The sequence below is a fragment of the Fusicatenibacter faecihominis genome (genome assembly GCF_020686945.1).
GTDB lineage: Bacteria > Bacillota > Clostridia > Lachnospirales > Lachnospiraceae > Limivivens > Limivivens faecihominis.
Genome location: NZ_JAJEPR010000024.1, coordinates 1 through 50,656, shown reverse-complemented (window position 1 = coordinate 50,656; position 50,656 = coordinate 1). Strand labels below are relative to the sequence as shown.

The window sequence follows — 50,656 nt, the reverse complement described above, 5'->3', positions numbered from 1 at the left end:
TACAGGCGTATCCGCCGATATTTAGTCTGACGCCTAAAGCGTCTGGAAGCACATGACTTTAGTCATGTGAGGGTCACTGATAAAAAACTGAATTACTGCGGCCGGATCGATGACCAGGACCCGGAAAGCCCCGTGTTTAGCTGACGCTGGAAGCACTGGAACTTTCCGAAGGGGCAAGGCTTCTGGATACGCCGCCCGGCGCCGGTAGCGCGGGCTATCGTGGACGGCGACCTGATTCATGCCACAGTCTTGGATGCCAATTTCGAGGAAAACTGGGGCGACTGCCTCTATCTGGTCCCCGTGCTCCATCACAGCGTTCCGGGATTTCATACCGTAGAAATCGAGATTATCGAAGCTCCATCTGCGGAAGTCCGTGAAAAGAGTGGAAGCGGATTTTATCTGCTGTCCCTGATCACTGCATGAAAAGGCATCTGCGGTAAAATGTTCACTGACATAGTTGACAGAGCAAAAAAGGTATGCTAAAGTCTGACTGTATGCAAATTAGTGTAAACTAACCAATAATATTTACTATGAAAGTCCCGGACGGCAGCCATGAATGAGCCATGCTCGCATGAGCGAATTCATGGATATCGGACGGGCGATAGCCCGGATTACGAATGAGGTCGGCAGCTCTTATATATGGTGATGTCGCCGGTAGGCGACATGTCCGTTTCTTGGTAATGACAGGAAAAATCAGAAAATATTAGGCAAGGAAAACCGCAGGAAGCTTCCAAAGGGAAATACGGGAGAAGGCCTGCGGATTTTCTGAGATGAGGGTTAGTTGATGCTAATTATCAACAGGCATAAAGGAACCCGTAGACGTAAGCAGGCAAACAGCACAGGAAAGGACACTATGAAAAAGAGAAGGTACACAGCGAAATTATTGAGTATGGCAGTTGCAGCCAATCTCGTATTTTCTTCACTGGCAATGCCGGTATTTTCCGCAGATCTGAGCGGTCTGGAAACGGAATTATCGACAGAAATGCAGGGGGAAACCGAAACAACAGTCTCGGTTAAAGAGACTGAGACAGAAACCCGGGAAGAAACAGAGTCTCAGGCTGAGACAGTGAATGAAATGGAAACTGAGACACAGGCTATGACAGAGACAGATTCTGAGACCGTGACAGAGACGGAAGTTCAGACTGAGACTGCTTCACAGGAAATTGAGAAAGAGACAGAGTCCACTCAGGAAATTGAAGCCCAGGCGGATGTATTTTCTGCCCGGGAAAATGCTTCTGCTGTTCAGGCAGGCGATCCCGTGGAGATCACCGTTCAGAACAGCGAGGTGACTTCCAAGACTACTTCTCTTACGGTAAATCTTTCCGGAGTACCGTCCTCCGGAATTCTTCGTGTCGTTCAGCTGGATGCGGGAGATACTTATGATGCAGGCAAACTCAACGGCTATACAAGCCTGCATTTTTCCGTTCTTAGCCGGCTTCATACGGGAGAAAATGTGCTCTCTCTTACTGGAGCTCCCACGCCGGGAAAACAGCTGCTGGTGGTTGTGAGAGATGCAGGAGGCAGTATTGTGGATTATGTATCATCCCCCATCCTTGTTGCAGAAGAGCAGATAGAGCCCGATCCCGGTCAGGAGAAAACGCCGGAGGAGATTCTGAAAAATACCAGCGTAACCCTGATGAAAAACGGAGAAACGCGTACAGAGAAGTTCACACAGCAGGAAACTTCCGTGGACGTCCGCGTAAAACTGGACGATTCCGTGGATAAATGCTGGCTGAAAATCTGCGGCTATGCAGGAAATACAGGCTTTGATCCGGATTCCAATTTTAATAAAGTTCTCTGGTCCGGCTGGGTAACAAATGGCTTTGAAGGAACCCTTTCCTTTGCGGAATCCCAGCTGCCCCTTCCGGTAGGCTACGATATCATCGCCTGCCTGAATGTGCCTGTGGGCGAGGATTACTACCGTTCTTCCCTTTCCCAGTTTCTGGAGGTTGTGGATGAAAACGGCGAGGGTTTCCAGGATTACGTTTATCCGGATGCTTCCATCGATGAAGAAGAGCTGGAGGAGGGCGCGACCTCTCTTCACATTTCTCTGACTGGCGACGAGCGCCTTTTCCAGGCGGCCAGAGAGGGAAAGACAGAGATCAATGTCAGTGTAGCCCAGTACCCCGAGGGCGATACCTTTGATTTCGAGAGCAGCAGCCAGATTTCTCTTCTTCGGATCCAGTCCTTTACGGAGGCTGTTTCCGGTCTGGAGGTTTCTTTCTCGGATACACCGCTGAAGGCAGGCTATCGCGTGCGCGCTGTGGCTTACTGGGACCAGAATCCGGATATTTATCTTCCAAAAGGAAATGATTACGAGGCCAGCTTCAACAAGCCGGATGATTCCGTGCCGGTTATCGGAGCGCCGAAGGTTTCCTTTGACGGAGAGATCCGGGATACAGACTCCAGTGTGGCACTGACGATAGGCGGAAGAATCCCCGAGGGCTGTGTGCTTCTGGTTAAGAAGTATGACGCAGATGCGGCTTCCCTGGTCACTCAGGAGGGTACTCTGGTAAGCTCCAGACTTGACGTTTCTGAGGGAAAAATGGTTCTTGACTCTATGGTTTCTTTTGCAGGAGGCGAAAAAATCGTTGCTTTCCTTCTCCAGAATGGAACGGTGATTGCGCAGACGGACCCTGCCGTTGTCGCTGCAATTCCGGATTTTACGGTCACTCAGGACAATGGACCGGTGACGGAGGAGACGACGGAGCTTACCTTTACGGTGAAGGCAAAAGACGATTCCATCACAAACATCAATATCGCGGCGCTCTGCCGGGTAGATGAAAACGGTAATGTGGACCCGACTTCAGCAGATTCTTATGTGGCGCGGCTTTTCGGACAAAAGCCGGGAACTCTTCATTTTACCGGGATCAGCGGACTGAAAGCAGGAGAGAAACTGCGCCTGGTTCTTGTATACAATAATGGTAATTCCAGATTTTATGGTGAAGATATCCCAGTTCTGGCTCCGCTGGTAGCAGAGAGAGTGACGATCCTGAATACCGAAATCAACACAGAGACCAAAGAAGTCTCCGTAGTTGTGACCGGCTGCGAAACGTATAATGGCGGCCTTCTGATCCTGTCCACAGGAAATGCGGCTACGGATGGAGACGGAGACAGCCGTACCAGACTGGGAAGTAAGACTGTTACCGGGGCAGGAACCTATACGTTTGCAGTAAACACCGGTTTGAAAGCAGGAAATACCGTTCAGGCTTATCTTTACAAATATGATGTAGATAATGACCGCGTCTTTTATAAATACAGCGATTCCGTTTCCATCACGGAAAATAACCCTGTTCTAAAAGAAGCAAAAGTGGAGATCGTTACGGACACGATCCGTGCAGACCGGACCGACCTCTGGGCAGCCGTTGATTTTGACGAAAGCTTTACCGGAATCCTGAAGCTTTATACTTACGAGGGCGACACCTTCGACCGCACGCAGGCGGAAGAAATCTATTCAGGATCTGTTTCTCCGGCAGAAAACAGCCAGAGAGTTACTTTAGGAAAAGGAAAACTGGCTGTGGGTAAAAAAATCATTGCAGAGCTGATTCTTTCCGATGAGATCAGCGTACTTTCCAACAGCAAAGAGATTCAGCCGGAGCCGGAAAAGGTAAAACCCACAGTTTCCATCACTTCATCAAAGGTAACAGCAGGAATGACTCATATCAAAGCGGCATCAAACTTTGATTCCTCTTTTTCACAGGCATCCTTTAAACTGTACCAGTTCACCGGAGAGACTCTGGATACGAAAAATGATAAGGTGATTTCTTCGGGAAGTGTTTACTATTCAAACAGAGGAAATGTAAGTTTTTACTGCGGCGGGAAACTGACAGCCGGCGCGAAGCTTCAGCTGGTTATGACCGTCGGAGATGAGGAAGTCCGCTCCAATGTGGTGGAGGTTCAGCCGTCTCCCGACTGGGGAACTCCCTATGCGGCTTTTGAAGTTTCCGCGCTGAAGAGCAATGCCGAGAGCGTGGAAGTGGCCATTGATTATTCCGATGAGTATTTTACCCTGGGAAATGATTTCTACTGTGATGTAACCGTCTATGAATTTTCTGGTGCTTACAGTGACCAGGAATTTGAAGACAATGAACTGTGGGAGAATTATTCCAAAGTTCAGAGAGTTGCCCAGGTCAATTCCAGAACCGGTGATGTAACCAGAGGAAAACTGACCATTCCGATTAAAGCAGGTGTGACCCTGAATCCGGGCGACCGTCTAATCATTAAGCTTCGTCTTCCCCATACCGAGTGGGAGGGAGAAGAGGTCGATTATCTTTCCACTTCCATTCCCATTGTGGGTGAAAATGAGACCATCACGGCTCCGAGGGTTCTTCTCTACAACCTGAGCGAAGATACTTCCCTGGGACTGCGCCTGAGAAAGATTCTGGAGGAGCAGGGAATCGAAGCCGTGGATGTGGCAGACAGCCAGCTCAACGAGAGTCTGGGTTATCTGGCAGGCATGGAGGGTTACGAGGCAAATTCCGAGCCTTACAGCGGAAATGGTTCCAACACCGAATTTATGGTAATGGCAAACTTTTCCGAGGCTCAGCTGGATCGTTTCCTGGATGCCATGACAGCAAACGGAATCCGCATCGACCACAAAGCAGTTACAACAGCTTACAACGTAGATTATGAGTTCCATCGTCTCATCGACGATATCAGGGAAGAGCATGAGACCTTCCAGGCGCTGATTACACTGAACCAGCTGGTGAAGGATGCAGAAAAACTGACAGAAGAGCAGTACGGAAATGCTGAAAGCTGGGCAGAATTTCAGGCAGCCCTGAAAGCAGCAAATGATATTCTGACCTCTGAGGAGCCGTCTCTCAAAGACCTTCAGAAAGTGGATGCCGCCTTACGGGCTCCGTATCTTACCCTGACCGGAATGACTGAGCTTGCCGGAGAGGCAGTGATCACCCTGGTTCCGCAGGAGGATGGAACCTACGACATGGAAGCCTCCTTAAAAGGGGCAGCAGAGGGGTCTGTGCTGAACTATCAGTGGAGCAGCGGAGAGACCGGCGCGGTTCTGGAGCATGTAAAGGCAGAGGATCTCATCACAAAGATCGTTACCATCACCGGCGAGAACCAGTACGGTTCCAAGAAGGCCCAGCTTCAGGTAGCGGAAAAACCGGAGGTGAAAGTAACGGCTGGAAAAGATCAGCTTGAGATCAGCATTACCCAGCAGCAGGGCAAGGACAACTGCCCGGCTCCTGCTTCCTACACGGTAGTTCTTTATAAGGATGGAAAACAGCTGGCTTCCAGGACGCTTGACAACACCGGGTTACATACTGTTTTTGACGGACTGAACAGCGAAACCGACTATACCGTAAAAGTATACGCAGAAAGCCTGGTGGGCCGGAGTGATACGGCTGTCATGGCAGTGAAGACGACTGTGGCAGAGAGTGAGAAACCTGGCGAGAGCGAGAAACCTGGCGAGAGCGAGAAGCCTGGCGAGAGTGAGAAGCCTGGCGAGAGTGAGAAGCCTGGCGAGAGCGAGAAGCCTGGCGAGAGCGAGGCCCCGGCAGAGAGTGAGAAGCCTGCGGAAAGTGAAGCACCTGCGGAGAGCGAGAAGCCGGCAGAGAGTGAAGCACCCGCGGAGAGCGAGAAGCCGGCAGAGAGTGAAGCACCCGCGGAGAGCGAGAAGCCCGTAGAGAGTGAAACACCTGCGGAGACGGAAGTTCCTGCTGAAACTGAGGCTCCCACAGAGACCGAAACCGAAACTTCTTCCGAGACCGAGACAACAAAGGAGACGGAGTCTGAGACGACAAAGACTACCGAAGCTTCAAAGACCACCAATGGAAATGACAGCAACTCCGGAAACAACACACAGGCCAACGCACCGAAGACCGGCGATACCACAGATACAGCAATTCTGCTGTTCCTGCTGGCCCTTTCCGGCATGGCAGCTCTGGGCACAGCACTCTGGAGAAAAAGTGAAGAAAAATAAAACCTGAAAAAAGAGAGCGCAGGACCCTGAAAAGTCCTGCGTTTTCCTGTTTTTGGTGATAAAATAGAACTGTTCAGAGACAGGCAGATTTTCTGCCAGAAGAATGAATCATGTTCGCATGAACGAACACCTTCTCTGTTGTTTGAAGGAGCGCCGTTGAAGAATCCCATGGCGTCCATCATGGAAGGCGTTTTTCTATGCTGGCGGCTTCCTTCGCTGCGGTTCTGACCGGAACCACCATCCTGCCGGCCTGGGCTTGCATTTTCAATATCCTGCCTTTGTTCCTCATCTTCACACCATTCCACCTCGTTAGCACCGGAAATCTGGTGAGCGCGATTATGTTTCTGGGGGTATTTTTTCTGATCTGAGGGAATCAGGCAGGTCCCGCCAGCTGCGTTAATTGCAGAAAGCAGGGGGGGACTTGTCTGCAAATCCGACTCTACAGTTGAAAAAGCCTCATCGTAGCTACAGCAATTCTTCGAAATAACACAGCCAATCCAATTCATCAGAATGTGAAATGCTGCGTCAGAAATCTTTGTTGTGCGTCTGCGTATCTGCTGATTTCATCCTTGCCTTTTGTATTCCGCTAAATTGCCATTTACCGTCCAGTACAGGCCTGAATTGACCGTATATCGTAAAACGTCCAATAAGTCAACCAAAATAGAGCAATCAATTGACTGAAAATCCCAAAACTCCAAATACGGTCATGAAAAATAAAGTATTCCGTTGACCGAAAATCACAAAAACCTCAAAAACGGTCAAAAAATCCGAGAAATATTTGACCGTAAATGCCAAAAACACAAAAAGCAGTACAGTTGTAAATATTGAACAGGGTTTTGCCAATGCGGGTGTTGAGATCTCTTCCCGGCACTGGTTAGACGTTTTCCAGGAGAGATACGACCATGTGATGGATGAATATGCACAGAAGCTGCTGTCTCTGAGGGCAGAGGGCTTTGACCTGCTCTTTGAGATTGAGCCGGAAAAACCGGAAGAACAGCCGGTTACACCGCAGGATATCGCAGAAGCCCGCATTTTGCAGTGCTGCTGAATGTAGGCGGCGTGATTGATACCAGTGTACTGTGCAGCATTCCGGGTGTCCATGCAATCCTTCTGATCAGCCAGGCCGGAAACATCACCGGAGATGTCGTGGCGGATGTGATTCTTGGAAAAGCATACCCCTCCGGAAAACTGACCACTACCTGGGCAAAGGCTTATGAGGATTATCCGTACAGTGGCGAGTTCAGCTCCAATAATGGAGATCTGAATGATTCTTACTACCGGGAAGGTATCTATGTGGGCTACCGCTATTTTGATACTTTCGGTATCAAACCGGCATTCTGTTTTGGATACGGGCTTTCTTATACGGAGTTTTCTCTGAAAACAGAATCCGTTCATGTGGAAAAAGACGAAATTTATGCAGCCGTACGGGTGCAGAATATCGGTTCCTACGCGGGTAAGGAAGTGGTACAGCTTTATTATTCCGCACCGGAAGGAGGGCTGGAGAAGCCCTATCAGGAGCTTGCAGCTTATGGAAAAACGAAAGAACTTCTGCCAGGAGAAGAAGAACTGCTAAAGCTTTCCCTGAATGTCCGTGATATGGCATCCTACAGTGAAGAAAAAGCGGCCTGGCTGCTGGAACCAGGAGAATACCTCTTACGGGTCGGCAACAGTTCTGAAAATACACAGGTCGCAGCCCGTCTGCTGCTGAAAGAGGAGGTCCTGACGGAACAGCTGGAAAATCAGTTTGCACTGGATGAAAACTTTGAGAGCCTGAAAAAGGAAGGGAAGCAGGTTTGCCGGAAAGAGCTGGAGAAAGCGGAGTGTCAGAACACACCGGAATTTACACTGGATGAGAAGGCAATCAGTTCTCATACGGCCACATATCGTAAAATAAAGAAAGTACTGGCAGACAAAAGCGAAGGCACCACGATCAATTGCGGAGATTACCGGTCTGGAACTGGGAAAGGTGATCCGACTTGGGGAAAATATGAAACAGAGTACGGAAGCAAAGGGAGAGGGACACTCCTGATGGGATTTTCGCAGAAAAGAAAAAGACGTATATCCGCAAAGAATCTATCTTTGCAGATATACGCCGGATTTTTATGGGATCATGCCAGCATCTGGAATCCCATGACGATGATACCCAGGATAACCAGCACTACGCCGGTAGCACGGTTCAATGTTGCCGGTTTTGCCTTGTTGGCAAAAACAGCTGCGATACGCGCCCAGAGCAGGGTAAAGATGACACACAGGAAAAATACAGGCCAGTCAGGCATACCGCCGATCATAAAGTGGGAAGCAGCTCCGGTCAGGGCAGTGAAACTCATAATGAACACACTGGTACCCACGGCTGTCTTCAGCTCGTAGCCAAGGATGCTGGTCAGGATCAGGAGCATCATCATGCCGCCGCCTGCACCGATAAAGCCACAGATGAAGCCGATCATCACGCCGCAGATCACGGACTGGACAGCCCGCTTTTTCGGAGAAATGCTTTCCATAGCCTCTTTGGTTGTCATGACCGGGCGGACAATGAATTTAATGCCCAGAAGGAAGGTCATGAATACGGAAAAGCTTCCCATAGTCTGGGAAGGAACCAGGCTGGCAACATAGCTTCCAACGGCGGTAAAGATCAGAACACTTACCATCATGATCAGGCCGTTTTTGACATCCAGATTCTTATTTTTGTGATAGGTGTAAGCGGAAATGGCACTTGCCAGTACGTCAGAGGACAGGGCGATACCTACCGCCATGTAAGGATCCATATGCAGGAATGTGATCAGCATGGGACTTATGACCGCAGCGGCACTTAAACCGGCAAAACCGGTTCCAAGACCGGCACCCATGCCTGCAAAAAATGTGACGAAAACCGTTAATAACAAACTCATTTTACTTTGTTTCCTCCAATATCATATCTATATTTTTCTCCATGATTTTCATGGCGGCAAAAAAAGCGTTTCGCGTCTGTTCGTCCGTATTCTCAAGAAGGCGATCAAAGAAAGTACGCTGAAGCTTCTGTCCTCGACGGATGACAGGCTGTGCTTTTTCTGTGCAGATCAGTTCCGTTTTGCGCCGGTCTCCTTTGACCTCCTGCCGCATAAGATAACCTTCCCGGACCAGCCGGTCCACATTTACCGAAACAAGATTGGCTTTGATATGCCGGATCTCTACGATATCGCTTGCTGTTTTATAAGACGGATTGTTGCCAAGAAACATCAGGATATCGAAAGCTGTCTGCGGCAGGTTCAGTTCCTGACAGAGCGGTCGGCAGAGAGCGTTGTAGGCAAGGGCGGTCTTACGGGCGAATTCCAGTTCCGGATTCATATAGATTTCTCCTTTCTTGTGTATTTCAAATTTGAATTGTTCAAAAATGAAGTATAGTGCGGAGAGAAAAAAATGTCAAGAGAAAAGAAGAAGGATTGTATGAATTGTCTGCATTATGATATGATGGAAGGGAAAAAGATTATCCAGAGGATGTTTATTTTGCACCGACTGAGAAAGGAGAACAACATGAGAAAAAATATTCAGGTAAAAGTAAAAGTCCCACAATTTACCGTGATCACAGGACTTACGTATGCCCAACGGGACAGCTGGTTCGGACACACGATGCAGGATCTTAAAATGGATCTGATCTATCCGGAGGATAAGGAAAGAAAGTATCCTTGTATCGTCTGGATCTGCGGGGGAGCCTGGCTCCAGATGGATCGTTCTGCTCATCTGGCATATCTTTCAGAACTTGCAAGAAAAGGGTTTACAGTGGCTTCCCTTCAGTACCGGACCAGCAATGAAACCCCGTTTCCAGGGCCTCTTGAAGATGTGAAAGCCGGAATCCGCTATCTTCGTGCGCATGCCGGACGTTTCCATATAGATCCGGAAAAAATCGGCGTTATGGGAGAATCGGCTGGCGGATATCTGACTTGTATGGCAGCTCTTGCAACGGATCCGTCTTTTGATGTGGGAGAGAATCTGGAATATTCCAGCAGTGTGCAGGCAGCCTGCCCCTGGTATCCGCCCACAGACTTCAGAGGCTTTCCTTATGATTCAGCGGAACAGTGTGCGGCAACGCCGGAATCACTTCTCCTGGGAAAGAATGTTATGCGTCATGCCGGGGAAGCGTTGAAATGCTGTCCGGTGAGCTTTGTGACTCCGGAAGCGCCGCCTTTCCTGATCATTCACGGAAAAGATGATCATACCGTACCGTTTACTCAGAGTGAGCTGCTTTATGAGAAGCTGGAGAAAGCAGGCTGCGATGTGACTCTTCTTGCGATTGAAGGGGCAGATCATGCCGATCTTCATTTCTTTCAGGAGAAGATCTGGGAGGAAATCGGAGATTTCTTCCGGAAAAGTCTGGGTAATGTCAGATAGAGAGCCTCTGTCTGTCACTACACTAGTTCCAAACGTTTTAACTCCGGCAGGATCGTGCACAGCATCGTCACAAAGCAAAGGCCTCCGCCAATGACATTGGATACCGGCTCGGCGAGGAAAACACCGGCGGTTCCCATGTGGAGAGTGTAGGGCATAAAGTAGGTCAGAGGAACGACGATGACTACCTTGCGGAGCAGAGAGAAAAAGATCGCCTGTTTCTTTTTGTTCAGGGATTTAAAGACAGTCTGGCCGATATATTGACAATCCATGAAAATGAAAGCCGCAAAATACTGTTTCAGGGCAGGAACGGCATCACGGATCAGTGTCTCATCAGAACTGAAGATCCGGATCAGCGCGCCCGGCTCCAGAAGGATGACGCTCCACATGATGGCTGTGTAGCCGAGAACCAGGGCACTCATGACCAGCATGGCTTTTCGTACCCGGGCCGGGCGGCGGGCACCGTAATTGTAGCTCAGGATCGGAGAGGTTCCCTCATTCATGGCATAAATCGGCGTTTCCACCAGCTGGCGTACGCTGGAAACGATCGTCATGACAGAGATGTAGATGTCGCCTCCGGTGCTGGAGAGTACATGGTTGCAGCAGATGGTCACCAGGCTGTTGGTCAGCTGCATGATAAAACTGGAGGTTCCCAGGCTGACAATATTCTTTGCGTAGGGCACACAGGAGGAAAGTTCATTTTTCCGGAGAAAATGGACTTTCAGCTCTGACTTTCTCGTAAGGAAAAACAGGACAAACACGGCGGAAAGACACTGGGAGAGCACCGTCGCGATGGCTGCTCCCTGAACGCCAAAGCCCAGTACAAAGATAAACAGCGGATCCAGCAGAAGGTTTGCCACGGCTCCGATGGCTACGGAGAGCATTCCTACCGTAGAATAGCCCTGTGCGTTGATGAAAGGATTCATACCAACGGCGATCATTGAGGGCAGTGTGCCGATGAGATAGATCATCAGATACGGACAGGCATAAACCAGAGCCTCCCTGGAAGCTCCGAAAAGCACCAGCAGGGGCCGGGCGAAGAGAAGACCGATGGCCATGAGAATGAGACCGCTGACGCAAACCATGGAAAAAGAGGTATCCATGATCTGTTCCGCTTCTTTGTTTTTCTTTTTTCCTCTGTAGATAGAAAAGAGCGGGGCACCGCCGCTTCCGAACAGGTTGGCAAAGGCAGTGATCACAACAATCAGCGGAAAGCAGAGACCTACGGCTCCAAGTGCTGCCGTTCCCACATCCGGAATCCGGGCAATGTAGATGCGGTCCACAATGTTATAGAGGAGATTTAAAATCTGGGCCACCAGCATGGGAAGCGCTGCTCCGAAGATATTCCGCGTCACTGTTCCGTTTTCAAAATCAATTCGCTTCATTTTCTACTCATTCCTTTTTCTTTTTTCTTGCTTTTCAGTATAGCATGGGCTATCCTATATGTAAATTATGGTTTTTATATCAAAAAATAATAATTTATATATGGAGAGATACCCTATGGAACTCAAACAGTTAGAATATTTCCGAGCCATTGTGGATGCCGGAACAATCAGCGGTGCAGCCCGTGACCTTCACATGACCCAGCCACCCTTAAGCTATCAGATGAAAATGCTGGAGGAAGAACTCCAGGTTCCGCTTTTCTTACGGGGAACCAAAAAGATCACCCTGACAGAAGCCGGGAAGACACTCTATGAACAGGGCGGAAATCTTCTGATGCTTTCAGATCTGACCAAACGGGAAGTCATAAAATCCAGTCAGGCAGCCACACTTCACATCGGTATGACACCTTCCACAGTTTCCATGATGTCGGACTATCTGCTTCGTTTTGCGGAAAAATACCCTCAGGTACATTTTGATGTACACGAGGGTTCCACCTTTACTTTGAAGGATCAGCTGGAAAACCGGATCATAGACCTGACTACACTCCGGACCCCCATTGTGCTGAACGGCTGCGAGACCCGTTCTCTGGCAAAAGAAAGCCTGCTGGTCATGGCTTCCCCGGATCATCCGCTTTTCGAAGGCCGCACGTCTATTCGCCTGGAAGAGCTCTCAGAACAGCGGCTGATTCTTTCCCATCGCTATCGGAAATATATGCTTTCCGCCTTTGAGAGGGCTGGCCTGGTGTGTGATATCTATTTTGCCTGTGAGGACGCGCGGACCGCTATGACGATAGCAGAAAAGGGCATGGGAATCGCGATTCTTCCCTCTTCCATGCTGAAGCTTTCTTCCTGCCTCAAGGCCTGCCCGGTCTCTGACGCGGATCTTTCCACCGAGATTCTTCTGGCCTGGCGCAAAGGCCGGCTGCCCGGAGAAATACAGGATTTTCTGGGATTGTGGGATGAAAAAAACTGATTGCAGAAGCAAAGGAAGAGCTTATGAAAAACAGAAAACTCCAAACACAGACGTTAAAAACAAAAGTATTACTGGTTATTGCAGCCGTATGTATTCCCGTGCTGATCCTTTTTTTCGGGATGAGTTTTTTTTCAATCCGGAAAATTCAGAATCAGATTTATGAAAATAATCAGAATCTTCTGAGGTCAAATGTAAATCAGCTGGATGCAGAACTTAATAAAATTTCGGAATATCTCCTGAATGAAAGTACGAATGACCAGCAAATGAATCTTTTTTCATCGTCAGATCCGGTGAAAAGTTATGATGGTGCAATTTTGTATACAAGAAAATTTTATGAAGATATCCATATGTTCAATTATATTGGAGGGATTGCCTGCTATTCACCCAAAAACGGAAAGCTGGTTTATAATTTCACAGATCAAAGCAAAAGCTTTCAGCAGAGGATGCAGGTACTCGATTATGTGAAAGAACACTGGGAGGAATGTTATCAGAACAGTCTGCATTTTCAGACATACTTTATGAATGAGATTCCTGTGATGTTGTATTGCGTGGGAAATGAAGAAATGCTTTTCTTTACCTGGACAGATTACGAAACGCTGATGGCTCCGTTTTCACAGGAACAGATGATAGGAAACAGTGATTTCTGTTTCTCGGCCAAAGATGGGACGCTTCTTACCGAACTTCCGGAAAAACTTCAGAATCTGAATTTCAGTGGAAAAATGGGTGGTTATTATTTTTCCGGAGCAGGAGATGCCTATCTGATTACAGGGGTAGATTCAGAAAACGGAGATTTCCGGATGATGAGTGTGGTAAGCAGAAGGAAACTGCTTGGTATTTTTTATATTATCCAAATCATGGGGATTTTGGTGATTCTCTTTTTTGGTATGATTCTGACACCTTTTCTTTTGCGTTTTCTGCAAAAGTGTATTTTTCAGCCGGTGGACTCCCTGGAAAAAGGTATCAGAGAAATTGAAAAAGGTAATCTGGAAGTGCAGATCCCGAATACAGATACCAGTGAGGAGCTGCACCATCTGATCGAAGCCTTTAACTCCATGGCTTCTCAGATCAGAACACTGAAGATCCAGGCATATGAAGATGCACTGGAAAAGCAGAAGCTGGAACTGGATTATATGCAGCTGCAGATCGAGCCGCATTTTTACCTGAATGCTCTGAATCTGATCAATACGATGGCTCAGGCAGAGGATGTAGAACTGATCGGGGAACTGACAGAGAACCTTTCTCTGTATCTCCGTTATATTGTCAGCAGTCGGAATGGAAAAACGACGGTTCTGGAAGAAAGCAGGCATATCGCTCATTACCTGAAGATTATGGAGATCCGTTTCGGAGAAAGTTTCCGATACATTCAGGAGATTGATGAAAGAGCAGAACAGATTGTGATTCCGCCGCTGGCTGTTCAGATGCTGATTGAAAATTCTATGAAATATGCTTTTGATATTTATGGGGAAACAGAAATCAGACTGAAAATTTTTATGGAAGGTCCGGATCTGCATATCCTTGCGGAAGATAATGGAAAAGGGTATCCGGAAAAGATCCAGAAGGATTTTGCTGATGAAATTCCGCCACAGGACGGCCATATCGGACTCTGGAATATCAAAAAAAGACTGGAACAGATGTATCCGGGGCAGGTAACATTCCGGATTTCCAACAGAGAACCGTCCGGAGCCCGGACAGAAATATGGATAAAAGGAGTGGGAAAAAATGAATTTACTTCTTGTGGATGATGAAGTGTATGTGGTGCGTACCCTGCAGAAAAAGATTGATTGGGAAAGACAAGGAGTAGATCGGGTATTTACAGCCTTTAATGTGGAAAGAGCGAAGGAGATTTTTCTTCAGGAAAAAATCGATATTCTGCTTACGGATATTGAAATGCCAAGAGAATCCGGCATGCAGCTGATCCATTGGGTCAGGGAACAGGAAAAGGACTGTCAGATGATCTGCCTGACCTGTCATGCAGAATTTCAGTATGCTCAGGAAGCACTTCATTATGGAGTGATGGAATATGTGGTGAAACCCATCGATTTTCAGAAGCTTTCAGAGATTATTCATCGGGCGGTGCTTCTGCAGGAGGAAAACAGAAAGAAGAAACAACAGGAAAGCCAGGGATGTCTCTGGGAGTCCAATAAGCAGCAGATAGAAACCGCATTCTGGAAAGATGTACTTACAGGGAATGCCGGGGAAAATCTGGATTCCATCCGGAAAGCGGCAGAGCGGGCCAGAGCGGAATTCGATGAAAATGAACAGTATCAGCTGATACTTTTATCTGTCCGAAAGATTACGGATCGGGAAAGGGACTGGACAGAAGCGGAAGGGCTTATGAAGTTTGTGATCTCCAATATCTTCAGAGAACTGTTTCCGACGGAGTCATTAAAACTTGGCTGGTCAGACAGGATTATGTGGGTGATCCTGCCGGGAGAGGAAGAATCTCAGGAAAATCTGGAAAATTTTATCCACATCTGTAAAAATCTTGCAGGAACCGGTATGGCTGCATACATTGGCGTTCCCTGCTTTGCGGAGGAACTTCAGGATACTTATAGAGAATTGCTGAGACAGGACAAAGATAATGTGGCAGTTCTTCAGGGAATTGTGGAAAACGGGGGAGAGATTCAGGAAGAACAGGCTCAGAAAAAGGTTTTTCAGGAATTCCTGAGTGTATTTCGAAGAGAAAAATGGGAAGAGGCAGAAGTGCTTTCTGAAAAAGTTTGGCCGGATGGAAGCAGAATCAGAAAAAAAGTATTTTTTCTGGAACTGGAAGAAGTGCGGTATGAGCTGTATCAGCTGTTGAAGGGAAAAAATCTGGATCCGGAGGTTTTCTGGAACGATGAACTGATGGAAGAAGCCAGAAAGGCTTATCAGTCAGTAGAGCATTGCCGGAAATGGATTTCTGCCGCTGCTGATCGGATGAAGGAAGAGAGCAGAACCCGGGGAGAGGAAAATGATACGGTAACCAGGATACGGAAATTTGTGGAAGAGAACCTGGAAAACCGGATCAGCCGGGAAATGATCGCAGAACAGCTTTATTTTTCTACTGATTATATTTCCAGGATTTTCAAGAAAGAGACAGGGCAGTCCTTAAGCGAATATATCATGCTGAGGAAGATTGAACGGGCCAGAGAGCTGGTGGCAGAAGGAAAAGATAATATCGGAGACATTGCAGTGAAGCTTGGCTATAATAACTTTTCCTATTTTTCTGAAATTTTTCGCAGAGTTACCGGATATCTTCCCAGCGATTACCGGAAAAGGAAGGGAGAACAGAATTCCGGTAAAAGGACAGAAAAGTGATAAGAAAAACGGCAAAATGGACAAAAATGAAAAAGCAGTGGAAGACAGAACCGCTGCTTTTTCGTTTTTCCGGCAAAAGAAAAACAGATTTTTGTGAGAAAAAACGGCTAAGGCAATCTATAATGGAGTCATCAAACATAACCGCATACAAAACGAAGGGAGAAAAACAGTATGAAAATGAAAAAAATTCTGGCACTGACCGGAGCAGCTGCAATGGCACTGACTTCACTGCCAGTAACCGGTATCACCGCTTCTGCAGATGACCTGGAAGAAATCGTGTTTGCCACACCACTGACAAAAACTGTGGATATGACCCAGATCGAGACAGAACTGAACAAGATCACAGAGGAGAAAATTGGGGTTCATGTAAAGATCGAAGGCATTAACCTTGCCAATTATACGAATCAGATCGGTCTGATGATGTCCGGTGGAGAGCAGCTGGATGCTTTCGGATATTTGGGAAGCTACAGCGGTATGCTTGCCAAAAACCAGTTTCTGAAGCTGGATGATTATCTGGATGAATATGGCTCAGGAATCAAAGAGGTTCTTGGTGAGGAATTTCTGAAGGCCTGCACCAATCAGGGTTCTGTCTATGCGCTTCCTAACAATAATGGAAAAGCTTCTGCAATTTCCATTGTTCTCCGGAAAGACTTTATCGATGAGCTGGATCTTCCGGTGGATCAGTTGAAACAGGCAGAGAATTTTGACGAATATTGTGCAAATCTGGATCTTTTGACAGAGATGTTTGAAAAGATCAAGGAAACTCATCCAGATTATGCCTGCCTGGTTCCGTTTACAACAAATCCGAATCTGATTTTATATACAAATGCTATTCCGTTCTCTGATAATCTGGATGATAATAATGGTGTTCTGATGCCAGAAGATGATAGTGCCGTAGTTAATATGTATGCTACAGATGAGTTTAAAAAGCTCTGTGAATATGCGTATGAGTGGAATCAGGCCGGTTATGTCCTGGAGGATGCCACCACAACTCAGGAGACTCATCTGACTTATATGCAGAACAACCGGACAGCAGGTTTCTTTATCAAAGGAGAAGAGGGACAGGCAGAGCAGATCACAACCGGTACTGGTGTGGAAGTTGAATGTATCAAGATTTTGAAACCATATATCAAGACAACGGATGTAAACTCTATTGGTTTTGCCATTTCTCCCACCAGTGAACATCCGGAAGCAGCCATGAAGTTCCTGAATGAAATGTATACGAACCCGGATGTGGTAAATCTTCTGGACTGGGGTATTGAGGGCGTTCATTATGAAAAACAGGATGACGGTACCATCGATTTCCCGGAGGGTGTGGATGCCAACACTACGACCTACGGTCTGAACATGGACTGGTTCTTTGGTAATCAGTTCCTCTCCTATATCTGGGGAAAAGGAAGAGATACGACTATCTACAGTCGTCTGGAGGAAAACAACAAGAATTCCGAGTTTTCACCGGTTATGGGATTTTCCTTTGACAGTACGGCAGTCTCTTCTGAGGTTGCAGCCATCACTAATGTGATCAATCAGTATCTGCCCGGCTTAAGCTGTGGTTCTCTGAATCCGGATACAGAGATGGATGCATTCCTGGAAGCACTGGATGATGCAGGCATGCAGACGGTCATCGAAGAGAAGCAGAAACAGCTGGATGCCTGGAAAGCAGAAAATCAGCAGTAAATAAAAAATGAAGAAGAGCCGTCGTAAATAACTGCGGCGGCTCTTTTTGACTCTTTTTTGAGAAAGGCGGAAAAGCATGACGGCGAAAAAGAAAAAACATGGTCTGAGAAAACAGTGGCCTTTTTATGTGATGATGGCTCCTGGGCTTCTGTATCTTCTGGTGAATAACTATGGCCCTATCTCCGGTCTTTTCATTGCATTTAAACAGATCGATTATACGAAGGGAATTTTTGGAAGCCCCTGGGTAGGTTTTAAAAATTTTACCTATCTTTTCAAGACAAATGCGGCTTTCCAGATCACGAGAAATACCATTCTTTACAATTTAATATTTATTATTGTCGGTACGGTTACGGGAGTTGCAACAGGCATTATGCTCAGTGAGCTTCGGCACAGGGCGGAAACAAAATTTTTCCAGACAGTTCTTCTGCTCCCCTATCTGCTTTCCTGGGTTATTTGTGCCTATATCGGTTATGCTTTTCTGAGCAGAGAAACCGGTCTTCTTAACGGTATACTTTCCAGCCTGGGCTTTGCCAAGATCGACTGGTATAATGATGCGGGAAAATGGCCGTATATCCTGCTTTTTGTGAATGTCTGGAAGGGGATCGGCTATTCCTCCATCATTTATATGTCCAGCATCATCGGTATTGACCGCTCTCTTTATGAAGCAGCCATGGTAGACGGGGCGACCAAATGGCAGCAGATCCGTTTCATTACCCTGCCGCTTTTAAAATCTACGATGATCATGTTGATCATTATGAGTGTGGGAAGGATGTTTTATTCCGATTTTGGCCTGTTTTATCAGATTCCCATGAATTCCGGAGCACTTTATTCCACCACGCAGACGATCGATACCTATGTATACCGGGCCCTGATGCAGCAGAACGATGTGGGTATGGCTTCTGCTGCAGGCTTCTATCAGTCCATCGTCGGCTTTATCCTGGTGCTTACCGCCAATATGATCGTGCGGAAAGTAAGTCCGGATGACGCAATGTTCTAGGAGGTAGGATCATGACAAACATACTGGGAAAAAGTGAAAAAAGATTTCAGGTGATTATTCATATCATTTTGATATTTATGGCGCTGGCAGCGATCCTGCCGCTCTGGGTGCTTGTGGCCGGTTCTGTCACCGGGGAGCAGGAGCTGATCCTGGAGGGCTATTCTCTCATGCCAAAGACCTTCAGTCTTGATGCTTACAAATATCTTTTTTATAAAGCTTCAGAGATCTTCCGGGCTTACGGGATCACCGTATTTATCACAGTAGTCGGTACGGCAGCCAGCCTTTTTATTACACCGCTTCTGGCTTATCCGCTCTCAAGAAAAGACTTTAAAGCAAGAAATATCTTTTCCTTTCTTGTATTTTTTACAATGCTGTTTAATGGAGGTATCGTTCCGTCGTACATTATGTGGACCCGTATTTTCCATCTGAAAAATACGATCACTGCGCTGATTCTTCCGGGACTTCTGATGAATGGTTTTAATGTGATCCTGATGAAAAACTATTTCGCCCAGAATATTCCTGCAGAGCTTATTGAGGCGGCAAAAATGGATGGAGCAGGGGAGTTTAAGATTTTTTTCAAGATGATCCTTCCGCTGTCCCTGCCGATTATGGCGACAGTCGGGCTTTTTGTGGGAATCGGTTACTGGAATGACTGGACCAACGGGCTTTATTATGTGACAGATGCGAAGCTTTACAGTCTGCAGAACCTGCTGAACCGGATCCTGCAGGATGTACAGTTCTTAAATTCCAGTACCATGACAAATGCAGGCGTTGCAGCTACGACGCAGATGCCTTCTGTAAGTATTCGTATGGCAATTTCCGTAGTAGGAATTCTGCCAATTATGGTTCTCTATCCGTTCTTTCAGAAATACTTTGTCAAAGGAATTGCTGTAGGAGCGGTAAAGGGATAAGAAGAGGAGAAAAAGGATGATAGACTTACCAAACACAAGTTGGATGTGGATACCAGACTGGGAAAAAGCGGATCATTCGGTCTGCTATCTGGTTTACTTCAGAAAAAAAATTTTGCTTGAAAAAATTCCCGAGAGTCTGAAGCTCCAGATTTCTGCAGATTCCCGTTATAAACTTTATGTCAATGGAAAATTGGCAGAACTGGGTCCAAGCAAAGGAGACCGGCAGATCTGGTACCTGGATGAAGTGGAGCTTGCTCCGTATCTTCAGGTTGGGGAAAATGTTCTGGCAGTGGAGGTTCTGCGTTATCCGCTGGCTTATCATAATGGAAGCCACAGCATTTTCCGGACGGAGACACCAGGGCTTTATGTAAAGGAAAAGGAGGAGGTTTACGGACTCAGTGCCGGAGAGGACTGGAGCTGCTATGAGGAAGAGGATTTCCAGATTGTTTCGGAGTCACCCTTCTTTGCCCCTCTTCACATCCTGGAGGAACGAAAAGGACAGAAAAAGGCCTGCGGATGGAAAAACTCCGATTTTGATGCTTCTGACTGGGAGAGACCGGTTTTGTACAATATTTTTCAAATTAGTCAGGCCGTAAGCCCGGGAAACCTGACTGACCGTACAATTCCTTATATGAGAAAAGAACCGAGAAGATTTCTTGGACTTACGGGGAAATATGCGGATTCTCCGGAGCAGAAAAACTGGGATGCGCTTTTGGCGGGAAAAGGAACCATGGAAATCCCGGCAGACAGCCATGTGACTGTGGAGATCGATGCCGGAGAACTGATGACCGGTTATCTGTCACTCCGGATGGAAGATGGAGCAGAAGCCCTTGTTAAAATCCTGACCGCAGAAGGCTATGTTCAGAAGGAAAATACTGGCGGAAGTTTTGCTCACCTGCCGAAAAAAGGAGACCGGTGCGACTGGAAAAACGGTTACCTTCATGGTTTTACAGATACCTATCATGTGGCAGGATACGGACGGGAATGGCAGGAGGAAACTTATGAACCGTTCTGGTTCCGTACGTACCGTTTTATCGGGCTGGAAATCCAGACAGGAAAAGAGCCGTTGAAAATAACAGGCTTTGATTATCTGGAAACCGGTTATCCGCTGGAGGTAAAGACAGAGGTGACAACTTCCGATGAAAGCCTGGCTCCAATCTGGGATATCAGCCTGAGAACTCTGAAACGCTGCATGCATGAAACCTATGAAGACTGTCCATTCTATGAACAGCTTCAGTATGCCATGGATTCCAGAAGTCAGATTCTTTATACTTATATGGTTTCCGGAGATGACCGGCTGGCAAGGAAATGCATGGATGATTTTAGACGGTCGGCTCGATATGACGGAATGCTGAACTGTTCTTATCCCTGCTATGGACCGAATGTAATTCCCGGCTTTGCTGTTTATTACATTCTGATGCTTCATGATCACATGATGTATTTCGGGGATAGAGAGTTTCTCCGGATACATATGGGAACGGTAGATGGAATATTGGAATATTTCCGGAGAAACCTGGATGAGCGGGGACTGGTCGGAAAGGTCGGAGGCCTGAACGGAAGGGATCGTTACTGGTCTTTTATTGACTGGACGAAACAGTGGGATCAGACCAGCGGGATGCCGCATGCAGGTCTGTATGGGCCGATTACCATGGAAAGCCTGTTATACCGTCTGGGACTTCTCCGTGCAGCGGATGTCATGGAATATCTGGGTCGGAAGCAGGTTGCAGAGGAATACAGGGAAAGAGCGGAAAGTCTGAAAAAAGCGGTCAATACCTTCTGTACGGATGAAGAAGGGATGTATCTGGACGGACCGGGTGTAAAGGAATACAGCCAGCATTGCCAGGTATTTGCACTTCTGACAGATACCGTGACTGTGGAGAATGGCCGTATCTATCTGGAAAGAACGCTTTCAGACAGCGAAACCTACGCCCAGTGTTCCGTAGCCATGGGGTATTATCTGTTCCGTGCTCTGGAAAAAGCCGGTATTTATGAGAAAACAGAGCGTCAGTGGGATCTCTGGAGAAATATGCTCCGCAATCATCTGACAACCTGCGTGGAGGATGGTGTAAATGAGCGGAGTGACTGTCATGCCTGGGGGGCGCTGGCACTCTATGAGCTGCCTGCTGTTATTCTGGGAGTAAGGCCCGGAGCACCTGGTTTTGAAAAAATTAAAATTACGCCGGTTCCGGGTTATCTGGAACATGCGGAAGGCAGTGTGATCACAAAATGGGGAACGGTGAGAGTTAGCTGGAAGAGAGAAAAAGGAGGAGTGCTTCGTACAGTATACGAACTTCCGGAAAAATATCTGGAGGCACATCCGGAAGAAAAATAATTTCTGCTCTTCTAAAAAAGTAATAAAAGTAACAGAAAACCACATATTTGTGATAGGCATTTTTCTGCCGCCGCGATATAATCAGATCATCGAGGCGGCAGTTTTTTACAGGTGGATTCTGTAACAGAAACGTTATTTTCTAAGCAGCATGATCAAAGAAAAGCTTAATCAGGAGGTTTGACATCATGAAAAAATTTGTTTGCAGAGAGGACTATCCTGTTGTTCAGACGGAAGCAGGCAAGCTTCGTGGATACGAATGGGATGGAAGTGTCATTTTTAAAGGAGTCAAATACGCGGATGCGAAGCGTTTTATGCGTCCGGAAAAGGTACAGCCCTGGGAGGGAATCAAGGACGCCAATTCCTATGGAATGGTCTGCCCGCTGATGACGCAGGACCGGCCTAACAGCGAACTCCTTGTTCCCCATATGTACTGGCCTATGGATGAAAACTGCCAGTCACTGAATATCTGGACGCCTTCTATCGACCCGGAGGCAAAACGTCCGGTCATGGTCTGGCTCCACGGAGGCGGTTTTTCTGCCGGTTCTTCCATTGAACATATCACATATGAAGGCGCCAATATGGCAAAATACGGAGATGTGGTCGTGGTGTCTCTGAACCACCGGCTGAACGTGCTTGGTTATCTGGACCTCTCCCCCTTTGGAGAAAAGTATAAAGCCTCTGCCAATGCAGGAAATCTGGATATCATTGCGGCGCTTCAATGGGTACATGACAATATTCGCGGCTTTGGCGGAGATCCGGACAATGTGACTATTTTCGGTCAGTCCGGCGGCGGGGCAAAGGTCTGGACGCTCATGCAGATGCCTGAGGCAGACGGTCTTTTCCATAAAGGGATCATTGAGAGCGGCGTGTACTGGCTTCAGCGGGATGCGGAAGAACAGGATGGCAGAGAGATTGTGACAGCTATGCTGAAAGAACTTGGTCTTTCGGAAGACCAGGTGGAAGAACTGGAGACGATTCCCTATGCAAAGCTTGCAGAAGCTTATCTTAAGACCTCTCCGGCTGTTGCGGCAGCAGGCGGTTATATAGGAAATATGCCTCATGTCGGAAAAGAGTATCTGGGTGATCCGGTGCAGCATGGCTTTACGGAGCATGCGAAGACGATCCCTCTTTTGATCGGAACAGCACTGGGCGAGTTTGATTTCGGTCCGGCTATTCCGGGAAAACACAGCATTCCAAGAGAAGAGGCCATGCAGATGCTGGAGAAAAAGTATGGAGAACATACGGAAGAACTGCTGGCTCTTTACGAAAAAGCGTATCCGGGAAAATCTCCGGTTGATCTCCTGTCTGTGGATACCATTTTCCGCCTGCCTACCATAGAATTTATCAAAGAACGTTGCAGAACACCGGAAAGTGTCACTTATTCCTATCAGCTGACGTATGAGTTCCCGCTTCTGGACGGTAAGATCGCATGGCATTGTTCGGAGATTCCTTTTGTTTTCCATAATACGGAGCTGGCACCTCTCTTTAATAAAGAAGGGGAAACCGATAAACTGGAAGAAGCGATTTCTGGAGCCTGGATAAGCTTTGCAAAGACAGGAAAGCCGGTGATCGAAGGCGTTGACTGGCCGGCCTGCACAGAAGGAGATGAACCGGTGATGATCCTGGATGTCGATTGTGAGATCCGTCATAACGTGGACCATGAGCTGGTTCCGCTGGTAGAAAAATATGGAAAAATGACGTGGATGGATTCAGAAAATATCCAGCACTGACAGAGATAAAGGAGGATTTTTTAAAATGACACAGTTTTATGGAACGCTGACTCCGGAAAAAACGGAGCGTGAAGAAAAAAACATGCAGCTGGTGAGAAAAGGAGCCGGCGAGTGCATGGTACTTCTGGAAAATGACGGCGCTCTGCCTTTAAAAAATACCGGAAAGATCGCTCTTTACGGAGCAGGAGCAAGACATACCATCAAGGGCGGTACCGGTTCCGGTGATGTCAACTCCCGTGAAGTCATCAACATTGAGCAGGGACTGAAGGATGCCGGTTTTACCATTACGACAGACCGCTGGCTGACGGCCTATGATGAGCTCCTCAAAGAGACAAAAGCAGCCCATCAGGCAGAAGTAAACCGCCTGGCAGAGGAAAGACAGCAGCCGCCGTTCATCATCGAGTTTGAGCTTCCCTTCAAAGAACCGGATCTTCAGGCCATCACGGAGGAGGATGTGAAAGCCTCCGACACCGATACGGCTGTTCTGGTGATCGCCAGAAACTCCGGAGAAGGCGCGGACCGCTGGAATAAAAAAGGGGATTATCTGCTCAATGACGGAGAAGTAAAAGCTCTGGAATTTCTGGGCGCTCATTATGAGAAAACCATCGTACTTCTGAACATCGGCGGAATCATTGATGCCACGGTCCTCAAAGAAACAGCAGGTATCAATGCGGTTCTGCTCACCGGTCAGCTGGGCAATTCCGGGGGCTTAAGTGTGGCAGATGTGCTTACGGGCAAACAGGTTCCATCCGGAAAACTGACGGATACCTGGGCCAAAGCATATGCCGACTATCCGTCCTCCGAGGGCTTCAGCCACAACAACGGAAATATTGATGATGAATACTATACCGACGGCATCTATGTGGGTTATCGTTATTTTGACACCTTTGGCATCGAGCCGCATTACTGCTTCGGTTACGGAAAAGGCTACACGGATTTTGCCATCGAAAACGTGAAAGCTGTTGTCGAAGGTTCCGGCGTAAAAGTAACTGCCAGGGTCACCAACACCGGAAAAGCGTATGCCGGAAAAGAAGTTGTCCAGGTATATGTTTCCGCTCCGGAGGGGGCTCTGGAGAAACCGTATCAGGAGCTGAAGGCATACAAAAAGACTGCTCTTCTTGCTCCGGGTGAAAGCGAGACAGCAGAGCTTACCTTCGCACTGAAAGATATGGCCTCTTATTCCGAAGAGAAAGCCGCCTGGATCCTGGAGCCCGGCGAGTATCTCATCCGTGTGGGCAACAGCTCCAGAAATACGCATGTTGCAGCAGTTCTGACGGTGGAGGAAGAGAAGCGGACCGAGCAGCTGAAGAATCTCTTTAACGGGGACAAAGAGCTGAACGAGATCTCCGGAAAAGGCCGGAAAGCCTATACCTATGAAACAGAAGCGGAGGAAATAAAGAACGCAGAGCGTATCCTTGTTCCTGCTGACGCTGTTGAGACCCGCACCGTGGTTTATCAGGAAGCACGCCCCATCCTGACTACAGATAAGACAGAAAAGCTGACGATCCAGGATGTCATTGACGGAAAAGCAACTGTGGAAGAGCTGGCTGCACAGCTTACCGTGGAAGAGCTGGCAGATCTCTGTGTCGGAACTCTTCGCACCAGTATGGGCGGCGATCCGGAGGGAAAAGACAATGTGATCGGAAATGCCTCTGCTACCGTACCGGGAGCTGCAGGAGATACTTCCTCCATCATCTGGGAGAGCCGCGGCGTGAAAAACCTGATCCTGGCAGACGGCCCTGCAGGCCTTCGTCTCCAGCCCCATTTCAAGACCACCAAAGAGGGAGAACTCCTTCCTGGCGGAGAAGGAATGGGAGATATCGTTGCCGCTTTCGACGAGAGCAAGATCCCGGCAGACGCTGTGGACCATTATCAGTATTGCACCGCCATCCCCATCGGAACCGAGCTGGCTCAGACCTGGAATCCGGAGCTCATCGAGGAGATCGGGTACATGGTAGGAAAAGAAATGCAGGAGTTCCATGTGGACCTCTGGCTGGCGCCGGCACTGAACATTCACCGGAATCCTCTCTGTGGAAGAAACTTTGAGTATTATTCTGAGGATCCGCTGATTGCCGGAAAATGCGCTGCAGCCATGACCCTCGGCGTACAGAAAGACGGCAAGGGCGGCACCACGATCAAGCATTTCGCGGCCAACAACCTGGAAGACAACCGGATGTTCTCCAACAACCATATGAGTGAGAGAGCGCTCCGTGAGATCTACCTGAAAGGCTTTGAGATTGCTGTCAAAGAGGCCCAGCCGCTTTCCATCATGACCTCCTACAACCTGATCAATGGCCTGCACACCGCAAACAGCCATGACCTCATCCAGGCGGCAGCCCGTGACGAGTGGGGCTTTGAGGGCGTTGTGATGACCGACTGGTTTACCTCCCAGGATGTGCCCGCAATCTCCGGAACCGGCCACATCTATCCGATTTCTGCTTCCACCGGCTGCGTTTATGCAGGAAACGACCTGCAGATGCCGGGCTGCCGGAAGAATGTGGACGATATCGTCGAGGCTGTGAAGACCGGCAAAGAGCTGGACGGCTACCGTCTGACTCTGGGCGACGTACAGTTCTGCGTCACCAACCTGCTCCGGGTTGTTGCCAAGGTTATGAAATAATATATCTGCGAATTGCTCCGCTGCTATGCAGTTCACGCAATTATGGTATGATTTGACTATTTACAGACAGCCAGCTATAGTGATAAACTATAGCTGGCTGTAATTTTTTCGGATTAACACATTTTTTCCAAAGGTGTTATAGTAAATTCCATCGAAGAAAGGAAAGAAAAGAAATGGCAGAGATTTTAATCGAGAACGTTTCAAAGTCCTATGTTTCGAAAGACGGCTCGGTGCAGGCTCTGAAAAATGTAAATCTGGCGATCGAGTCGGGCGACATTTTCGGAATCATCGGAATGTCCGGAGCAGGAAAAAGCACCCTGGTCCGTTGTATGAACTTCCTGGAGGTGCCCACAGAGGGTACGGTTTCCATCCGGGGAAAAGCGTTAAGCGACCTGTCGGAGAAAGAACTCCGAAAGGAGAGAGAAAAGATCGGAATGATCTTTCAGCATTTTAATCTGCTGATGCAGAAGTCCGTTCTGGAAAACGTTTGTTTTCCTTTATATATTCAGGGCAAACGAAAAGGCGAGGCCCGGAAACGGGCCCTGGAGCTTTTGAAAATCGTAGGCCTTGAGGATAAGGCAAAAGCCTATCCGGCCCAGCTCTCCGGAGGACAGAAACAGAGGGTAGCCATCGCGAGAGCCCTGGCATCTGATCCGAAGATTCTGCTCTGTGACGAGGCCACCAGCGCTCTGGACCCCCAGACAACTTCTTCTATTCTGAAGCTTCTGGAGGAGATCAACCGGAACCTTCATATCACGATTGTCATCATCACACATCAGATGGCAGTGGTCCGGGAGATCTGCACGAAGGTTGCCATCTTGAAAGACGGCGAAGTGGTGGAAAAGGGCTCCGTGGAAGAGATCTTCAACAATCCGAAGTCTCAGGTAGCCAAAGAGCTGATCCTCACAGACGGAAGTCAGCAGACAGACCTGAAACCTGTGATCCAGAGCGGAGACAGAGTCCGGATCGTATTTTCAGAGAACTCGGCATTTGAGCCGGTGATCGCAAACATGATCCTGAAATTCCATGAACCGGTAAATATTTTAAAAGCTGACACGAAAAACGTGGGCGGCGTTGCAAAGGGCGAAATGATCCTTGAATTCCCGGGGGACAGCGAAAAGGCGAAAGCCATGAAGCAGTACCTGAAGGAACGGGGACTTGCCATCGGGGAGGTGACGGACAGTGTGGACTAAAGAAGTAGTCGATATGATTCTGAAAGGAATCCAGGAAACGTTGTACATGACGCTTTTGTCCACGTTAATGGGTTACGTCATCGGACTTCCCATGGGCGTGCTTCTGGCCGTATCCGATAAGGATGGCCTGAAACCGAACCGGGTGCTCTACCGCATTCTGGACGTCATCGCCAACATCGTACGAAGCATTCCGTTTTTAATTTTACTGATCTTACTGATCCCCTTCACCCGTATGATTGTGGGAAAAAGCTACGGTTCTACAGCTACGGTAGTGCCGCTGGTTATCGCCGCCGGCCCCTTCATCGCCAGAATGGTGGAATCTTCCTTAAAGGAAGTCGATGAGGGTGTCATCGAGGCAGCCCGTTCCATGGGAGCCAGCAACTTAAGAATCATTGTGAAGGTGCTTCTTGTGGAAGCGAGAACTTCCCTGATCAACGGAGCAACGATTGCAGTAGGAACCATCCTGGGCTACTCAGCCATGGCAGGAACCATCGGCGGAGGCGGACTGGGAGATATCGCGATCCGATATGGCTATCACAGGTATCAGGCAGATATCATGATCGTTACCGTTGTACTTCTGGTCATTCTGGTACAGATTTTCCAGATGGTCGGAACCACTCTGGCCAACCGACTGGACAAGAGAAGATAGTTATAAAAAAGATAATATAGAGGAGGAAACTATTATGAAAAAATTACTTGCAGCAGCATTAAGCGGTGTTCTGACCGCAGGCATTATCCTTGGCGGTACCGGTCTTTCCACAAAGGCAGCAGAGACTGAGACAGAGACCACAGGTGAACTCACTCCGATCAAAGTAGCAGCATCTGCAACCCCGCATGCAGAGATCCTGGAGCAGGCAAAACCGATCCTGGCAGAGGAAGGTTATGATCTTCAGGTAACCGTATTTGATGATTATATCATGCCCAATGAGGTAGTAGAGAGCGGTGATATGGACGCTAACTACTTCCAGCATCTTCCTTATCTGGAGCAGTACAACGAGGAGAAAGGCAGCCATCTGGTAAGTGTAGGCGGCATCCACTATGAGCCCTTTGGAATCTACCCGGGAACAAAATCCAGCCTGGACGATATCGCTGACGGCGATTCCGTTGCAGTTCCGAATGATACCACCAATGAGGCAAGAGCCCTTCTGCTTCTTCAGGATAACGGTCTCATCAAACTGAAAGACGGTGCAGGTCTTACCGCTACCGTAACCGATATTGAAGAGAATCCGTACAACCTGGACATCGTAGAGTTGGAGGCAGCACAGGTAGCCCGTGTGGTTGATGAGACCGCTTATGTGGTACTGAACGGAAACTACGCTCTGGCAGCAGGCTTCTCCGTAGCAAAAGATGCTCTGGCTTATGAGAAATCTGATTCTGAGGCAGCCAAGACCTATGTAAACATCATCGCCGTAAAAGAAGGCAATGAAGAGAACCCGGGCGTTCAGGCTCTGGTAGACGTTCTGAAATCCGATGAGATCAGAAATTACATCAACGAGACCTACGACGGAGCTGTTATCCCCTACGATGACAGCGACGCTGAGGCTGAGAGCGAGACTGAGACCGGTTCTGAGGCAGAGACCGAGACCGCAGCAGAAACTGAGACTGCAGCTGAGTAAGCAGGACATTGAAAAGAAAACATTCCATAAAAAACCCCGCACATACGAAAAATGTGCGGGTTTTTTTTATCTGTCTTTTATCCGGAGTATCGGGGCTTTTAAGAGACCAAAGGGGTTAATCTGGTATTCATAAGACCATTCCTCGCCGGTGGTCCGCCAGTTGTCCGGTCCGCACCAGTTGTCGCTGAAGTTACAGTTATGAAGTGTGCCAAAGGTATTGATTCGGTTGCCAAATACTGTCAGTTCCAGCAAATGCTCTCCTGATGTAAGTTCGCCCAAAGAAATTTCGTAAGGCGAAAAAGCAAGAAGCCCTTTGGAAATTCCGTCAACGGAGGCACGAAGGACGGGAGAACGAAACAGAGAAGCAGACAAAAAGACTTCTCCGCCGGTACTCACAAAAGGAATCCGGTAGGTGAATGTTCCTCCGTAGAAGGGATACCCCTGTCTGGTAATGTCAGAAAAAGCAAGTTCTTTCTTTGGCGGGAGAAGCGTCAGATGTCTTCCGGAAAGAGCAACTGTGAAATCTCCCAGCAAATAGAAGGGTTCGATGTTTTCTCTGGCGTGATAGGGAATGTGGAATTCCAGGGTATGCGATCCCTTCGTAAGAAGCGGAAGGGCAACCGTCTGAATCGAGCGGTCGGTGTACCATCCGGTTTTCTCGTTTTTGATTTCTTTTCCATCCAGGAGAATGGTTGTTTTTTCGTCATTTTCCAGAGCTAAAAGTGCATGCTTCAGTTCGGTTTCCGAATCTATGGAAAAACGAAGGGAGAGCATATGCTCATAGCTGGAATTATGCGGGGTAGTCCAGGGCTGGGCCAGAGCCTGTGTCCGAAGCGGATACCCCAGTTTCCGGCGGAAGAGATTATCAATCCGGAGAATTTCATCTTCCTCCATCCAGGGCTCTTCATCAAAGCGGTATTCAGCCAGATCCAGAATGCATACATTCGGCTCATGAAAAATGACCGGATTGACAGGAGAAATGGGCAACAGTCTGGAAGAACCAACCGGCTTTGATGAGGGAAAGGTATGTGCAAGCGGTTTGGCGCCGGCTTCCAGGAAGAAAAGACGGCTGTCCTGATCGTAGAGGGTATCCTGGATCACGGTCTTTCCATCACCGGTATAGGATACCGGAATTGGCCTGATTTCTCCAGTCATTGCGTCGTACTGTGTGGGCGTCCAGATTCCGGTGAGGGTCAGCTGGATTTGTTCAGCAAAGGAAAGATCTTCATTGGCAGTCTGGTGATTTTTTTCATAAGTGCGGTATACATGAGAGAGGAAAAGCCAGCGGTTTTCTCCTTCTTCCCGCATTTGGTAGATGAGATTCTGACTGGCTGTTCCGTCAGCCTCCAGAATTTCCACATCACGAATGGGAGAAAGCGCCTTAAGAAGCGGCATTTTTCCAAAGGGAATCCGGGTACATTTTTCAGCCAGTTTTCGGCCTCGTTCGGAGGGAATGGCATCTTCGAGGGAAGGAATTTCACCGGCAAAAAGAAGGGTTCCTCCGGCTTCCTGAAATTTCTCCAAAATTTCCAGCGTTGTACTGCGAAGGGTCTTGCAGTTTGGAACAAGAATCTGATCATAATGCATGCAGCCCACAGTCAGAGTCCGGCCATCCTGTGTGCCTTTGTTCAGATCAGGAAGAAGAGCTTCGGAGATAAAATCAAAGTCCACCGTACCAAACAGAAGCCATTTGATCAGTTTGTCAAAGTTTTCGTCCATCTCTTCACGAATACCGGAAGTCTGATTTTTCGGTCCCCAGTAGAGCCAGTAGGATTCGATGGGATGAATCACACCCAGACGGACATGCGGCGTATCTCTTCGAAGCGCTTTGTTTAACCGGGCAAAATAGTTTTCAATGAGCGGATATTCCTTGTACCAGGGAGATTGATACCCAATGGAAGCCGGAAAATCACGTTTGGCTTCCCCTGCCATAGTGGTCCAGGTCAGATGCGGTACCCGCACGGTAACACCCAGGGCAGTCTGCCAGTCTCCCTGGAGCTTATGTCCCCGAAAATCAAAATCCCAGTCTGTAACGCCATAAAGCTCACTCATGACGCCGATTCTGCCATATTGATGAGCAGCGCTTTCTGCCTGTTTGGCAGTGGAAAGCTCTCTCTGGTCGCAGAGCATATCAATGCCTGGAATATCGAAGGCACGATAAGAACGCATGACTTCGCCCATAGCGGCGGTCTGCCGCTGCAGAGTCGGCTCTTCCATCATATGTCCGGTCATGGCAATTCCGTGCTTCCGGCACCAGGCGCCGACGGTATCGGCATAGGCCGCGGCAAACCGTTCGGTCACATGATCGTGGTATTCATAACGAAAACGGGAAACAGCGCCATCTGGAAGTTCCCAGAACAGCTCCGGCAGGTGATCCAGGATACTGTGACCATAACATGCCTGAAATGTATCTTCAAAATCATCCGTATAAGGAATGGCCACCTCCCGTCTTTCTGTTGCAAAATTCAGAGGAATCTTGTAGGGGAATTCCGGCTCATCGGTAAAAATGGCGGGAACCGTTTTTCCAAAAGATTCTCCAAGGACTTCTGCATATTTTTCATGGGTAGAAGCAAGGAAAGCTTCCACGGTTTCTTTATCCAGTGTATTGGCGTAGGCCTGATTATTAAACCAGGGGCTTTCTCCAGATATTTCCAGGTAGGCAAACCATTCGTCACAGCCGTCTTTGCAAGGCTGATCTTCAGGAATTCTCTGGTAGGAGGCAAGGTATCCCTTTTCCAGGCATACCTGATATTTTCCAAGAAAAGTACGTTCTGCGCTTCTTTGGGCCTGGCCGCAGTGAGAAAGATGGTTGGGAGAATGATCTTCTCCTTCTATTTTTTCAGGGGAGAAAAGGAGAAAACGGGTACGATGGCGGTGATCTTTTGTGATCAGGCCTCCGGCAAATCCGGATGGCCAGCGATCCTCATCATAGAGCCAGGTGAGAAGGCCCAGTTCGTTGCTTTTCTCATGACTGTATCGGACCAATTCCATGAATTCTTCTCCAAGATAGGGAGTATCAAGGCCGGTCCTGCAATGCAGGTGAGCGCCGCCCATGCCCATATCTTTCATGGCTTCCAGCGTATAGTCGATAGTTTCCCGGGTCATTTTACAATTCCATGACCAGAGAGGAGCCGCCCGGTATGCACTTCCGGGCTGGCAAAATTCTTCTGCTGTCAGTTTCTTCAGATTCTTTGTTTCATTCATGATGATTCACCTCGGCTTTTCATTTTCTGTGCAGGAAGTGTTCTTATGTGTTTCGGTCAAGAACGACGGCAGGGATTCCCAGGAGACAGGCAACTTTTTCAAAAAGTCGGCCATTATGTCCTACGCTCATGGCAAAATGATGAGTTGGCGCTTCGGCAAACCATTCTTCCATGTAATCATCCGGGCTCTGGTGAAATTTTACAGGAGTCTGTGTATTTCCAATGGTCATAATCGGACCGTTCGTAGCCTCTGCTTCTGTGATGATGAATTTCAGATTTCCGTCCCGGGTCTGTGAGCAGCCCAGCGTGGTGATGGGGCCTCTTCGTACTTTTGCTTCTACAGAAACACCACTTCCCTGCTTTCCGTGATAGACACCCAGACCCCGGAGTACGGGTTTGCCATCTGCAATGGCCAGATGGAAGGGGCCATCATGGCCCAGGAGGATGGTGCCGTCTTCATAATCTGTGACCACGATTTCTGAAAAAGAACCGCCAATGCCAAGAATATCGCATATTTTCATGGCAAGGCAGGTTTTCAGATCGCCCTCCCCGGCACAGGGGATTCCTTTGGCGGTTAAAAGGGAATGGCCCACGATGAAACCAGACTGGAGCTTCTCATAATCTCCGCCGGGAGCTCCGTGGTAGTAGTAAGCCAGACCATCCAGGTTGTATTCCTTTACCAGGCGCTCCTGGGCAGCCGCTACTTTGGCGGACCAGTCAAGCTGCTCCTCGGTGGGACGCTGGTTGCGGGGATCCGCAGATTCTTTCTCTGCAATCTGGAAGAAGTCAGCCATTTCTTTTCGCTTTTCTTTTACTTCATCGTCGCTTACCTGTCGGAGCATCCGATCCAGATCGCACATTTCCAGAAGTTCTACATGCACACCCGCCTGCGCGGAGATCATTGTAAAATCACTGTATAGATCCAGCATGCCAGAATAATTATTTCCTAGAAAACCAAATCTTGCATAGGATAAAGCGGCTTTTACTTCTGCGGCCCGCACCCATTCTTCGATTTTTTTCCATGCCTGGATGGCTTCCGGACGTTTGGCAGTTTCTTCATTTGTGAGAGATATTTCCGGTGTTTCGTGAAGGCCCAGAAGGCCATTGACAATCCGGTAGGGGATGCCGGCCCGGTGAAAGGCGTTGGTCAGCTCCGGAACCGGACAGGCGCCACAGTGGGCGAGCCATTCTCCGGTTGTTGTTTTTTCATAGTCAATCCGGGCAGCGGGCTGCAGATTCAGGATAACCGTCATTGCCTTACAGATTTGATGAACCGGAAGAACAGAAGCACTGGTTACATAAGTACCGCTGTGTGCCAGAATCAGATCCACATGGTTGGAGACAAAATATTCACCGGCTTTATGGCCTTCCTCCTCACAGTCAACCAGACCATAATAATAAACGGATGCCCCCATGGCTTCTACCTTGGATGCAATAAATTTGCCATAGGATAACAGCCGTTCCCACAGTCCGTCAAATTGTGCCCAGTAACACTGAAGTCCCATGGTATAGATACCGATTTTTGCTTTTTTTGTGTTCTTGATTTTTTCCATTGTACAGCCCTCCTTTGTCTTTACAAAATCATTATAGCTGTGCATAATAGAAAATACCTACCGCAATCTTGGTGAAAAATATCAAAATCTTGCTGTTATAGAAAAGGGGAAAATTATGAAGAATCATCCGACCTTTCATCTGGGAAATGACCATACGGACTATTACGAGCAGGCCTCTTATACCTGGTCTGAAGATTCCATCCGTTTTCTGAATACAGTCAACCCGTCTACCCAGGCTCATTATCTGTATGTGCAGGAGTGTGGAGTTTTTAAGACCAAGCCGCCCTACTATACAGAGAGGTCCGGGCTTCCGTCTTTTCTGATTGTCTATACAATTCGTGGTAAAGGAAAGCTTACCTGGAGAAAACAGACGATGGCCATAGAACAGGGAAGCTGTTTTTATATCGACTGCCGGGAACCACATCGTTACGAAAATGCGGACGCGGACACCTGGGAATTTTTGTGGCTGCATTTCAATGGCCCGGGCGCGGAGCATTATTTTGAAGATTTTCATTCAGCGGAGCATCCCGTTCTGATGCCGCAGGATACGTTTCTTGTGGAAAGTACCTTACGCCGGATTTTATCTCTTGCAAGGAAAAAAACAGTTTATACGGATATTCTTACCGCCAGCCTTATTACGAATCTTGTGACGGAACTTATGATTCAAAGTATGACAGATTCCAGACAGATTTTTGTGATGCCGGATTATGTGAATCGAAGTATTGAGTTTTTGCAGGCACATTTTTCAGAACCGCTCACATTAGATACCATTGCTGCTTACCTGAATATCAGCAAATATCATCTTTCCAGAGAATTCACCCGCTGCACTGGAGAAAGCATTCATCAGTATCTGATTCGCATCCGTGTCAATCAGGCGAAAATCCTTCTGAAAGAAACAACGCTTTCTGTGGAGGAGATTGCTTATCAGGTTGGAATTCATCATGCCAGCCATCTCATCCAGTTGTTCCGGGAACGGGAAGGCATGACACCCCTGGAATTCCGGAAGCATTGGGCTTCTGTTGTAGAGCGATGATGGAAGTTCTGATTTTGGCGTTTTGCCATAAATATAATGTGGAGAAAGATTAGACAAATGTAAAAAATGCATAAAAGAAAAAGGAAAACATTATCTATTTCGATGAAATGCACAAAACACATCAAAAAACACTTGTAATGTCAAGAAAAAATAGCTATACTGTTGAAGTAGCTCAAATAAACATTCGATTTCGAAAAATAGAGAAAATAAAATAGACGATTTCGACACAAAGTCGAAAAGTGTCTAATAACAATGAATTTATACGGAATTGACGTATAAAAATAAAATATTAATAAAAAGGAGGGTTTTTATGAAAAATCGTAACAAGAAAGTGATTGCTTTACTGCTCGTCGGCGCAATGACAATGGGAATGGGTGTGAGCGTGAGTGCCAGTGAGAAGATTTCTGAAGAGGGTGTCACCTTGACAGTAGCAGGAAACAAACCGTCAGGACTGGAAGACTGGACGAACCTTGCATGTATTCAGGAATACAAGGATCGCCTGGGAATCAACCTGGAATGTGATTTTACAGAGACGGACTGGCCGACCCAGAGAACACTTCTGTTTGCAGGAAATGAACTGCCGGATCTGATTCTGAACGCCGGATTTTCGATCAGTGATGTCAATTCTTACGGTTCTCAGGGATATCTTCTGGACTTCAATCAGTATCGTGATATCATGCCGAACATGGTAGCTACCTTTGAAGAGTATCCGGAGCTGGAGTCTTTCCTGACGACTGAGGATGGCCATATTTATGGCATGACTCAGATTCGAAGCGATATGACAGACCGTCTGATGAGAACCTTTATCAAACGGACCTGGCTGGAAAACCTGGGTCTGGAGGTTCCGACTACTCTGGACGAGCTGTATGACGTTCTGGTAGCTTTCAAAGAACAGGATGCAAACGGAAATGGTGATGCTACCGATGAGATCCCGATGCTGTGGGATACCTACGGCGGCTACCAGGGAGCTGAGAGAACCCTTCTGGATGCGTTTGGAATTTATCCTGCAGGCTGGGGTGATTTCACCTATATCCTTCAGGCAGACGAAAACAACCAGGTATATCTTGCAAATACCTCTGACAATTACAAAGAATTCCTGAAGTTCATGAAGAAACTGTGGGATGAGGGAATTATCGATCAGGAAGCATTTACCTATGACAGCAGTGAGCAGGAGACTGCAAAAGCTCAGGAAGACAGATATGGCTTTTTCGGTTGTGGTTCTGCTCCGTTCGTACTGACTGTTACTGATATCAGCACCGATAAAGACTGGGTTGCTGTTTCCGGACTTTCTTCTGAGTATAACCAGGATCACGGCGTTTCCGTTCTCAGCCCGGTTGTAGATGGTATCTGTCTGGTAGCAAGTGCTGACACCGAACATCCGGAAGAAATTGCCAAGTTTGTTGACTATTTCTTCAGTGAAGAAGGCATGATGGCTGGTGCTATCGGATACGAAGGACAGGGCTGGGATTGGAATGAAAATGAAGCTCTTGGCGTGAAGGTTCCGAAGTGGAGATGCCCGGATGGTTATGCATCTGCAGAAGAATATCGTTATAAAGGTTCCGTTCTGAATAACTGCCTGAACATGCATGAATCCAATCTGGATCGTGTAGCTCTGTTTGAAGTTCCGATTGAAACCCTGGATAAAGACGAAGTGCTCACGGAGTTTGGTTGGGCTGCGCTGGTTGCAAAAGCTTACCGCCAGGATGGTATTACACCGAAGGACGCTTATCCGATCGTTGCATATACCAACGAAGAAACCAACAGAAGAGTTTCTCTGAAAAATGATGTTTCTACTTATCTTGGACAGATGAGAGCTGAATTTATTACCGGCCAGACTGATATTGATGAGGGCTGGGATGCGTATAAAGAAACCGTAAACCAGATGGGTATGGAAGAACTGATTCAGATCGAGCAGGCTGCTTATGACCGTTATCTGGCAGTATCCGCTGAATAAATAACAGAAAAAGTTTGATCCAATGGGGAGGTGACAGCAGCCTCCCCATTATTTGTAAAAGGGAGACCGTTCTGCTTGTTTGAACATTTTTCCCAAGTGTCTACTGGAGAGATTGCTGATAAGAAGGAGGATAAATATGTCGAAGCCTAAGCAGAAAACAATCAATCACAAAAAACAAAAAAGTATCTGGAAAAACTGGCGGCTTTATGTCATGTGTCTGCCGGCAGTTTTGTTTTTCCTGCTTTTTGCATACAAGCCAATGTATGGTATTTTGATTGCATTTAAAAAATACAACATGCGCGTTGGAATTATGGGAAGTGAATGGATCGGATTGGACAACTTTAAACGTCTGTTCAGCTCTTACTGGTTTCCGATTATTCTGAAAAATACACTGACGTTAAGTCTTCTGTCTCTGATTCTTGGATTCCCTCTCCCGATCATTCTGGCTTTGCTCCTGAATGAAGTGTCAAACGGGCATTTCCGGAAAACGTTCCAGACCGTGTCGTATGCGCCGCATTTTATTTCAACGGTTGTTATGTGTGGTATGCTGACACTGTTTCTGAATCCGACTTCCGGTATCTTTAATATCATCATTACCAAGCTTGGCGGGGAAAGTGTCAATTTTCTGCAGGATCCTGCCAATTTTAAATGGATTTATGTGCTGAGCGCTGTCTGGCAGGAAATGGGCTGGGGAAGCATTATTTATTTTGCAACTCTGTCAGGTGTAGACCGGTCTCTTCTGGAAGCAGCTGAGATTGACGGTGCCAACCGTTTTCAGAAAATCTGGTACATCAATGTACCTGTATTGATTCCTACGATTATTATTCTCTTGATTCTCCAGTGTGGCTCCCTCTTAAGCGTTGGATATGAAAAAGTATATCTGCTTCAGAATACAACGAACTTAAGTGGTTCCGAAGTCATTTCAACGTATGTGTATAAAGTAGGCTTGGAACAGGCAGATTTCTCCTTTGGTGCGGCAGCGGATCTTTTCAACTCCGTAATCAACAGCACCATTCTTATCCTTGCAAACTTTATAGCAAAAAGAACAACGGACCAGGGCTTATTCTAAGACGGGAGGAGTGAGGAAATATGACAACAACGGCGGCAGCAACGACAAAAACGAAAAAAAGAAAAGCCAGAATAACGACGTTTGATGTCGTGGTTTATTTTATATTGGTTGCTTTGATGATTCTGATGCTTTATCCATTACTCTTTGTGGTAAGCGCATCCTTCAGTGATCCGAAGATGGTGGCAGCAGGAAAAATGCTTCTGCTTCCGGTAGAGCCGAATCTGGATGGATATAAATACATTTTCCAGTACAAGGAAATCTGGACAGGCTATCTGAATACGATTTTTTACACCTTTTTTGGAACGGTTCTGAATCTAGCTGCAACGATGCCCTGTGCCTATGCATTGTCCAGAAAAGACCTGCGGGGACGTGGAATCATAATGATCTTCTTTATGATTCCGATGTATTTCAGCGGCGGTATGATCCCCGGCTATCTGAATGTAAAGAGTCTTGGACTTCTGGATACCCGCGCGATGATCCTGGTCAATGGCCTGGTTTCTACCTACAACCTGATCGTATGCCGTACCTACTTCCAGACAGCGATCCCCTACGAACTTCAGGAAGCTGCCGTGATCGATGGCTGTGACGATTTCCAGATTTTCACAAAGATCATTTTCCCGCTGGCAAAACCCATCACGGTGGTTATGGCATTGTACTATGGTGTCGGACGCTGGAATTCTTACTTTGTAGAAATGATTTATCTGAAAGACCGCGGCAAGTTCCCATTACAGCTGTTCCTTCGGGAAATTCTGACAAAGAGTACCTTTGCAAAGCAGGCAATGATAAATGGACAGAGCTTTTCCGCAGAAGAAATGATGGCTCTGATCAAACAGGCAGATACCGCCAACATGATCAAATATGGAGTAATTGTGATCTCCACTTTGCCGATGATGATGATCTATCCTTTCCTTCAGAAATATTTTGAAAAGGGTATTATGATCGGATCAGTAAAAGGCTGAGAAAAAAATAGATGTCTTTCTGTGAAAGGTATTTGCGGAGATGACAGGAAACAGAAAAAAGGAGGTTTGTATGGATTTTTCAAATCGTTTTGTCAGTGAATGCAGAGAATATTCTTCTTATGTACAGCATGTAAAAGCTCCTGTTTTCCGGAAGAGCTTTGTGTTAAAAGAAGGATCGCAGAGCGGTGAAATCCTGATCTGCGGACTGGGCTTTTATGATCTATTTATTAACGGAGAGAAGATTACAAAGGGCTATCTGGCTCCTTATATTTCCAATACGGATCATATTGTTTATTATGATCATTATGATCTGACGCCCTGGCTGAAGGCCGGAGAAAATGTCATTGGCGTGATGCTGGGAGATGGCTTCCAGAATTCCAAGACCCGTGTCTGGGATTTTATGGACAATGTCTTCAACTCGGCTCCGAAACTGGCTCTTTCCATGAAAGTGGAAAGTGACGGAGAAAAACAGGAATTTGATGCAATGGATTTTTCCTGTAAGAAGGGCCCGATATTTTTCAATGATCTGCGGTCAGGAGTCTTTTTTGATAAAAGAGAAGAAGAAAAAGGCTGGGATCAGCCAGGTTTCCAGGAAGATGAGAACTGGCATAAACCCATTCTGGCAGATCGGCCAAGAGGAAAAGCGAAGCTGTGTGAAGCAGAGCCCATTGCAGTGGTCGAAGAAAGAAAACCGGTGAAAATCTGGAAGGGCGCTCTGGCAGATTATACTCCACGGGGAGATGTGCCGGAAGGGCTGTGCGGACAGACCACACCGGAAAGCGGACTGGAAAAAGAGGGCGGTTACATTTATGATTTTGGAGAGAACAATGCCGGAATTTTCCGCCTGAAAATCAAAGGGCATAAAGGACAGCGCATCGATATCCAGTGTGGAGAACTGCTGGAAAACGGGGCTTTAAGTTATCAGAATATTTATTTTTATCCGGATGGCTATTCTCAGAGAGACATCTATATCGTAGGCAGCAAAGAGGAAGAAGTTTTTGAACCGATGTTTACATACCATGGGTATCGGTATCTTTATGTGACCGGAATTGAAGAAGAACAGGCAACGGAGGATTTGTTTACTTATCTGGTGATGAGTTCCGATCTGGAAAACAGAGGATCCTTTGAGTGTTCTGATAAGCTGGCGAATGAGATTTATCATATAGCAAGGGTAAGTGACCGGGCGAATTTCTACTATTTTCCGACAGATTGTCCGCATCGCGAGAAGAACGGCTGGACAGGGGACGCCCAGATATCTGCAGAGCATATGATTCTGACTATGGGGGCGGAAAAGAGCTGGAAGGAATGGCTGAATAACATCCGGCTTGCGCAGGATCCCATGGGAAGAATTCCAGGGATCATTCCTACTGGCGACTGGGGCTTTGCATGGGGGAATGGACCTGCCTGGGATAAGGTATTGTTTGAACTGCCTTATATCATTTACAAGTATCGCGGTGATACAGAGCCCATAAAAGAAAATGCCCATGCAATGATGAGCTATCTGGAATATGTTTCCAGACAGAGAGATGAAAATGGCATTATTGCCATCGGACTGGGTGACTGGGTTCCTGTAGACCGGGCAGCGGATGATTATGTTTCGCCTCTGGGATTTACGGATACGGTGATGGTATACCTGATGTGCCGGGAAGCAGAGGTTATGTTTGACAAGACAGGACTGTCACTGAACCGTGATTATGCAGTACAGTTTGGACGGGAACTGCGTGAGGCGATCCGGAACCAGTACCTGGATTTGAACAGGATGCTGGTAAAGAGCAGTTGTCAGACAGCTCAGGCGCTGGCGATTTATTATGATATTTTTGATACGGGAGAAAAACCGGAGGCATTCCGGCGCTTAATGGAGATCATCCATCGAGATGGTGATAAGATGAACTGTGGTTTCCTGGGACTGCGGGTAATGTTTCATGTACTTTCTGATTACGGAGAAGCGGAACTGGCATATCGGATGATCACCGGACCTTCTTATCCGAGTTATGGCTATTTTGTAGAAGCAGGCGAGACCTCCATGCCGGAAACGATCATGTCAGACATGAAATATAGAAATGCTTCTCTGAATCACCACTTCCTTTGTGATGTGGTTCAGTGGTACATGAAATACCCCGGAGGCATTCATGTGGAAAACAGCAAAAAAGTATTGATCCGGCCGACCTTCATTAGCAGCCTGACCTATGCAAAAGCCAGCCATCAGCTTCCGGACGGTGAAGTATCTGTCTACTGGAAGAGAGAGGGTGAACGGATTTATCTGGAAGTAAAATGCCCAGACACTGTAAGCTGTGAGCTTATGCTGGATCAGGATCTGATGATTGAGGACAGCAAGAAGCCTTATCTGGAAAAAGGACAGGGCTGCTGGTATCTGGCATCCTGCAGGTAATACATTCAAAACGATAGCAAAAAAAGAACAGTTGTGCCAGCTGTTCTTTTTTTGCGTGGGGAAAAAGGCAACGGATCAGGGAAGTAGTTTCAGCTGGTGTGAAAAAATTTCATTGGCGACAACGGCAATGGACCCAAGAAGCGGAGCCTCCCCATTGAAGCGAGAATGAAAAATTTCCAGCTTGGAACCTGGCATATTCAGAGAACTTTTTAACTTTTCATATAAGATTTTTTCCAGAATGTCGCTATTTTCCGGAGAGTCATATCCGATGATAATGGTTGAAAAGTCCAGAAGATTTAACGTATTTGCCAGAGCATAGCTGAGGTAAGTGCAGAATTCGTCCAGAGCGATAGAAGCAATGGGATCTCCATCTAATGAAAGCTTTAGGATATCGTTCCAGGAAGGTTCTGTAATTTTCTGGAACGGAGAATTTTTGAAAAAAGGAAGCAGCTCTGCGATCTTTTTCTGCATTTGCGGGATGCTGGCATATAATTCCAGGCAGCCTCTCTTTCCACAACTGCAAACAGGTCCATGGAAGTTTATGGAAGTATGGCCGATTTCTCCGCTCCTTCCGGAAAATCCACTGAAAAGTTTGCCATTTAAGATGAAACCGGCTCCGATCCCGTAGGCGATATGGATATAAATCAGGTTATCATAGGGAATCCCACGTCCGTAAAGTTTTTCTACCAGAGCACCGGAATCAGCGTCATGAATGAGAAATGTGGGGAGGTGGGTTATATTTTTGAGAATGGAAACAATTGGAACATTTGTAATGCCGTAAAAATTAGGAGGATTTAAAATATATCCGCTTTTGTTATCTACGGGGCCGACACAGGAAATTCCACATCCGATCAGAGGTCTTCTGGCACGGGAAAACAGTTTTTCATACTGAGCAATTGGAATCTGGATAAATTCATCCCTGGTCATATGGGGAGAAAAGCGAGTCTGGGTCATATCGATGATTTTTCCAGATACGTCGGCCAGAATGGACTGACAAAATTCTCGTTTGATCAGAATGCCTAAAATACAAGGGGAAGAAGAAGAAATCTGCAAAGGAATGGCTTTTCTTCCTGCAGAATGATCATAAACTATGTTTGTGGGCTGTTCGGAGATAATTCCCATCTGTATCAGATCATTGATATGATTGCTGATTGTCATCTTACTTAATCCCGTTTTTTCTGCAAGGTCTGTGCGCGTAATCGTTTTCTGACTGGTGGCAATCAGATAGATCAGTGTGTTGCTGATTTGACTTTCTTTGTTTTTTGTCTCTTTTGCCATAGGATCCCTCCTTATGAAGAATCAATACCTGATAGCATCATTGTATTTCTTTTTGAAATATTTGTAAATCTGATGTATTAAATATTTATCAATGGAAAGCAAAGGTTGACAGAATGACCTTCTGAAGAGATATGGAACAGACAAGATGCACAAAAAAATAAAGAAAAACAATAATAAATTGAATAAAAATAAAGTTCAAACTAAAATAAAGGAAAGAAAAAGAATTTTTAAAAAAAATTCTAAGAGAAAGAACCGGGATTTGTATAGCAGATTATAAAATGCAGGAGGAGGGAATATTATTTGATGAATCTGAATGGTGTATGGCGCTTGGGGATTTGTACCGATGAAGAGTACCGAAAATTAAAGCTTGAGATCAAAGATTTGGAAACCCTTGAGAAAAAGGGAATCCTGGTGGTGAATGGTACCGTTCCTGGCAATTATGAACTAGATTTGGAAAAGCAGCATCTGATAGAAAATCCGTTTTTTGGAGAAAACCTTCTTCAGGAACGTGGAAGAGAAAGGAATCATCTGTTTTATGGAAAAACCTTTACGTTTCATGCGGAAGATCAGAAAGAGTATCTGCTGGAGTTTGAAGGAATTGATACTGTTGCAGAAATTTATCTCAATGGCAGACTCTTGGCAAAAGCCGATAATATGTTCCTGCCACAGGTTTTTCTGATTCCCGGAAATGAATGGAAAAAAGGGACGAATGAAATTCTGGTACATATTCTTCCAATTGCGGTAGAGGCAAGAAACTATGATTATCCATTGTATGTAGATACGCAAAAATATCAGATGGATGCCATGTATATTCGGAAAGCGGCCTATATGTTTGGGTGGGATATTTTCCCGCGGATGCTTTCCGGGGGGATCTGGAAAGATGTACGGATCACAGAAAAAGATGAGATTACATGGAAACAGAGTTATCTTTTTACAAGAGAATTATCGGAAGATTTGCAAACATGCGAATTGGAGTATTTTTATGAACTGGATCTGGATGAGCTTGCGTATGCAGGACTGACGCTGGAGATAGAAGGTACCTGTGGAAACTCACATTTTTTTGAAAAAACAGATGTCTGGGGAATTGCCGGTCATTTACGAATTGCCTTGGAGAATCCGAAGCTGTGGTGGCCGAGAAGAACAGGAGAACAAAACTTATATGAGGTGGAAGTTCGCCTGAAACAGGAGAAAACGCTCCTTGCTTCCAGGTCCTTCCGTTTCGGAGTCCGCAGCGTGGAACTCGATCGGACAAGCCTTACCAGTGAAAAAGGGGAGGGAGAATTCTGTTTCCTTGTGAATCACAAAAAAATTTTCATCCTTGGAACAAACTGGGTTCCGTTGGATTCTTTCCCATCCAGAGGAAAAGATAAAATCAAACCGGCTCTGGACCTGGTGCTGGATCTGGATTGTAATATGATCCGCTGCTGGGGCGGAGGCTATTACGAATCGGATGAGTTTTATGAAATCTGCGATGAAAAAGGAATTCTTGTATGGCAGGATTTTATGGAAGCATGCGGAAGATATCCTCAGTCGGAAGAATTTTTGAAAAAGCTGGAAAAAGAAGTGACGTTCCATGTGCGAAGGCTCCGTCAGCATCCGTGCCTTGCGCTGTGGTCCGGAGACAATGAAAATGATACAGCGATTCTCTGGGGAACGAATGGAAGGGTGGATCCAAACAGCAACCGCAATACACGGAGGGTTATCCCGGAAGTACTTCGTATGAATGATTATGTTAGAGAATATCTTCCCAGTTCTCCGTACATTGATGAGGTGGCTTTTAAAAATCATGCAGGAGATTCCAGAATTCCGGAACAGCATCTGTGGGGACCGCGCGATTATTACAAAGGCGATTTTTATAAAAATGCGATTGCACATTTTGCTTCAGAAACCGGTTACCATGGCTGTCCTTCTGTGAAATCCATCCGAAAATTTATTTCAGAAAAAGCATTATGGCCGTACCAGCTGAATGGAGAATGGCTGCTTCATGCATCCAGTCCGACGGAGAAAATGGAGGAACCGTATGCATACCGGATTGAGCTGATGGCAAGTCAGATCCGGGTGCTTTTTGGATGTGAGGCAAAGGATCTGGAAGAGTTTTCTTTCCTGAGCCAGATTTCCCAGGCAGAGGCAAAGAAGTATTTTATTGAACGTTTTCGGATTGGAAAATGGAAGAGAACGGGAATCATCTGGTGGAATGTGCTCGACGGCTGTCCGCAGTTTTCGGATGCGGTAGTAGACTACTATTTTGATAAAAAACTGGCCTATGATTACATCAAGCGTTCTCAGGAAAGAGTCGTTTTGCTGTGTGATGAACCGGAAGAAAATGGAAATATCCATTTGATGGCGTCAAATGATCTTCCGACAGGAGAAAAGATTCACTATTGTGTGACAGATGTCACCTGTGATGTGGTGGCAGCAGAAGGAGATGCCTTCCTTCCAGCCGATTCCTGTGTGGAAATTGCTTTGCTTGACAGTAGAAAAAGGAAAGCTTTCTATAAAATAGAATGGAAGACAGAAGGGAAAAGGTTCTTTAATCACTTTGTAACCTGGAAGGCACCCTTTGATAAAGTGGCTTACCTAAAATATGCAGAAAAGGCCGGGATTATAAGAAGAGAGTGAGGAAGGCAAAATGAAACATAAAAAGAGTACAGGAACAGGATCTGAACAAGGCAGGTGCTCTGAATGGAAAAAGAATCGTTTTTTGTTTTTGATGTTAGTTCCAGGCTTGATTGTTTTATTTTTTAACAATTATCTTCCAATGGCCGGTATTGTTATGGCATTTGAAAAAATCAATTTCAAAAAGTTTGCATTCTTTGGAGAATGGGTAGGACTTAGCAATTTAAAAGCTTTTTTCAAGAGTACATATGCACCGGTAATTTTAAAAAATACGCTTTTATATAATCTGGCGTTTATTGTATTAGGCTTGGTTATTGCATTGTTTTTTGCTATTTCTCTAAATGAATTGAGAAGCCAGTATGGTAGAAAAGTTTATCAGACAATTATGTTTTTGCCCTACTTTATGTCCTGGGCAGTCATGACAGGTATTGTCACCGCTTTTTTAAATCATACGAATGGATTGATGAATAGTGCTGTTTTGCCAGCTTTTGGAAAGAATCCGATTAAATGGTATTCCAGTCCAAAATATTGGCCCTTTATATTAACTTTCATAAATATCTGGAAAGGTGCGGGTTATGGAAGTGTGATGTATCTGGCCAGTATCAATAACATTGATACCAGTATTTTTGATGCGGCAGCAATTGACGGAGCGGGGAAATGGACACAAATTAAGTCAATTACTTTACCCTTATTAAGACCGATGGTTATTATTCTTACCCTTATGAACATTGGAAAAATATTTAATACAGATATTGGCTTATTTTATACGGTGCCGCAGTTGGGATTAAATGGTATTTTAACAAAAGCGGTTTCTACTATGGATACATATGTGTATACAAACTTGATTTCTGGAAATAGTGTTTCTTCTATCAATTACGCAGCAGCTGCAGCATTTTTCCAGTCTATTGTTGGATTTATTCTGGTGGTGCTGACAAACTGGATTGTCAAAAAAATAGATGAAGATTATGCACTGTTTTGAGGTGGCATATGAAGAGAAAAAAGAAATTAAAAAGCGTAAATACGATACCATGGCAGGCGGATGCTGTATTAAACCTGATATTTATTGTATGGTCAGTTTTATGTATTGTACCGTTTCTTCTGGTTCTCGGCGTTTCCTTTAGTTCAGAAAGTTCACTGAACTTACAGGGATATCGGGTGATACCAAAAGAATTGAGTTTTGCGGCATACGATTATGTGTTTTCAAAATCTGGAATGTTGTTGCGTGCTTATGGAATTACAATCGGGGCCACTTTATCAGGCACGATTCTCTCTTTAATTGTTACAGCGATGTTTGCATATCCGCTGTCCAGAAAATATTTTAAATATCGAAAAATATTTTCGTTTATTGCTTTTTTTACCATGATCTTTAATGGTGGAGCAGTGTCTAGTTACATGGTGTATACACAGATTTTGTATATGAAAAATAATTATTTTGTCTATATTTTGCCTTATCTTATGAGTGCCTGGAATATGATCTTGTTGAGAACCTTTATGACATCTTCGATTCCAGATGATCTGGTGGATGCAGCAAAGATTGATGGGGCCGGGGAGCCAAAAATCTTTTCTAAAATTGTGATTCCATTGTGTAAACCAGGCTTGGCAACAGTAGGACTATTTACAGCAATTGGAATCTGGAATGACTGGTATACACCTTCTCTCTATATAAAAGATACGTCAATGCACAATTTGCAATATATGTTGTATTCCATGCTGACCAGTGCACAGTATTTAAAAGCAAATATGGATAAGGTTGGGGGAAGTGCAGGACTTATGCTGGCTAATATGCCTTCAGAGGGGATTCGTATGGCAATGTGTATTGTAACAATTGGGCCGATTGTTTTAGCTTATCCGTTTTTTCAGAAATATTTTGTAAAAGGACTTACGGTTGGAGCTGTAAAAGGATAGGAAAGAGAAGGAAATGAAAATTCCAGGTGTGGAGTTTCAGGTTCCGAATGATAGAATTTCGGAACAATAAAAATCAAATTATCTTTTAAGGAGGATGAAAGAATGAAGAAAAAACAGGTTCTGACAATGACAATGGTAGTTATGACAGCAGTGATTTCGGGAAAATACTGGATTTTGCCGGTAAAAGCGGAGGAACGCCCAACAATTACTTGGTATGCAGTAGGAAATCTTTGTGATTCAGAAGAAAGAATTAGCGAGGCAGGGACAAAATTATTAAATGATGCCGGAATTGATGTGGATTTTGAAGTGAAATGGCTTGGATGGGACAACTATGATCAGACGATTTCCAATATGATTGTAAGCGGAGAAGAATTTGATATTTTTAACAGAGATATCGCGACAATAAACAATTATGCAATCAATGGTGGCATTTATGAAATTACAGAGGAGGATTTGACGAATAAGCTTTCTTCCGTAGTGGATGCTATGGGAAATGATATTATTGATGCTTGCCGTTATAATGGTGCTCTCTATGCGACTCCGGTTGCGCACGAATTTGCTCAATGGCGCGGAGTATATTACAATACAAAAATTGCGGAAGACTGCGGAATTGACATGAGTATGGTAAAATCTATTGATGATTTGGATGCAGTTTTTGCAAAAGTAAAAGAGATGGCACCTGATATTTATCCGGTAGATACTGTAAATTCTGAAAATATTTTGATGGTTATGGCGGATCTTGATGATATAAACCGATCTTCCGATCTTTGTATGGGAATGGATATTTCCGGAGATGTAAGCGGTATATTCAATCCTTATGAAAATGAAAAAGTAGTAGCCGCTTTGAAAAAAATCAGGGAATGGAATGAAGAAGGTTATGTCTTTACGGATACTACAGCGGATGCGAGTGCTTTGTTCTGGAACGAAGGACAGATTTTCTGCCGTATTGCCCGCATGAAACCCGGAACTGTTGAACAGTATAGCGTTGGAAATTGTAAATTCGATAAAGTTTTATTTGATGAAAATGCAGTTCGTACATTCTGTGATTTCCCTGGAGGATGGGGAAATGCTATCTCTGCAACTTCTGATAATCCCGAAGCTGCCATGCAGGTATTAAATTTTGCTTATGGAAATAAAGAATTTATCGATCTTTTAACTTTTGGAGAAAAAGATGTGGATTATACGTCAGATGAAAACGGTGTAATTACGGTTGGCCAGAGTGGATATGGAGCGCAGGTTTATGGCAGTGCATGCTGGCAGATGGGAAATCATTACATCAATTCTGTAACGGATGTGCAGGTTGCAGCCGGATTGTCGGACATTGGAAATGTTCTGAAAGATTTTAATAACAATGCAACTTCTACAGAACATACCGGTTTCTATTTTAATCCATCCGAATACAGTGCAGAAGTGAGTGCAATCGCAAGTACCTGTCTGGAATATAAGGTAACTGTATTAAGCGGCGAAGCAGATGTAGATGAAATCCTTGCAGAGTTCAATGAAGCTTTGGCGGCCAATGGCCTTCAGACCTTATTGGATGCAGCAAATAATCAGTATCAGGACTTTCTGGAGACAAAAGAGAAATAATGTTTGAAAATAAGGCTGCATGTTGATGAAAAATCGATATGCAGCCGACTAAAAGAATATAATCATTATTTTATGGAAGATTTCCTCAATTAATGTTTGAACCATTAGGAATAAATAGAAGATATCAGAGGCGTAAGAAATGATGATTCTACAGTATTGAAAGAAAAGGATGGGGAAGGTACAAAAATGATGATGGAACAGGATAAAAAAGCATGCTATATCGGCGTGGATATCGGCGGAACAAAATGCTCCGTCGTTTATGGAAACAGTGAGGGAGAAATTTTTCAAAAGAAGATATTTGCGACTACAAATGTGAAGGAAAATCTGCAGGAAGTGAAAGAAAGCATTCATGGATTTGGAACGGCTCAGGCGATTGGAGTGAGCTGTGGAGGGCCGCTGGATTCACAAAAAGGCCAGATTTTGTCTCCGCCAAATCTGCCTGGGTGGGACCAGATTCCGATTGCGGATCTATTGAGAGAAGAATTTGGAATTCCTGTTTTTCTGAAGAATGATGCAGATGCCTGCGCACTGGCAGAATGGAAGCTGGGGGCAGGGAAAGGTGCGAAAAACATGGCTTTTTTTACCTTTGGAACAGGAATGGGCGCTGGGCTGATTTTGAATGGGGAATTGTATACAGGAGCCTGTGATATGGCAGGGGAAATCGGGCATGTGAGAATGGCGAACTATGGCCCGGTAGGGTACGGAAAAGAAGGGTCTTTTGAAGGCTTCTGCTCAGGAGGCGGAATCGCGCAGCTGGGGATGATGAAAGCAAGAGAGCTTTTTCAACAGGGAAAAAAAGTATCTTTTTGTAAAAATATAAATGAATTATCTTCGATCACAGCAAAAGAAATTGCAGAATACGCCAATAAAGGAAACAAAGATGCCATGGAAGTTTATCAGCAGTGCGGAAAAATGCTTGGACAGGGACTGGCAGTTTTAATTGATCTTCTAAATCCGGAAAGAATTATATTAGGAAGTGTTTATGTGAGAAGTAAAGAACTGTTGCTGGATACAATGTGGGAAGTACTACAAAGAGAATGTTTACCGAAGTCGTTGGAATGTTGCCAGATCCTTCCTTCCGGACTGGGCGAAAAATTGGGAGATGTTGCAGCGCTCACGGTTGCAGCATATGGAATGGATCAAGAGAAAAAACAGGGGATAAATCTATGAATGACTTATTGTCACGATATCCGGAACTGGAGAAATGCAAGGGCTCTATCGCGGAGGCGCTGGAACTTTTGCTTGCTGTTTATCAGAATCATGGAAAGGTACTTGTCTGCGGAAATGGGGGAAGCGCAGCCGACAGCGAACATATCGTAGGGGAGCTGATGAAAGGCTTTCTGCTTCCGCGGCAGGTGACAGATGAACGGATTTCCATGGAGCTGAGAGAAAAAATACAGGGAGCTTTGCCTGCAATTTCTCTGTGCAGCCAGGAGGGTTTCCTGACGGCATTTTCCAATGATTCTGATCCGGATCTGGTATTTGCCCAACAAGTCTATGCTTATGGAAAAAAAGAAGATCTGGTGATTGGAATTTCTACCTCCGGGAATTCCAAAAATGTGGTGAATGCACTTAAAATCGCGAAAGAAATGGGAATAAAAACGCTGAGTCTGACGGGGGAAAATGGAGGACTTGCAGAAGGATTTTCGACGGTGTGTATCAAAGCACCGGCAAAGGAAACCTATCGGATCCAGGAATATCATTTACCGATTTATCATTATTTGTGCGCGAAAACAGAAGAAACTTTTTTTGGAAAATAATACGATCAGCCCGTATATCGATGATATGCGGGCTTTTGCTATAAAGAAATAATCCAAAGTAAACATAGCATTTCGAAGAGTCTTGGTTTATAATGACTTTATCAATTTTGAGAATATCGAAGGCACGGAAAAATTGATCAAATCATTTGTCGGGCAACGCATGATTTGATATCGGGGTTAAATAGACACAAAATCCGATGTAAGCTTGCTTACAAGAGGATTTTGGCCCAGTGTATCATCATTTTAGGAAAATAAGCGGGAATCCTCGGTAATTTAATTGCCGAGATGAAAGCGAAAACTGTGCATATCTGCACATGGT

At 46.0% G+C, this 50,656-nt stretch carries 34 protein-coding genes and 1 pseudogene; 29 read left to right on the top strand and 6 right to left on the bottom strand.

Annotated features, from left to right (window positions below; translation table 11 throughout):
- Positions 1-219: 219 nt before the first annotated feature.
- The 5 genes and pseudogenes from LKD71_RS12820 to LKD71_RS12800 all read left to right on the top strand — a co-directional run.
- Positions 220-423, top strand: a complete 204-nt coding sequence (locus tag LKD71_RS12820; RefSeq protein ID WP_178728684.1) for a hypothetical protein — start codon at positions 220-222, stop codon at positions 421-423.
- Between the two features lie 430 nt (positions 424-853).
- Positions 854-5,941 carry a DUF3783 domain-containing protein gene (locus LKD71_RS12815; protein WP_227615708.1) on the top strand — a complete coding sequence of 1,696 codons (5,088 nt, stop codon included), beginning with the start codon at positions 854-856 and terminating at the stop codon, positions 5,939-5,941.
- Positions 5,942-6,138: 197 nt separating this feature from the next.
- Positions 6,139-6,309, top strand: a complete 171-nt coding sequence (locus LKD71_RS12810; RefSeq protein WP_227615707.1) for a hypothetical protein — start codon at positions 6,139-6,141, stop codon at positions 6,307-6,309.
- 536 nt (positions 6,310-6,845) lie between these two features.
- Positions 6,846-6,989, top strand: a complete 144-nt coding sequence (locus LKD71_RS12805; protein WP_227615706.1) for a hypothetical protein — start codon at positions 6,846-6,848, stop codon at positions 6,987-6,989.
- Positions 6,980-7,603 (top strand): annotated as a pseudogene (locus LKD71_RS12800) (fibronectin type III-like domain-contianing protein); the annotation flags it as partial. The gene LKD71_RS12805 and the pseudogene LKD71_RS12800, both read left to right, overlap by 10 nt.
- Positions 7,604-8,049: 446 nt before the next feature.
- On the opposite strand, the gene LKD71_RS12795 reads toward LKD71_RS12800, so the two are convergent.
- Entirely contained in the window at positions 8,050-8,826 is a 777-nt protein-coding gene (locus LKD71_RS12795) for a sulfite exporter TauE/SafE family protein (protein WP_227615705.1), read from the bottom strand.
- A 1-nt stretch (position 8,827) separates the two neighbouring features.
- Entirely contained in the window at positions 8,828-9,262 is a 435-nt protein-coding gene (locus tag LKD71_RS12790; RefSeq protein WP_227615704.1) for a MarR family winged helix-turn-helix transcriptional regulator, read from the bottom strand.
- A 186-nt stretch (positions 9,263-9,448) separates the two neighbouring features.
- Here LKD71_RS12790 and LKD71_RS12785 point away from each other — a divergent pair, with 186 nt between their 5' ends.
- A complete protein-coding gene (locus LKD71_RS12785) occupies positions 9,449-10,303 on the top strand; it encodes an alpha/beta hydrolase (protein ID WP_227615703.1) in 855 nt (284 codons plus the stop codon).
- 17 nt (positions 10,304-10,320) lie between these two features.
- Here the strand turns inward: LKD71_RS12785 and LKD71_RS12780 are convergent, their stop codons facing one another.
- Positions 10,321-11,685 carry an MATE family efflux transporter gene (locus tag LKD71_RS12780; protein WP_178047361.1) on the bottom strand — a complete coding sequence of 455 codons (1,365 nt, stop codon included), beginning with the start codon at positions 11,683-11,685 and terminating at the stop codon, positions 10,321-10,323.
- 115 nt (positions 11,686-11,800) lie between these two features.
- Between LKD71_RS12780 and LKD71_RS12775 the strand changes: the two genes are divergently transcribed.
- The 12 genes from LKD71_RS12775 to LKD71_RS12720 all read left to right on the top strand — a co-directional run bounded on the left by LKD71_RS12775 (position 11,801) and on the right by LKD71_RS12720 (position 29,031).
- Positions 11,801-12,655: a LysR family transcriptional regulator gene (locus LKD71_RS12775; RefSeq protein ID WP_227615702.1), complete on the top strand. Its 855-nt coding sequence runs from the start codon at positions 11,801-11,803 to the stop codon at positions 12,653-12,655.
- A 23-nt stretch (positions 12,656-12,678) separates the two neighbouring features.
- Entirely contained in the window at positions 12,679-14,397 is a 1,719-nt protein-coding gene (locus tag LKD71_RS12770) for a sensor histidine kinase (RefSeq protein ID WP_227615701.1), read from the top strand.
- On the top strand, positions 14,375-15,955 hold the full coding sequence (locus LKD71_RS12765; protein ID WP_178047364.1) for a response regulator transcription factor: 1,581 nt from the start codon (positions 14,375-14,377) through the stop codon (positions 15,953-15,955). Before LKD71_RS12770 ends, LKD71_RS12765 begins: the two co-directional genes overlap by 23 nt.
- A 171-nt stretch (positions 15,956-16,126) precedes the next feature.
- A complete protein-coding gene (locus tag LKD71_RS12760; RefSeq protein ID WP_178047365.1) occupies positions 16,127-17,632 on the top strand; it encodes an ABC transporter substrate-binding protein in 1,506 nt (501 codons plus the stop codon).
- Between the two features lie 76 nt (positions 17,633-17,708).
- The gene (locus LKD71_RS12755; protein WP_178047366.1) at positions 17,709-18,629 is read left to right on the top strand and encodes an ABC transporter permease; all 921 of its coding nucleotides are present in this window, start codon (positions 17,709-17,711) and stop codon (positions 18,627-18,629) included.
- Between the two features lie 11 nt (positions 18,630-18,640).
- Positions 18,641-19,540, top strand: coding sequence for a carbohydrate ABC transporter permease (locus tag LKD71_RS12750; RefSeq protein ID WP_178047367.1), 900 nt, complete (start codon positions 18,641-18,643; stop codon positions 19,538-19,540).
- A gap of 16 nt (positions 19,541-19,556) precedes the next feature.
- On the top strand, positions 19,557-21,872 hold the full coding sequence (locus LKD71_RS12745; RefSeq protein WP_227615700.1) for an alpha-L-rhamnosidase-related protein: 2,316 nt from the start codon (positions 19,557-19,559) through the stop codon (positions 21,870-21,872).
- A gap of 185 nt (positions 21,873-22,057) precedes the next feature.
- The gene (locus tag LKD71_RS12740) at positions 22,058-23,602 is read left to right on the top strand and encodes a carboxylesterase/lipase family protein (RefSeq protein WP_227615699.1); all 1,545 of its coding nucleotides are present in this window, start codon (positions 22,058-22,060) and stop codon (positions 23,600-23,602) included.
- A 25-nt stretch (positions 23,603-23,627) separates the two neighbouring features.
- Positions 23,628-26,222 carry a glycoside hydrolase family 3 protein gene (locus LKD71_RS12735; RefSeq protein ID WP_227615698.1) on the top strand — a complete coding sequence of 865 codons (2,595 nt, stop codon included), beginning with the start codon at positions 23,628-23,630 and terminating at the stop codon, positions 26,220-26,222.
- 173 nt (positions 26,223-26,395) lie between these two features.
- Positions 26,396-27,415 (top strand): methionine ABC transporter ATP-binding protein, encoded by a 1,020-nt coding sequence (locus LKD71_RS12730; RefSeq protein ID WP_227615697.1) that lies wholly within the window; start codon positions 26,396-26,398, stop codon positions 27,413-27,415.
- Between the two features lie 13 nt (positions 27,416-27,428).
- Complete coding sequence (locus LKD71_RS12725) at positions 27,429-28,064, top strand: methionine ABC transporter permease (protein WP_255633028.1); 636 nt, start codon at positions 27,429-27,431, stop codon at positions 28,062-28,064.
- Between the two features lie 34 nt (positions 28,065-28,098).
- Entirely contained in the window at positions 28,099-29,031 is a 933-nt protein-coding gene (locus LKD71_RS12720) for a MetQ/NlpA family ABC transporter substrate-binding protein (RefSeq protein ID WP_227615696.1), read from the top strand.
- A gap of 66 nt (positions 29,032-29,097) precedes the next feature.
- Here the strand turns inward: LKD71_RS12720 and LKD71_RS12715 are convergent, their stop codons facing one another.
- Together LKD71_RS12715 and LKD71_RS12710 are read right to left on the bottom strand one after the other, a co-directional pair.
- On the bottom strand, positions 29,098-32,235 hold the full coding sequence (locus LKD71_RS12715; RefSeq protein WP_227615695.1) for a glycosyl hydrolase: 3,138 nt from the start codon (positions 32,233-32,235) through the stop codon (positions 29,098-29,100).
- A 43-nt stretch (positions 32,236-32,278) separates the two neighbouring features.
- Positions 32,279-33,787, bottom strand: a complete 1,509-nt coding sequence (locus tag LKD71_RS12710; protein WP_227615694.1) for an L-fucose/L-arabinose isomerase family protein — start codon at positions 33,785-33,787, stop codon at positions 32,279-32,281.
- Positions 33,788-33,902: 115 nt separating this feature from the next.
- On the opposite strand from LKD71_RS12710, the gene LKD71_RS12705 reads away from it, so the two are divergent.
- The 5 genes from LKD71_RS12705 (at position 33,903) to LKD71_RS12685 (ending at position 41,191) form a co-directional block, all read left to right on the top strand.
- Entirely contained in the window at positions 33,903-34,820 is a 918-nt protein-coding gene (locus LKD71_RS12705; RefSeq protein ID WP_227615693.1) for an AraC family transcriptional regulator, read from the top strand.
- Between the two features lie 310 nt (positions 34,821-35,130).
- Positions 35,131-36,774, top strand: coding sequence for an extracellular solute-binding protein (locus LKD71_RS12700; protein ID WP_227615692.1), 1,644 nt, complete (start codon positions 35,131-35,133; stop codon positions 36,772-36,774).
- Between the two features lie 136 nt (positions 36,775-36,910).
- Complete coding sequence (locus LKD71_RS12695; RefSeq protein ID WP_178047378.1) at positions 36,911-37,843, top strand: ABC transporter permease; 933 nt, start codon at positions 36,911-36,913, stop codon at positions 37,841-37,843.
- A 20-nt stretch (positions 37,844-37,863) separates the two neighbouring features.
- On the top strand, positions 37,864-38,802 hold the full coding sequence (locus LKD71_RS12690) for a carbohydrate ABC transporter permease (RefSeq protein WP_227615691.1): 939 nt from the start codon (positions 37,864-37,866) through the stop codon (positions 38,800-38,802).
- Between the two features lie 70 nt (positions 38,803-38,872).
- The gene (locus LKD71_RS12685; protein WP_227615690.1) at positions 38,873-41,191 is read left to right on the top strand and encodes an alpha-L-rhamnosidase; all 2,319 of its coding nucleotides are present in this window, start codon (positions 38,873-38,875) and stop codon (positions 41,189-41,191) included.
- 75 nt (positions 41,192-41,266) lie between these two features.
- Here LKD71_RS12685 and LKD71_RS12680 read toward each other — a convergent pair whose 3' ends face one another.
- Positions 41,267-42,469, bottom strand: coding sequence for an ROK family transcriptional regulator (locus tag LKD71_RS12680; RefSeq protein WP_227615689.1), 1,203 nt, complete (start codon positions 42,467-42,469; stop codon positions 41,267-41,269).
- Positions 42,470-42,772: 303 nt separating this feature from the next.
- Here LKD71_RS12680 and LKD71_RS12675 point away from each other — a divergent pair, with 303 nt between their 5' ends.
- The 6 genes from LKD71_RS12675 (at position 42,773) to LKD71_RS12650 (ending at position 50,337) form a co-directional block, all read left to right on the top strand.
- Entirely contained in the window at positions 42,773-45,088 is a 2,316-nt protein-coding gene (locus LKD71_RS12675; RefSeq protein WP_227615710.1) for a glycoside hydrolase family 2 protein, read from the top strand.
- Between the two features lie 10 nt (positions 45,089-45,098).
- Positions 45,099-46,064 (top strand): ABC transporter permease, encoded by a 966-nt coding sequence (locus tag LKD71_RS12670; RefSeq protein ID WP_227615688.1) that lies wholly within the window; start codon positions 45,099-45,101, stop codon positions 46,062-46,064.
- Between the two features lie 8 nt (positions 46,065-46,072).
- Positions 46,073-46,990 (top strand): carbohydrate ABC transporter permease, encoded by a 918-nt coding sequence (locus LKD71_RS12665; protein WP_227615687.1) that lies wholly within the window; start codon positions 46,073-46,075, stop codon positions 46,988-46,990.
- Between the two features lie 102 nt (positions 46,991-47,092).
- A complete protein-coding gene (locus LKD71_RS12660; protein WP_227615686.1) occupies positions 47,093-48,577 on the top strand; it encodes an ABC transporter substrate-binding protein in 1,485 nt (494 codons plus the stop codon).
- Positions 48,578-48,763: 186 nt separating this feature from the next.
- Positions 48,764-49,747, top strand: a complete 984-nt coding sequence (locus LKD71_RS12655; RefSeq protein WP_331466466.1) for an ROK family protein — start codon at positions 48,764-48,766, stop codon at positions 49,745-49,747.
- Entirely contained in the window at positions 49,744-50,337 is a 594-nt protein-coding gene (locus tag LKD71_RS12650; RefSeq protein WP_227615685.1) for a D-sedoheptulose-7-phosphate isomerase, read from the top strand. Before LKD71_RS12655 ends, LKD71_RS12650 begins: the two co-directional genes overlap by 4 nt.
- The last annotated feature ends 319 nt before the right edge of the window (positions 50,338-50,656 follow it).

Excerpts from the sequence above, each read along its gene's own strand:
- LKD71_RS12815 (WP_227615708.1), top strand. The coding sequence starts at position 854 with ATGAAAAAGAGAAGGTACACAGCGAAATTATTGAGTATGGCAGTTGCA.
- LKD71_RS12810 (WP_227615707.1), top strand. The coding sequence starts at position 6,139 with ATGCTGGCGGCTTCCTTCGCTGCGGTTCTGACCGGAACCACCATCCTG.
- LKD71_RS12795 (WP_227615705.1), bottom strand. The coding sequence starts at position 8,826 with ATGAGTTTGTTATTAACGGTTTTCGTCACATTTTTTGCAGGCATGGGT.
- LKD71_RS12790 (WP_227615704.1), bottom strand. The coding sequence starts at position 9,262 with ATGAATCCGGAACTGGAATTCGCCCGTAAGACCGCCCTTGCCTACAAC.
- LKD71_RS12785 (WP_227615703.1), top strand. The coding sequence starts at position 9,449 with ATGAGAAAAAATATTCAGGTAAAAGTAAAAGTCCCACAATTTACCGTG.
- LKD71_RS12780 (WP_178047361.1), bottom strand. The coding sequence starts at position 11,685 with ATGAAGCGAATTGATTTTGAAAACGGAACAGTGACGCGGAATATCTTC.
- LKD71_RS12775 (WP_227615702.1), top strand. The coding sequence starts at position 11,801 with ATGGAACTCAAACAGTTAGAATATTTCCGAGCCATTGTGGATGCCGGA.
- LKD71_RS12770 (WP_227615701.1), top strand. The coding sequence starts at position 12,679 with ATGAAAAACAGAAAACTCCAAACACAGACGTTAAAAACAAAAGTATTA.
- LKD71_RS12765 (WP_178047364.1), top strand. The coding sequence starts at position 14,375 with ATGAATTTACTTCTTGTGGATGATGAAGTGTATGTGGTGCGTACCCTG.
- LKD71_RS12760 (WP_178047365.1), top strand. The coding sequence starts at position 16,127 with ATGAAAATGAAAAAAATTCTGGCACTGACCGGAGCAGCTGCAATGGCA.
- LKD71_RS12755 (WP_178047366.1), top strand. The coding sequence starts at position 17,709 with ATGACGGCGAAAAAGAAAAAACATGGTCTGAGAAAACAGTGGCCTTTT.
- LKD71_RS12750 (WP_178047367.1), top strand. The coding sequence starts at position 18,641 with ATGACAAACATACTGGGAAAAAGTGAAAAAAGATTTCAGGTGATTATT.
- LKD71_RS12745 (WP_227615700.1), top strand. The coding sequence starts at position 19,557 with ATGATAGACTTACCAAACACAAGTTGGATGTGGATACCAGACTGGGAA.
- LKD71_RS12740 (WP_227615699.1), top strand. The coding sequence starts at position 22,058 with ATGAAAAAATTTGTTTGCAGAGAGGACTATCCTGTTGTTCAGACGGAA.
- LKD71_RS12735 (WP_227615698.1), top strand. The coding sequence starts at position 23,628 with ATGACACAGTTTTATGGAACGCTGACTCCGGAAAAAACGGAGCGTGAA.
- LKD71_RS12730 (WP_227615697.1), top strand. The coding sequence starts at position 26,396 with ATGGCAGAGATTTTAATCGAGAACGTTTCAAAGTCCTATGTTTCGAAA.
- LKD71_RS12725 (WP_255633028.1), top strand. The coding sequence starts at position 27,429 with ATGATTCTGAAAGGAATCCAGGAAACGTTGTACATGACGCTTTTGTCC.
- LKD71_RS12720 (WP_227615696.1), top strand. The coding sequence starts at position 28,099 with ATGAAAAAATTACTTGCAGCAGCATTAAGCGGTGTTCTGACCGCAGGC.
- LKD71_RS12715 (WP_227615695.1), bottom strand. The coding sequence starts at position 32,235 with ATGAATGAAACAAAGAATCTGAAGAAACTGACAGCAGAAGAATTTTGC.
- LKD71_RS12710 (WP_227615694.1), bottom strand. The coding sequence starts at position 33,787 with ATGGAAAAAATCAAGAACACAAAAAAAGCAAAAATCGGTATCTATACC.
- LKD71_RS12705 (WP_227615693.1), top strand. The coding sequence starts at position 33,903 with ATGAAGAATCATCCGACCTTTCATCTGGGAAATGACCATACGGACTAT.
- LKD71_RS12700 (WP_227615692.1), top strand. The coding sequence starts at position 35,131 with ATGAAAAATCGTAACAAGAAAGTGATTGCTTTACTGCTCGTCGGCGCA.
- LKD71_RS12695 (WP_178047378.1), top strand. The coding sequence starts at position 36,911 with ATGTCGAAGCCTAAGCAGAAAACAATCAATCACAAAAAACAAAAAAGT.
- LKD71_RS12690 (WP_227615691.1), top strand. The coding sequence starts at position 37,864 with ATGACAACAACGGCGGCAGCAACGACAAAAACGAAAAAAAGAAAAGCC.
- LKD71_RS12685 (WP_227615690.1), top strand. The coding sequence starts at position 38,873 with ATGGATTTTTCAAATCGTTTTGTCAGTGAATGCAGAGAATATTCTTCT.
- LKD71_RS12680 (WP_227615689.1), bottom strand. The coding sequence starts at position 42,469 with ATGGCAAAAGAGACAAAAAACAAAGAAAGTCAAATCAGCAACACACTG.
- LKD71_RS12675 (WP_227615710.1), top strand. The coding sequence starts at position 42,773 with ATGAATCTGAATGGTGTATGGCGCTTGGGGATTTGTACCGATGAAGAG.
- LKD71_RS12670 (WP_227615688.1), top strand. The coding sequence starts at position 45,099 with ATGAAACATAAAAAGAGTACAGGAACAGGATCTGAACAAGGCAGGTGC.
- LKD71_RS12665 (WP_227615687.1), top strand. The coding sequence starts at position 46,073 with ATGAAGAGAAAAAAGAAATTAAAAAGCGTAAATACGATACCATGGCAG.
- LKD71_RS12660 (WP_227615686.1), top strand. The coding sequence starts at position 47,093 with ATGAAGAAAAAACAGGTTCTGACAATGACAATGGTAGTTATGACAGCA.
- LKD71_RS12655 (WP_331466466.1), top strand. The coding sequence starts at position 48,764 with ATGATGATGGAACAGGATAAAAAAGCATGCTATATCGGCGTGGATATC.
- LKD71_RS12650 (WP_227615685.1), top strand. The coding sequence starts at position 49,744 with ATGAATGACTTATTGTCACGATATCCGGAACTGGAGAAATGCAAGGGC.